This window comes from Streptomyces sp. NPDC096339 (genome assembly GCF_044762985.1).
Classification (GTDB): Bacteria; Actinomycetota; Actinomycetes; order Streptomycetales; family Streptomycetaceae; genus Streptomyces.
Genome location: NZ_JBIWFI010000009.1, coordinates 66797 through 121635 on the forward strand (window position 1 = coordinate 66797; position 54839 = coordinate 121635).

Sequence of the window (54839 nt, forward strand, 5' to 3'; positions counted from 1 at the left end):
CCCTCACCCCCAGCGTGGCGACTTGGATCACCCCGGGGTTAACGTTCTGCCACACCCGGCCGCGGTTGTGCGGCGCGGACCGGGCGCGCCCAACATCCGCCACGTACGGGCAGGCCCGCAGAACAGCCGTCTCCGAGTGGAGACCGCGATCCCGCCTACTCCTTGTAGTGCTGGGCCGGCTTCACACGGAGCTGGTGCTCGTCTCCATGCTGCTTCCTTCTCGGTGCCGGTGCGGACGGTGTAGGCGTACCCGGGCATGCCCGGCAGCGTGGAGAGGACCCAGGCCCACTGCTGTCGCCGGGTGGTCAGGTCCGCGAGATGCCCCCGCTGTTCCTCCAGCCACTCTGCCCGCTCGGCCCGCGGCAGAACCCGGACTGCCAGCCGCAGCAGGCCCAGACCGCTCAGGCGAAGCACCGGTACCCGCCGGCCACGCCGAAGGTTGCGGCGAGCCCGTCCCCACACGCCACGCTGTAAGTTGCGGCCGGAGGCCTGAGGGGACTCGTCCTGCGCGAGCAGCTCCTCCATCTCGCGGACGAATGCCCCCTGCAGCGGGGGCGCGTCCCGGTGGCACCTTCTTGGCGCCGTCCACCATCGCCCGCCGCATCTCCGGCACCGTCGTCTCCGCCCGCGACGAGCACGGCGTCAAGACGGAGACCGGCGTGGCCCGGCTGGCCCAGGGCCCGGCTCGCGCAGTTGGTCAAGGAGATGGAGAAGCGCGGCGAGCAGCACGGCCGCGGCCCGGCCGCCCCGCTGCATCGATTCCTTTGTGTCGACCATCGGCCGCGTCTCAGGCCTGGCCGACCCCATCTTCGACGAGGTACGGGCAGGACTGCGCCGCCGTCGAGGACGGCGATGACGTGAGGTCGCCGGTGGCCTGCCACTGACTGTCCGGCCCGGTGGCGGACATCGCGGCGGGGGCGCCGCTGGGCACCGCGCCGTCCCAGACGTGGAGGGGGGGTCTTGCCGGCCGCCGTATGACCCGCTGGTCCATCCGGCAAGGGCAAGGTTGGGCTTACGGATGGGCCGCAGGAGCCGCGCCGGGCGCGCCGCGAGGGATCGGTCCGCGATCGGTGGTAGGACGACAGCCGTGAACGGCCATGACAGAACGAAAGCCCAGAACCAGACCCTGGCCGAGGTGGCTTCCCTGCTCATCCAAGCCCGTCGCAAGGCCGCGGAACTCGTACGCGCCTCGGGCGCGGACCTGTCCCCCGACGAACGCGACTTTTTCGGCCGCCCCTGCCTGGCCGAACTCGACCCCCCGCCGACCCCGCACATCTGCGCCTGCAGCGACTACGGCGGCTCGGGCGGCGAACAACCCTGCCTCAACACCTGGATCGACTCCACCGGCCCGGACGACGGCACAGGATCGCCCACCAGGATCTGCGAGCACACGGAACTCGACCACGCCCAGATCTGACCCATCAGGAGGACGCAGATGTCCGAGTCGAAGCGGAACGACAGGACCGACGCGCAGTCACGGATGCTGGCTGAGGCCGCTACGGTACTCATCGAAGCGCAGGACAAGGCAGCAGCGATGATCCACGAGTCAGGGTTGGAGCTGAGCTCCGGGGAGCGGAACTCGCTCTTCAGGTGTGCCGGACAGCTGCCGCCTCCTCCGACCCCGCACTGGTGCCGCTGCGGACGCTACAAGGGCTCGGGTGGCGACGATCCCTGCCGTACGAGGTTTCCCGACCCTCTGTACGGAGACCTGTGGGCGAAATGCGGGCATTCCAAGGCGGACCACGGCGTGTTCTGAGTCGTTCGTCTACGGCCTCGGGGATCAATGGAACCGTGGAACCGTGGTTATCGGCGAGAACGATCATGGTCCGATCGGTGCGCCGGCTCCGAATCCGCACCGGCCTCTGGGTCGCTCACATCAGCGGAGGGAAGCCGTACGTGTGGTCGTACGTGTCGTCCGGGTTGCCGGCGCGGGCGTTCTTCACGTCGCGCACGGCCATGAGGATGAGTCCGGTGATGAGGAGGACGACTCCGCTGCCGATGCACCACCATCCGGTGGTTGTCGGGCGGGAGTCCGCCATCGGGCCGCCGGTGTGCAGGAACGGCCCGATGAGCACGAGCACCATGCCGACCGTGATGAAGCCCGCGGATGCCCGTTTCATCCCGTCGACGCCGTCTGTCGGTTGCGGCTCCGGGCGGGCCGCCACGGGCGGCGCCACTGGGTTGCCGTGCTGGGTTGCGCCCCCGGCAACGTGTGGCCGGCCTGCGGTGTCGCCGCCCTCCGGTGGGGCGGGGTGGCGGTCGAGGACTTGGCCGACGGCCAGCAGCGCCGGGGCGAGCATCGCGTCGTCGGCGTGGTTGTCGCGGCCGGCTTCGGCTGCCGCGAGTTCTACCTGAAGGCCCACCAGTTCCTCGCGCAGCCGGGCGGACTCCACGCGGAGCCGGTCTCGTTCCTGCCGCAGGACTGTCGACTCGGCGGCCGAGTCCTCCAGCAGGCCGGCCAGGGCCCTGATCTTGTTCTCCTGTGCGAGCAGGTCCTGGCGCAGGCGCGTTTCCTCCTCTTCCCGGGCGCGCAACTGCTCCTCGTGTTCGGATCGCACCTGGTCGAGCCGGGTGTCGAAGGCGGCGCGGTCGCGTCGACGGGCTTCTTGCTGCTCCTGGTGCAGGGTGTTCAGGCGGGCGGTCTCCTCCTGATGGTGCTGTCGCTGCGCGCGGAGTTCTTCCTTGGTGGTGGCGAGGGCCTGGCTCGTCGTCTCGTGCCGGGCCAGGAGGTCGTCGTAGTCGGCCTGGTGGCGGCGGTGCTCGCCGAGGGCGTCCTGAAGCCGGGCCTGGACCTGGTCGTGGAGGAGGACGGTCTCCTCGTAGGCGTCGGCCATCGCCAGGCGTTCGGCGAATTCCGGGTCTGCCTCCCTCAGGGCCGCGGTGTGCAGCCGCAGCGACAGGGCCCGGACCTCCTCACTCGCCCCGCAGAGCTGGATGATCGCCTCGACGGTGGAGCGGTGGGGAAGCCGTTCTCCCGAAAGGTTCCTCGACACGGTCGAGGCGCTCAGGATCACACCCGAGGCGACCTGCTTGCTCGACAGGTTCGCGGCTTCGATCAGGGACCGCAGGTGCTCGACGAGCGCCAGCTTGTGCGGGTGGTTCTCGAAGACCTCCGGTTTCAGCGGGTCGAGCCCTCGGCGGGCCGGCCGGGACCCTCCGCCTGTGGACCGTTCACTGCCGGTTCCCTCCTCGGCAATACCCGTCATGCCTGTTCTCCCGGTTGACAGTTGCGGAAAGAAGATCGTTTCCCCTGGCGCACCCGCCGCTGCGACGCGACGCTCGAACCACCCCTCGCCGCACGCCGCTCCAGCGGCACACCCGGTGGGGGTGACGTCCTGCGACCTTCCCTGTACTGAGGAGAACCATCGTGCCGATCCGTCGCGCCCCGCGTGGCAGCTTTCCCGTAGATCTCGCCGTGTTCCTGTCGATCCTGGCCACCGGCGTGGTCCTCGTCCTCGTCGGCCACGTCTCCCCCGAGGCCCTCGCCGGCTACGCCTCCGCTCTCGCCGGCCTCTACGCGGCCTGGCACCACCGCCCCCGGGGCGAAGAGCCCCGCCACACTCCGCCCCAGGCCCCGCCCGCACCCGAGCGGTAGGCATCGTCGCCCCGCCCCGGCCCCGGGCGGCTCCTCGGTGACGCCGCATGTGTGGGACTCGTCGCTACGACTGGCGGGTTCCCGTACGAGGCCGAGCGAGCCATCCCCGGCGGGGAACGTTCGGCACGCTAGGGCGTTGCCCGTCCCGCAACGCTCCGACCTGCGTGAATGTTCAAACGGGCACACTCGGCGCCCCGCTTCCCATCTGAAGGCGAGGATCCATGAACATTCCCGTGCCTGTCACGCCTGCGCAGCAGGGCCGTGGCGAAGGTGGATCCTGCGGATGTGCCGGCGTTGTTCAAGGCGATGAGGACGGACGACGAAGTCACCGACCGCAGCGCCGGAACAGACTGACCCAGGTGAGGCTTGAGAGGCGGCCGCCGGCGGTTCCTGAAGGTCTCAGCACTCCAGGAGCCCCAGTTCGCTGTCGGGCAGGCACAGCGGGCACGCCACGGCGTTCGGGACCGTCAGCAGAACCTCCCGCACGCTCTGCGCGGTCGCCGGGCGGCTGCGGCTTCGGCTGCCGCTGCCGCTGCCGCTGCCGCTGCCGCTGCTCATCGGGCAGCCGCCGGTGTGGGCCCGCGGCGGGATACGGCCGACGCCAATGCCGTACTCGATCCACCGTGCGGCGGCTCCGGCGCAGGCCGGCGCCGAGCACTGCCCAACCACCACCGTGGTCTGCGAGGCCTGGCACTAGGGTCTGCAGCATGCCCACCCGGTCGACCGCGAACACCGAACCAGGCCCTGGACCACGAATCCGCGAGATCTTCCGCACCGTGGTGACCGACCGCTTCGCCGACAGGCCGGCACCCGCCCATCCGGAGCTCGTGTTCGCCGACGCCCCCTTCGACTCCGACTGGTAGTTCCTGGGCGACTTCTACGACGAAATCCTGCACCAGGGACACCTGCAACGAGTGTTGGACGACTCTCTGCGTGGTGATGAAGCGGGGTGATGGCGACGCTCCCGCTGTAACGGGCGGTGGTCGTGGTTGGGGCTTGGGTGCCACTTCGTGTGCGACGACACCGTGAACACGAACGCGATGGTCGACGTGCCCCGTACAAGGTTAGTTGCGGAGTGCAGGGCTCACGCGCTAGGAGCCCAGTCACCGATGACGGCTGCAATGGCGAAAAGGACGAGCATCCCCACGGTGCAACTGTCGGCTACCCACGCACGGGTATAGCGTCGGACCGTACGGGAGTCCCCGCGCAGGTCCCGCTCTTCCGCGAGTCTGGCCTTGATCTGGGTCACGGTCTGGTCGGTGGAACCGACGAAGTGATCGATGAACGACCCGGCGAACCCGAAGGCGGCGATGTCGGCGGCCTGCGAGGTGGTGATGATCAGGTTCCCTCCGCTGTCTGCTGCCACACTGGCCACATAGCGGTAGGGAATTTCATGGGTGAACACCGGATTCACCACAGACAGCACCTTCTCGCCGAGCACGATGCGCGACCCAGTGATCCGCCGGATGAACGCGATCATCCCCAGGCATACTGCTACGACCCCGAGCGCGTCTGAGTCCGGGCCCCTGACCGCGATGCTCACTCCGACCCCAACGGCAAAGACTCCGATTCCAGTGGTGAAGAGCGCCGACATGGCCATGAAGGACTTCCGTCGCAGCACCTTCCGGCTTTGTGTCTTCACGGGGCCCTCCTTTGGGGGATCGCGGCCGACGTCCGAGCTCTGGGCGGGCCTTCCAGTCCGTGTTGCCCTTTCTAACAGGCGTGCGACCGCAGGTCATTGCTATCGGCCAGGCCCGATACGCGATCTGAACGTCCTTGGACCAGGATGTCGTGAGTGCGTGCGGGCGGCTTCGCCACATGATCCTTTGGTGTTTGGGCAGGCTGGCGGTACTTCGTCCGTGCTCGAACGCCGGAGCACATCGTGGCTACGGAGGCTGCCGTGCTGATCGTGGACACGGACGTACTGCTGGTGGAACGGCAACTGCGATCCGGGCCGACTGGCATGTCCCGTGTGTTCGGCCGTTCTGGCGCCGCGGGGACACGGTCGGGCCCGGGAGATCCGGGGTGATCTGGGGGCCGGTTGTTTCTGCGACCGCGCCGAACGCGTTGCTCGGGCTGCAAGGTCACGTATGCGCTGCTGGCGGAGGTGTTCTGGCCGCGGCGGGCGGATGCGGCTGCGGTGATCGGGGCCGGTCTGGAGATAGCCGCGCTGGGCATGGGGCACCGCCGGATCGCCGCGATGCTGGGCCTGGCCGAGAGCTCGGTCCGCGGCTGGTTGCGGGCGTTCACCGGACGAGCGGAGGACGAGCGGAGGACGAGCGCCGGCATTTCACCGTCGTTCTGGTCGCACTCGCCGTGATCACACCAGCCACGGCAAGATCGTCTCATCTTGATCACGCTGCGGCCCCACCAGCCTCTGGCGGGATGTATCTCGGTCGCCCGGACCGATTCGGCATGAGAGCCTCACGCCCGTGGCTACTGAAACCGAGGTGGGAGAGCTGTTGCACCAGCGCGGCTGGCGAGCGGCATTCACGGTCGCTGAAAGGGTGGACGCGTGGGCCGCCCTGGTGAGCGCCATCGAGCGCGGCTACGGCGACGACATCTACGAGTACACCAACGACCTCTACTGCCGAAACTGGCTGCACGAGGCGTGGCTCCTGCTGGACGAACACATGGTCCAGCTCTGGACCCCACAGATCAAAGCTCTCGACGACCGGTACAAGGCCGCGACCATCGACGACGACGGCCAAGCACTCGACCAGTTCCACAGACTGCCCGGCCCCGACCTGTGGTGGTGGCGGCGACACCCCTGCATCCTCAGCGGAGACCTCGGGCGTTCCCTTCGCTCGGCCGGTGCCATCGGCACCGACCCAGACACAGCATGACCCTCAACCTCGTGGCATTGCGGGACAACGCTTAGGCGAGCTGTTCCGGCAATGGGTCACGCGGCCGGCATACCTCAGTAGTGCCACCACTGATCGGGCATGGAGGAGTCGCAGGTGTACTGGAAGGCCCTGCTGCCATTGGCAGTGCCCTGGACGACCAGGCACTTGCCGCTGTTGTAATTCGCGAGCATGAAGCCGGCCTCGCTCCGGACCATCACCCACTTCTGGTCCGCGAAGAAGTCGCACTCGGTCTGGAAGGCACCGTTGCCGTTGCTGGTGCCTTGCACGACCAGGCACTTGTGGCTGTTCAGGTTCATGATGTTGTAGGTGTCGTTGCCATAGGACTGGAAGGCCCACTTCTGGTCGTTGTAGCTGAGGCAGGAGTACTGGAAGACGCTGCTGCCGTCATTGCCGCCCTGGGCGACCAGGCACTTGCCGCTGTTCATGCTCATCAGCCAGTCGGGCGTCTCCGCGGAGGCGGGAGACGCCGTACCGACGGCGGCCGTCACCGCCAGTCCGGCGGTCGCCGCCGCGGTACCGATCACGCGGGCCGTCTTCTTCGTGAGCTGTCTCATGGGCTTCCAAATCCTCCGTGCAGTGCGTCCATCCGTCCGGGCGCGAGGGCCCACGACGTGCTGAACCTCAAGCTAATTGCCGTCGGGGCGGCATGGTGTGCGTGGAGCGCACGAAGCGTGTACGTGGAGCGCACGGGGCTCCGATGCCGGCGGCCGGCCCGGCCACGCACGGGCGCCGCCCTCGGGATGCGCCGGAATTGCCCCACTCGACGGCGGCGCCGCGGTAGACGAGTTCACCCTCGGAGTGACCGTGCACGGCACGTACATCGGGCGGTGCCTGTCCAGGCAGCGCGAGACGTGGACCGAGCTGACCGGCGGGCTCGGCAAGGACCCGGACCGTGCCGAGCCCAGTGCTGCCGCCTTCGCCGCCATACATGCGCGCCGGCTCGGCACAGCGAATGCCGCTTCCGGGGTGCCACTCCATCGCCGGCCCGACATTGCGCCCGTGCTCGGCACACCACTCCACCGGGACCAGGCCCCCGCAGGCGTACAGGCGGCACGCACACCTCTCCCCCGGGCCGGCGGACGGCACCCCGTGCCGGACCACCCCGCCCGCCGCCCCTCCGCGGCAGCACCCGTCAGGCCGGCGGGCCGGCCAGGACAGCGTCACCCGCAGGCGGGCCCGCGCGGCCGCCCTGCGGGTGTTCATCGTCGACCCCGAGGGATTCCCCCGTCCGGACGGCTCCTGGTTCGACTACCCGCTGGAGGCGCCGCAGACCGGTGACGTCGTCGTACGCCAGACGGCCGCCGACGCGATCAGCGTTTGGTGCGGGCATGAACACAGGTCGCGCAGATGTGCCTTGTTCCGTGCCCATCCACAACGCCGCCGGCGGCGCATAGATTGGTGGGATGTGGCAGTCGCGTGTCGAGCGGATCGCGGAACTGACGGGCGAGGAACGGTTCGGCGAGGCGCTGGAGGAGGCGCTGGAGCTGGTCCGTGACGTCGAGAATCCGGTCACCCTGGGGCAGGTCGGATTCCTCCTGGAACAACTCGGCCGTTGGGCGGAGGCCGAGGACTGGCTGCGGCGGGCACTGGACGACGATCCCGGCTACGTCACACGCCACATGCAACTGGCGCTGTACTCCCACACATCCGTATCGGCTGACCTGCACCACATGCTCGGGCGGGTGCTCCAACGGCAGGAGAAGACGCACGAGGCGAAGCTGCACTACCACCTGGCCAAGCGTTCCGACCCGACGGTGGAGCTCGACCCCATGCACCTGGCGATCATGAGCACCGGGGATCTGGAGGACCATCCGGAGTACGACGCGGCGCCGACACGGCCGCCGACCGGTTCCACCGAGTTCGTCGAGTACCTTCTGTCGCTGAACTCGCCGGAGGAGGTCCGGCAGGCCTGGGCGCACGCACCGTTCGACGACGCCAGCCAGGTGATCGCTCTCGTCGCCGAGAACATGCAACGACAGGGGAGGTTCCTCCTGGCGGCTCGGCTCCGGGTGATCCTGGACGTCGTGGTGGGCGATCCGGAAGCGGCCGACGCCGGCTGGGAGACGCAAGGGGCTCCGCACGTCAAGCAACTGCTCGACCTCGCGGAGATGCGGCAAGACCAATCGGTGGGGGCTGCGGAGGCGGCGGTCCTCGCGGCCGGGATCCCGGTCCCGGCGGGGGACGCGGACCTGCTGCTCCACCTGGTCTGGCGGTTCATACGCAACGATGCCGGCACCGGCCTGGTGATCGCGGAGACGGTGCGCCCTGCGCTCACCGCCGCCGGGCGGGAGGCCCACGCCGCGCTGCTGGTCGGCCGTGCGCAGTTGGGAACCGGACGCCTCGGAGCCGCTGCCACCGCCCTCGGCCAGGCCGTGGAGCAACTACCGGACGGTGAGCCCTGGTTGGCCGACGGCCTCGTCTCGCTCGCGGTCGTCCTCGAGAGGCTCGGCCGGCACACGGAGGCCGCGGCGGTCGCGCGGCGCCTGGAGTCCGTCCCGGTCGAGGAGTCCGATACCGCTGACCTGGACAGCGCTTTGGACCGGGCCGAGCAGCTCGTCGAGGACGAGCGCACGCAGGAGGCACTGACCCTGCTCCGTGAGCTCGTCCCCGATCCCCACAGCACCTCGGCCATCAGGAGATGGGTCCTGATCGGCAACGCACACGCCGCCCGTGGCGAACTCGAGCAGGTCAACGAGGCATGGCGGACGGCCTTGTTCCTCGCGCGGTACTCCGGCGGCCTGGCCGACCAGTGGCCGATCCTCATGGGGCTGGGCCGGGTCGGTCTGGCCACCGGGGACCGGGCGGCGGCCCGTGAGTTCTACGAGGCCGCCCTGGAGCAGGCCCGGCACGACCCGGAGCGCGAAGGCCGGGCCCTGCTCCAGCTCGGCATCCTCGAGGTCGAGGACGATCCGGAAGCGGCGGTGGCCGCCGTCACCCGCGGTCTCCACCTGTTGGGGGACGAGGACCGGGCCGAGGACCACGGCGACCACCACGGCCCCGACGGCCCCGACGGCCCCGACGGCTCCGACGGCTCCGACGGCCACGCCATCGACCGGGCAGGCGACCATGCCGGCCAGCCCGCCGACCCGGTGGCCGAGGAGCCCGTCCCGCGCACGGCGTCCTTCTGGCGGCGCCTGCGGCTTCGCAGGCAGCGCCGCAGGGACACGGAGTCCGCGGCGGCACTGGCCGAGGTGGAAAGGGTCGGCCGCCTCCTCCCCCTCGACCACGTCGGCCGCGCGGCCACACCCGATCTCGCAACCGCCGCGGAAATCCTCGACTTCCTGGACGACGTGGACCGGCTCCTGCCGCTGATCCTTCCCCCGGGCCGGCGGGCGCTCGCAGCGGTCGTCGCCGCCGATCTCGCCGACTACGTGTGCGACCTCCCGCTCGCCATCGACCTGGCAGGGCGGGCTCTGGACATCGCGACCAATGGGAAGTGGCGCGATCTCGACGCCGAGCGCGTCGCGCGAGTCTGCCTCGGGCGCCTCGTCCGGCTCGACGGGGACTTCGAGGCCGCCCGCGCCCACTTCGAGCGCGGCGCGGCCTGCGCCCTGGCGCTCCACGACGTCGACGGCGAGGCCGATGCCCGAGGCCGGCTCGCCGTCACCCTGCGCCTGCTCGACCTCCCCGATCTGGCCCTCGATCACTACGCGTTCGTTATCGACGTAGCCGAGCGGCGGGCGGACCACACCGCCGCCGCGCTCAACCGGCTCAACATGGCTCAGTCCCTGATCCTGCTGGCCCGGCCGGAGGCGGCCGCCCCAGTGATGGAGCAGGCGATCCGCGGCTTCCTCGGCCAAGGTCTGGTCGACCTCGCCGGCTTCGCGCTGCGGGTCTTCGCGGTACGACTGCGCGATCGGACGCCCGCCGACGACATCCAGGCCGCTCTCGCCTCGCTCGATGCCGCGGTGACCTCGGAGTTTGGCGGCAACGCGTGGACCTTCGAGCATCTCCACCTGGCGATGTCCCTCACCGGGCGGGGCGAGCACCAGTCCGCTCGCGACCTCCTCGCAGCCATGGCCGCGGGCCTGGAGCAGGCGGGCAATCCGGAGATCACCGTCGTCGGACAGGTCGAGGCCGCCCGTATTCTCGCCGACACCTTCCCCGCGCACGCCTGGGAACTGGCGCAACGGGCTCTCACCGCGGCCCTGAACCGCACGTCCCAGCGCCGGCTGGCCACGGACTGCCGCATGGTCCAGCTCGCTCTCGCGCTGGACCAGAGCTGGGACGACCGGGCCGACGCGCTCGTCCCGGTACTGCTCGACGACTGGCGGGACCTGCGCCGCAAGTTGTCGGCGGACGTCATGCGGATCGCACTGGCCGACCACATGACCGTACATCTGCGTGCGACTGTCGCCCGTCTCCTCCAACGGGGCGAAACCGCACGGGCCTTCGAGCTCTGGGACGCGTTGCAGGCACCGGCGTTCAGCGACCTTGTCGACCCGGGTCGGGAGGAAGGCCGCCCCGGCGCGGACGCCGCGGGGGTCGCCGGTGTACTGGCCCTCGGCGAGGTCGCAGGGGCTGTCGTCGCCTTCGTCCACCGTCGACCGTTCGAGGAAGCGCCCGTCGCCGTTGCGACCGGCATGTCCGCCGCCGAACTGCACGCGTTGCTGCGCGTGTTCCGCCGCGAGGTCCACCTCTTCCACGGGCACGGATCCCGGTCGTGGATCGGGCTGTCGCGGCCGCTCCTCGCCGGCGTCGGGCCGCACCTCCCGGACCGGGGGACGCTGGTCGTCGTACTGGACGCCGATGTGCAGGAGCTGCCCGTCCATGCCGTTCCGCTGCCAGACGGCGGGACCCTCGCGAGCCGGTTCGACGTGGTGCACGCACCCAACCTCACCGGGTTCGCGGTCCTGCGCGGGCGGGCGCGGACCCACCCGGAGGACGCCTGGCCAAGGCTGCTGACGGTGGGCGTGGCCTTCCCCGACGAGGCGCGTGCCCTTGCGATCGCCCACGGCGGTCTCTGCCTGTCGGGACGCACACTGCCCAAGCAGAAGATCCACGGGGCAATGGCCGACGCCGATGTCGTGCACTTCGCCTGCCACGGCTTCTTCGACGCCGAACGACCGCTCGACTCCGGTCTGCTGCTGACGTCCGGGCCCGGTGCGCCAGGCCGTCACGGGGTCCTGTCGCTACGGGACTTCGCCAGTCGGCGGATCACCACGGGGCTCGTCGTGCTCAGCGCGTGCGAGACGGGCCTCGGCCGTCCGTCGCCCACCGACTACCTCGGTCTGGCCCGCGGACTGCTGGCGGCGGGCGCGGCGGCCGTCCTGGTCTCCCTGTGGAAGATCGACGACGTGGCCACCCAACGGTTCATGCTCGACTTCTACCTCGAACTGTGGCGCACCGCGGACGACGGACACCTCGATCCGGCGGGCGCCCTCAGCCGCACGCAATGCGCATGGGCACGCACGCGGCCTGCGCAGGAATGGGCGGCGTTCCGCCTGATGGGTTGCCCGGAGCTGTTCGACGGAAGGCACGCATGAACGACGAAGATGTCGAAGAAGTCGAAGAAGTCGAAGAAGTCGAAGAAGTCATCGAACTGGAACCACTCGACCAGGCAGCCCTGCGCTCGGGCGAGGGCACTGCCGTGTGGGAAACCGTCCGGGGCAGGCGCAACCGCATCTCCATCGGTCGCGCACCCCTCACGGACCCCGCCGGGCGCCTCGGACCCGCGACGGCCACCGCCCTCGAACGCGCCTATCCGCCCCCGGCGCACACGCTGTCCCTCCTGCCGCTGTCCCTCACCCTGCTCCCGGACCGCGACTGCCGTTTCGTGTCCGCCGACCTCGTCCTGACTGCAGAGGAGGACCTGCAGGCGGCCCCGCAGGAAGCGCTCTTCGTCCATCTGGAACCGTCCGAACGCAGCCACACGATCGACGTAACCAGGGCGAGGGCGACGCTCGCCGCTTCCCTCACCGATCCGCTGTTCGCCGTGGTCAATGCCGAGCTGACGCCCCGCACCGAGGAATCCAGACTGACCAGGACCGAGGCGTCCCTCGAGAGTTTCGGGACCGGCACCCCCGAGGCGGGCTGGCGCCTGACCGTGACCGACTCCCGCGAGATACCTCTGACCACCGACGGGCTGCTCGCCGTCCTGGCGCGCCCCCGGACCCACTCCGGCACCGTCCGGCTGAACGTGGTCGCCGAGATCCAGATCCGCACCGCCGGCGACCGCTGGCTCACCTGGATCTTCAAGCGCCGCGACCCGCCGTCGGTCACTCGCACGGTCGCACTGGGCTGACCGCGACCCCACGTACGGGCGCGGCTCGGGGCCGGCGGTCCATCACCGGACTCCGGGGAAACGAGAGTCTTGCCCGACCGCGATCCACCGCGCCGCGGTGAAGAAGGTGGCCAGTACCGGCGAGAGGGCGTGCGGCCACGAGCTGACCGTCCTTCTACGGAAGAGCCGATGACTCATCAGCTTCCGTGTGTGACAGGACTCTTCGCAGTTTCGTGACCAGGCTTGAGACGGCGGCCTATCGGCTGAAGTGGGCTTGGTGTTCGTGCAGGAAGGCGTCGAGGGTTCGGGGTGGGCGGCCGAGGATGTCGCTGACGGTGGTGGTGGGGGTTTCGGGTCGGGTAATGGCGAGTTGCTGGATCTCCGTCACGTGGTCGGCGAGCCAGGTGGGCATGTGGGCGTTGTGGATGAGGTTGTCGCGCAGTTCGTCCGGAGTGAGGTTGGCGTAGCGGATCCGATTGCCGGTCAGGGTGGTCAGTCGTGAGGCGAGTTCGGGGTAGGAGACGGTTTCGGGGCCGGTCAGGGTGTAGGTGCCGCCGGTGATGTCGGGCCTGGTGAGGGCGGCGGCGGCGACGTCGCCGATGTCGCGGCAGTCGATGTAGTTGTAGGGCGCGTCGCCCGTCGTGCCGAAGATGACGCCTTGGGCGACGGTGGGGGCCAGGCGCAGGAGGTTCTGCATGAATGCGTAGGGGCGCAGGATGGTGTGGGTGATGCCGCTGGCGCGCAGGCGTTCTTCGATGGCGTGGTGTCCGCGGGAGATGGCGACCGGGGAGTCGGGTTCGGCGGCGGGTGCGGAGATCTTGACGATGTGTCCGATGCCGGTGTGGGCCGCGATGTCGATGACTCGGGTTTCGAGTTCGACCTGTGTGGGGCTGTTGGCCATGGCGAGGAAGAGCCGGCTGGCGCCGTTGAAGGCGGTGCGCAGGGAGTGGGGGTCGGTGGCGTCGGCGTACTGAACCTCGATGGGCAGTTGGTGTGGGCCGGTTATGCCGGGGATCGGACTGTGCGGGGTGCGGGTCAGTGCGCGGACTGGCGTGCCGAGTGTGAGGAGGCTGTGGAGCAGGGCGTTCCCGGTTGCCCCGGTCGCTCCCATGACAACGATCATCGTGTGCTCATTCCTTGGTGACTTCCCGGCGGCGTGTGCTGCCGGGGTGGGCCCGGTCGGGCTTGGACGCGTGGGCGGGTGGGCACGGTGCCGGGGTGGGTTATGTCGGGGATGCCATGGTGCTGCGCCAGCGCAGGGTGACGATGGTGGTGGCGAGGGCTGCGGAAACGGGCAGGTCGATGCGCAGGCGCTCCAACCACGGGGTGGCCGGGATCGGGGTGTGGGCCGGTAGCCATTGGGCGGTGAACCATCCCAGCAGGGCCGCCGCACTCGTGGCGGTGATGACGAGTGCGGCGGTCAGGGCGACGCGCGGCGTGGTGGTGGTCCACCGTCGGGGCTGCCCGCCGTGCCGCAGCCAGGTGCCGACCAGGAACGCCACCACGGCGGAGGTGCCAGCGATGGAGGTGCAGGCGGCCACGGCCAGGTCCTGCTGCCTGGTGACGACTCCGGCGGCGCCGGCCATCAGCGCGGGGGCGGCGTAGGCGGTCAGCACCTCGCGCCACAGGGTGAACGGGCGGGATGCCCGGGAGGCTGCCCGGTTTCGGCTGGTTCTGTCCTTCGTTGCGGGCATGCTGGCCTCTCTCTCTTTGGTGTGAGGGAAGCGAAAGGCTGCGGCGGGGGTGGCAGGCCTACTCCGCAATATAATTAGGCAGCTAACTATTGCCTCGTAAAAAGGGGCCCACCCGGAGGGCGGAGCCCAACCGGCCGAGAGCCGGGTCAGTCAGCGGCCAGGGCCGCACTGCCACGCACGACGCGGGCGAGCAGATCCAGGAACACCGCACGCTCCTCGACGGAAAGCCCGCCCACCATCGCCTCGAGCCGCCCGAAATGCTCGGACGCCATGTCACGCAGGAGCTGCGCCCCGCGCGCGGTCAAGACGGCCACCGTGCCCCGACCGTCCTCCGTGGACGGGCGGCGGGCGACCAGACCCTCGCGCTCAAGGCCGTCCAGCAGGCCGGTGACCGTGGCCCTGGAGACATCGAGGTCGGCCGCAAGACGCGAGGGGGACTTCTCCCCGCCGTGGTCTTCGAGGTCGGCGAGCAGGCGGTAGCGCCCCGTCGACAGGCCGAACCGGGCAAAGTGCGCCTCGGCCGCCCGGCCGACCCTCGCGCCCGCCGAGATCAGCCGAACCGCGACCAACACCGCCTGCGGATCAACCTCCAGGCCGTAGCGCTGGACCTGCCGCCTGGCCTGGTCCAGCGTGGGCGCCTCGCCATCGATGCCGTCCCTCGTCATGTAAATAATATGGCGGCTAATCACTTGGGCTGTCAAGGCGCCCCGATCTCCGGCCTCGGCCTGCGTACCGCATTATTCGATGCGGCCAGTGTCTCGTGATCCTGAGCGAGCGGGCTCGCGCCGCCGTACGCCGCCACGTGGCGTCGACGGCTCTGACCGGACGGAGTGGAGGGGGTGGCGGCCTGCTCCGGGACAGAGCCGGCTACCCCTCCACCCTTCGCACGGTGACGTTCGATCAGGGCACGCAGTTCTGGGTGCCGGCAGAGAAAGTCGGTGCTCACCCCGGGGATCACGTGGCTCAAGACGAACTCGTGTGGGCCCACCATGCATCTGGTCGACGGCACCCAGATCGCTTGCCGCTGACGCCAGGACTCCCCTTTCGAATCCCGCAGGGTGAGTGCCGGCCACTGATTCCAGCGGGCGACTGCTCCCGAGTGGAGCCCGGCATGGTGCAGCGGCCATCGTTGCCGGAATCCGGCAACGACGTGGAACGGTTCTCGTGCCAAGCTGCGGAGCATGGGGTGGACATTCAAGTTGCACGGCGGTATCGCGGCCGCGTTGGGCGCCACACTGTTGGTGCTGGCCGCGCTCACCTGGCTTCCTGGAACCTTGCCAATGAGCGGGTCGAGGTGGCTGATCGTGGTGATCGTCGTGCTGCTCTTCCCGATCTTCATATCTGCACTGGTGCGTATGTTCTTGGCACGCGCGGACCGGCACTCGGTGTGGCTGGCCTTCCGGTGTCTTTCCGGCAAGGCTCAGATGGGGCTCGCCGCATTGGCCGTGTCGGGTGTCGTGATGATGGTCTTCAGCACAGCTGGAGAGGGGAACTTGCAGGCCGCCGAGGTGAAGGACGGTCGGTACTTCGCCTTCGACACGACGCCGCAAGCGCGCGGCACGGTCGAGATCACCCAGAGCCAGTACCAAGCTGTCCTGGAGGGTGATCAGCGCAGCATGTTCGCGATCCCGGGCTTGCTCTTCATCGGCGCCGCGTATGCCGCCCTGACAACCGGCGAGCTTCGCCGAGCAGATCGTGGCTCCATGCCGTCGCGATTCGCGTGAGGAGGTTGTCTGCGGCGGTTGACGCAGCGGTCGACGCGCCTGCATCACCTTCGCCATCCGCGGCTGACGGAAGCTCTGCTTCGCCCAGGGCCTCGGCCGCTTCCGCCTGGGCCACATCCACGCGCGCACGACGTACCTGCTCCGCCGGGGTGGTACGGCGCCGGGCCCCGGTCCGAGGCCGGTGAACCCCCTCATCGAGTCCCGGGCCTTGACCAGGCGGCCGGCCTCCCAGTGCGCGGCAACGTCGGCGTCGGCTAGCACCGCGTGCAGGATCTGCTCGACCTCGTGCAACACCGGCTCACTCACCGGCTGCCCGGCCTCGACCGCCAAAGCGCGCCGTCCGCGCAAGGCGCCCGATCACCACGTGCTGATCATGCGAGAGCTTCCTGAGTGGCTCGGCGTCCATGGGAAAGGTTCTTCCAACGATCTCGGTAGGGCGCACGGTCAGCCGGGCCCGCACCCTGGTAGCCCTTGTCCGCCCAGCAGTTGACGTCTGCCGCGGCGAGGGCGGTGAGGATGCCGTGTTCGCGTGCGGCTCGGATGTCGTGAACGGCCCCCGGCAGGGCGGGTGAGGCCCACAGCGGGCATCCGGCCAGGTCGGTCAGAACCTGGACGTTCATGCCGTGCTTCTTGTGTTTTCCCGAGTAGAAGGGCCGGTCGGCGGCGATCCGGTCGATGGGCAGGAGCGTGCCGTCGAGCAGGACGAATGCGTTCCTCGACGCGGCGCGGACGGCCTGCTCGAGCGCCGGTGCCAGGGAGGTCAGGGAGGCCAGGAGTTCGACGGCTTCGGTGATGTACCGGTAGGCCGTGGTCGTTCCGATGCCGCACCCGGCCGCGAGCTGAGCATAGGGATGCCCGTAGCGCAGGTGGGCGAGGGTGAGCAGGTGCGAGTGCGCACGGACCGGCGCGTACCCCGCCCCGCACGCCAACCGGAGCCCGTTGTCAGCCGGATCAGCCGAATGCTGCCGTGTCGGGCAGGGCACATCGTGATCTCCACCTCAAGGATTTCGTCAGCAGGGTGCCCCTTGCGCGTGTGGGGCCGCCCGAACCGAGATCCCTCACGAGAGGACGAGCATGAGCTTCACGTTCCGTGGCCGGTCCACGGGGAGACGGGTCGCAGCCGCATGTGTGGCGGCACTGCTGTGGAGCGGTCTGCCCGCGGGGGCATGGCTGAGCACAGCACACGCAGCCGACGCCGGGAGATCCATCGAACCCGGTACCGCAGTCTCCTGGGGGGCCAACCTCGAAGGTCAGCTCGGCGACGGCACCACGGTCACCCACAGCCGCACCCCGGTCCGCGTCTGCGGCTCCGGCCCCTGCCCCTCGCCCCTGGACCACGTCGTCGCCGTCTCCGGAGGCGCCGGCCACAGTCTGGCCCTGCGCGCCGACGGCACCGTCATCGCCTGGGGAAACAACACTTCCGGCCAGCTCGGCGACGGCACCAGGGCCGCCAGAGCCACTCCGGTGCGGGTCTGTGCGCCCGGGGAGGTCCCGCCCTGTGAAAACTTCCTCACCAACATCACCGCCGTCGCCGCAGGCGCCTTCCACAGTCTGGCCCTGCGCGCGGACGGCCTCGTCTTCGCCTGGGGGGAGAATTTCGCGGGCCAGCTCGGCGACGGCACCCACAACCCCAGCAATACACCCATCCCGGTAGGCGGTCTCGACAACATCACCGCCATCGCCGCAGGCGCCCTCCACAGTCTGGCCCTGCGCACCGACGGCACCGCCCACGCTTGGGGCGGCAACGAGTTCGGCCAACTCGGCGACGGCACCAACACCGACAGGGACACACCCGTCCCGGTGTTGGGTTTCCCCATTGTCTCCGCCATCGCCGCCGGCTCCGGAGGCGTCCACAGCCTGGCCCGGCAAACCGACGGCACCGTCATCGCCTGGGGGCTCAACGAGTCCGGCCAGCTCGGCAACGGCACCAACACGAGCAGCAACATGCCCGTCCAGGTGAGCGGCCTCACGAACGTCGCCGCCATCGCGGCGGGCACCGTCCACAGTCTGGCCCTGCGATCCGACGGCACCGCCCGCGCCTGGGGGGCCAACGACGTCGGCCAGCTCGGCAACAGCACCAACAGCGACAGCAACACGCCCGTCCAGGTAAGCGGCCTCACGAACGTCACCGCCGTCTCCGCAGGCGCCAGCCACAGTCTGGCCCTGCGATCCGACGGCACCGCCCGCGCCTGGGGGTTCAACAACTTCGGCCAGCTCGGCAACGGCACCATCACCAACGCCAACGCACCCGTACAGGTCTGCTCGTTCGGGCAGACAGCCCCTTGCAACCGATTCCTGGACGGGGTGACCGCCATCTCCGCGGGCGGCCCGTTCAGCCTGGCCGTCATCCGGCCCTCCGCTGATCTGGCCGTTGCGATCAGCGCAAGCCCGGAGCCGGTGCAGAACGACCGCAACCTGACCTACACGGTCACGGTCCGCAACAACGGACCGACGGCTGCCGACGCGGTGGTCCTCAGCGACGATCTGCCCGCCAACGCCAGGTTCGTGAGCGCCGCTCCCAGCCAGGGCACCTGCCAGGTGCCACCGGCTGGATCCACCAACTCCGTGACGTGTTCGCTCGGCACCCTCGCGAGCGGTGCGACGGCCACCACCCAGATCGTCGTCACGGTCAGGACGGCCCGAGGTGGCACGGTCACCAACACGGCGACGGTGACCGCCAGTACCCCCGATCCCAACCAGACGAACAACAACGCGGACATCCAGACGGCGGTGTCCTGACCTGCCTCGTTGGCAGCGGCCTCCCGGGGGCCGCTGCCCCGGGTCAGTGAGCTCCTCACCGAAGCCGTCGAACTCCTGGTCTCCCTGGCACCGGCGCTCGAGCAGGCCGTCCGCGCCGCGTCGAGGAAGGTATTCGTCCTGCTCGACGGCACGCTCCTGCCCATCGACCGGATCGCCGCCGACCGGCCCTTCTACTCGGGAAAACACAAGAAGCACGGCAGGAACGTCCAGGTTCTGACCGACCCTGCCGGACGCCTGCTGTGGGCCTCACCCGCCCTGCCGGGGGCCGTTCACGACATCCGAGCCGCACACGAACACGCCATCCTCACCGCCCTCGCCGCGGCAGACGTCAACTGCTGGGCGGACAAGGGCTACCAGGGTGCGGGCCCGGCTGACCGTGTGCCGGACCGAGGCCGCTGGGAGAACCTTTCCCGCGGCCGGCAGGCCGTGAACCGCGCGCAGGCCAAGGTCCGAGCCCTGGTCGAACCCGCCATCGCCACCCTCAAGACCTGGCGGCTATCACGCAAGCCGCGATGCTCGACAACCCGGATCACCGGCCTCGTCCAAGCCGTCCTCACCCTCCACCTCACCTGCTCAAACCGAGGTCGGAAAAGGCTCAGTGTCTGGTGTGCCGCGCGTAGTGCCTCGCCGAGCTCCCCGCCTGGCCGTGCACGTCGCTGTGACCGCGCGCGATGGTTGGCCCGTACGGCCAGATCCGCGCTCAGCCGCGTAGACGTACCGACGGGTCAGGGGGTGGGCGAGGCCTCCGTGAGTGCCATCCGCTCTCGGACCGTCTCCTGGTGCGAACCATCGGCCGTGCTCGCAGCCACTGCTTCAGCGTCCTCGACGGAGCACGGCTTCCCTGCTCGGGTGAGAAGAACGAGTGGCCACGCCGGACCCGCACCGGCCGGCTCTCCATCGAAGGCAGTCCAGTCCCAGGGGCTGTCGAACCGCCATGCCCTGCCGGTGACATCGGCGACTTCGTCGCCCACCTGGAGAGACGCGTACGGACGCATCAGCAGCTCGAAGGTGAAGGGAATCCCGTCGCCGGGGTGGATGGGGTACCCCGAGCCATCGAGATGGCTCCCGTCCGAGAACTCGCGATAGGACAGACCTCGACGCAGCACGGTCACAGTCCGGGTGGGATGCGGCAGCCAGGCAGTCTCCAGCGGGGGATCGTGGTGGTCGACGGCCGTAACGTGACCATGGTGGGCGGCACGCCGACCCGGCAGACTTCTCCGGCCTTCAGCTGTTCGGGCGGAGGTCCGTTCGGAACAGCTCGGCCTCCACCTCAGGCGGAACGTGGCCGCTGCCGACCACGCCGAGCGCCACGATTCCGTTCCAGTGCGCGAACTCGTTGGCGTCGTCGATTTCCCACCACGGCCATCGCACCGACACGTGACCCCAGATAGCACCCTGCTCGATCCTGGTAACCGTGAAAGGGCCACCTATCGCGCACAGTCACAGCAGTTGTGACCGTGCATCGCATATGGCCTGGGTGGACAACTTCGATGCTCAGCCTCAGGGCGGGGAGCGTCATGGGTGCAGGTGTGGTGGCAGGCAAGATCACAGCAACGCAGCGATGCCCTCCCGGCTCTCGGGCAGCCCGGCCGCGCGGAACCACAACACGTTTCCGGCGATGCCGCCCGTCGCCTCGTCGGTGTCCACGAAGGCCCGCAACAGGTTGCGTTGGGCGGGGGTGAGCGGGTGGGTCGGGTCGTACCCGCCGGGAAAGGCTCTGAGTAGGATCGGCCCGCGTTCGTGGTCGGTGACCGACGTGCCGCTGGCGGCCACGATGGCGACCGCCACTGGTGCCACCTCCTCGAAGGTTTCGGCCAGGGCGAGCGCGGAGCGCAGCACGGTGAACCGGAACCACCCGTCGAGCCCGGGCAGTGGCTCGGGGAACCAGCCGTCCGTCGTTCGCGGGTCCCGCAGGGCGTCGAGGAGGACGGCGAGAGCGCGTGGCCGATCAACTTGGGCGGGCCCGAGCGCGGCGCAGACCCGCACAGCCGGGTCGGAGTCGGCGAGCAGGTCGGAGGTGTCCATCCCCCACACGCCGAGCGCCCGCGCCACGCTCGCTCGCTCCCGTCGCCCCGCCACGGGACCCAGCCGTGCCCGCAGCAGCGTGGCGGCCGGCGGCACCCGGTCGGCGAGCCCTGGGGCGAGGAGAAGTGGCATGGCGGCGCCGAGCGCGGCCTCGCGGACGTGGGGATCGGGAGAGGAGAGGAACGGCTCGACGGCGTCGTACAGGGTGGGGCGTATCTCCCGGCACGCCTGCAGTGCGGCGAGTTCCTCCGGATCGTGCTCGCGTCGCGTCTCCTCGTGCCAGGGCTCCCACTCCCAGTCCGTTCGGTCGCGCACCGGATCCTCCCCATAGGCGGCAGACTCGGCAACCTGCCCCAGCCAGACCAACAGGGCGGCCCGCAAGCTACGCGGCGGCCCGTCGTCCCACGGAAAGTGCCCCTCGTGCTCGGCGAGACCCACGGGGTGGTCGAGGAGCATGGCGACGAACAGCGCCGCGGGCGCGGTGACGGTGTACAGGGATCCCTGGTGCAGCACGCCCATGTCCAACGCGGCCAACGCCTCGGACCGAACCTCGGAATCTTCGTCCACGAGGGAGCACAGGGAGACGGGTATGTCCTCGCCGGAGCCGTAGGCGTGATGGAGAGACTCCCAGTCTGTCCCCAACAGCAGTTCCCGGGCGGCTGTCGGCAATCCGCTCAGGATCCGCGTCATGCGGGCACTCTCGCTATCCGTCATGCACACACCCTGCCGGCACCCACCGACAACTCTCCTTTCTCAGAAGAGGGACGAACGGGGAACACCCAGCTCAGCCCACGCAGGCAGCATGACCGAGGGCCGCAAACGGTCACGCGTTGCTCAGATCAGGACGGCCCAGGGGTCATCGTCCGGTTCGGGCTCTTCGGGGTGGAGCATGCGGCGAACGCGGCGCAGAAGTCCCGGTTCACCGGATCCGGCGGCGGCGGTCATCCACGGCAGGGCGTCCATAGCGTGCCCGAGTTGGGTGGTGGCAAGAGCATCAAAAGTGTGGTGCAGGCTCTCGGAGGCGGGTTCGTCCGTGAGGCAGAGCCCTCGGCGACGCGGTGAAGGGCCCTCTGGTATGCCTAGGCGTTGCCTGGCTGCATCTGTCGGGCGCGAAGAGGTTCGGCGGCCGGATGGATTGGCCCCAGGGGGAATCCGAGGTAGCCGGCGGCGGAACGGCGAGACCAGTGCTGTGGCCGGGAAGGTTCGCCGGGTTGAGGACGCTGGGCCCCTCGGTGTTGTCAGAGGGAGGCCTGATGATATTTCCCGGCCAGTCACATACCAGGGACGAGGGAAGACATGCCATCGCCATTGGAACGCCTCCAGGCACTGCTCGGTGAGCCGGAGGAGGCGTGGGGCTGGCCGCGCCAAGAGGTCTGGGAGGCCTCCGAACAGCACCTCGGTGTCACGCTGCCCGCGGACTACAAGTCTTTCATGGACGTGTACGGGCCTGGAACCCTGGACGGGTACCTCCACCTCGACCGGCCGACTGGTCTCATGACCCCTGCCGAACTCGAGGACTTCTGGTCCCTGGAGGGCTGGCGCGACGCACGCAGAGGGTCGGAGAACCTCTACCCCTTCCCCTTCCACCCCGACCCTGATGGGCTCATCCGCTGGGGCCACGACGAGCACAGCAGCGAGTACTACTTCCTGGCCAGCCACCCGGATCCGGGCAACTGGGAGATCGTGGTCGGCAGCGAGTGCGCAGAGTGGTACCGCACCAGCGGCAGCTTCACCGACTTCCTGATGCGCTGCTTCGACGGCCTCGACCGGGCACCATTCATGGACCACGCCTGGCCCGGAGGCGACGCCCGCTACGAACCCTTCGACATGTAGTGCTGTGCCCGGGAAGGGTTACCAGGTCGGGCGGTCAGGCTGCCGTTTGCAGTGGTCTGCCGCCCCAACGGACACCTCGTTCGCTGCGGATGCGGGCGCGTTCGCGTCGTTGGGCGGCCAGGACATCGGGGTGACGGGCGTTGTTGTTCCGCCGGCGCAGGTAGGCGTGCAGGGCCCGGGTCTGGACGGTGTGGTTGTGGTCGGAGTTGGCAGGGTGAACTGCCGCAGCGGTCTGAAGTGGGCCTCGATGGGGTTGGCCCAGGACGCGTAGGTGGGTGTGATGCACAGCTCGACCCTGTTCCTGGCCGCCCACCTGCGGATTCTCCAGTTCAGGTGGGCGGCGAGGTTGTCGAGGATCACGTAGATCGGGCCGCCGTCCGGGCGGGCAGCACGGATGGATCTCAGGGCGGCCCAGGTGTGATCGGTGCCCTTGCGGCGCCGGTTGACACCCCACATCTGGTCGTCGCCGACCGAGTAGCAGCCGTGGAAGTAGGTGATGCCGTGCGTTCGCCGGTATGTGGCCGGCAGCCGGTCGGGGCGGCTGTGTTCGGCCCAGCAGGAACCGGCGGTGGGGCGAATGCCCAGCGGCCCGAACTCGTCGAAGGCGAACGTGCGGTCCGGACGTGCGTTGAGCGCGTACTCGATCCGCTCCAGCTTGATATCGAAGGCCGGGTCCGGGGATTCCTTTCAGGTCTCCGTCCGCTGGAAGGTGATCCCGCGTCGGGCCAGTAAGCACCGCAGGGCCTCCCTGCCGATCAGGACGGGCCGGGCCATGTTCCTGCGCAGGTGATCGACCAGTTCGCGGACCGACCAGCGGGTGAAGGGCTTGCCCAGCACGGTGGGGCGGGTGGTGGCCGTCTGGATGACGAAGTCCTCATCGTCCCTGTTCAGCAGGCGGGGACGGCCTCCCGCCCACTGAGGGTTGAGGCATGCGAGTCCGATCTCGTTGAAGCAGTAGCCAGTGGCCATCTCCGAGTAGGCCCCCAGCGAGTCCTGGCCATCGAAGCGTCAGCATTCCACGGCGCGAGGCTTTCGCGCCCAGGCGATCACCGAGCGCTGGAACGTGGCGTGGAACCCACCGGACTCCGAAAGCGCGATCTGCTCAGCCAGCAGAGCCTCAGCGCGCTTCCGCGGGATCAGCCCGCCGGTCCAGGCGGCGTTGGCGGCCCGTTCCAGGGAGATGACGTGGGAGAGCTCGGTCAATGAGGAGTAGACGATGAGCTCGACCTCGGTACGTACATCGGTGAAACCCGCCTGGATCAACAGGCGACGCAGCTGTCTGCCCATCTGACGGTGCGGAATGTGGCGGCCGACCGCGCCGGTGACGACGCGGGCTGCCTCCGTGTCCGAGGAAGCCAGCACAAGCGATTCCCAGTCCGGTTCCAAGGCCGCGAGCCTTCCGTCCGGGTGCAGGACCCGGTGGGCTTCCGCCAGAACGGCGGCGGGATCGTCCACGTGCTGCAGGACGCGTTCGATACGGCAGCCCGCGAAAGACGCGTCGGCGAAGGGCAGGCGATGGGCATCGGCCCGGGCCAGGCGTGCCGGAAGGCCCAGGGCTTCCAGCCGCCGCCGGCTCGCATCCAGCATCACGTCGCTGGAATCCACGCCGATCGCCCGCCATCCGGCACGCTCCAGCTCAACCAGTTCGTGTCCCGCGCCACAGCCCAGGTCCAGAAAGTCCTGGCCCGGTGATACCGGCATCCCGGCCCGCATCGCGTTCTTCGGTTCGGACAGACCCTGATGCGCGTCATCGAGGTAGGCGAGGAGTTCGGAACCTCGACCGCTGCGGTCGACATCGCTGAAATCGTTCATGGCGGCACCCGCGCGGCAGCCCAGGCGGTCGGCTCCCGCGAGTGTGCTTCCCGATGGTTGGATCCATCTTAGGTCCGCCAGTCGCTTGAGGTCCGCATTCTGGCACACAAGCACGCGAGCGACTTCGCACCATATACCGCCGACCCCCGAAGGCTCCCGCGTCACGCCGGACTGCGGACGAAACGGCCGGGGCACGCGGGTCTGGGATGCCGCCATCTCATTTGGGTGCGGCTCCTTTCAAGGGAAGGCTGTTGATCAGGCGCCGAGTTGGTAGTGGTGCTGGTCGGGGTAGGTGCGCTGGTGCTCGCGGGTGGACGATGTCGTACGGACGGCGCACGGCGGGGACGGTGTCGTGGACGCAGGCGATCGTCGCCATCCGCTTCCGGTTCGGCTTCTCGCCGGGAGCCAGCCGAGCCTGCCGGCCTTGCCGTTTCCTGGCCTCCGCGGCTCGGCGGGTAGCCTCACGCAACGCTTCGGGCCGCATCACCACCCCCTTCCCGTCGACCTGGATGACCAGCGGCATGTCCGCCGTGCACAAAGTCGCGATCTTGTGGTGGTAGAAAGCGTCGATGTCGACGGCGGCCTCGGCGACCAGGCTCTCGGCCCGGCGCTTGCCGAGGACCCTCCCGCACCGGTCCGTGACCGCCGCGACGGCCTGCGAGTACGAACCACGCACCGCCTCACGGACCGCGAGACGTTTGATCCCATGGCTGTGCCGACAGAGTCGCGTCCACGGGGTGCGCGTTCGCCCTTCCCGGGCCGCGCCAGGCGCACCGCGCCACCCTGACTTTGCCGAACAGGCAGGTCAGCTGCCGTTCATGCCCCGTCTCGCGGTACGGGCGTATCTCGCCGCCCTCGCCGCGGACCTCGCGGTCGGGCGGGGTGTGTTCCTCGCGCCAGGCACGCAGGTCGAGGTAGTCCTGGAAGAAACGGCGCAGGATCTCCCGGCCGTCCGTATCGAGCAGATGTTCCACGGCGGCATGGGCCAAGGCGGCCGTCTCGGGTGCCGACAGCCGTGCTGCCAGCGACTTCACCGCCTCCATCGAGCAGGCAAACGGGTCAGGGACATCATCGGTGTCGTAGCGTTCCATCACAGGGGCTCTTCTTCTGGACGGTCGTTCTGGTTGGCACCTACGACGGTAGGGAGAAGAGCCCCTTCCTCACCGGCAGTTGGCTCACCGCGCCGAACCGGGCACCGTCCGGCGGGACGACGCGGTGAACAGACCCGGCGTCTGTTCGTCCAGCCAACCCCGCTCGACCAGACGCTTCAGATTCGACCGGTTTCCCTCGATCTTCGACGTCTGCGCGGGCAGACCGATCCGAGGGACGATCTGCTTCGCCTGCACTGGTTCGGGCGCGTCGTCGATCACGTCCACGATGTCACGGTAGACCGGCGGGAGATCCGCGCTGGTCGTCCCCTCCCGCCAGACGGTCACGGTCTGCACCCCTACCACCCGGCCCCCGCCCACCAGCTCGACCTCCATCGACAGCGGCGCCACCGCATCGACGGCCACGCCCTCGGCCGCGAGCTCGTCCAGCGTCTCCCGCGTCACGGTCAACCGTTCCAGCCGGTTCCGTTCGTCCTCCAGCCGCACGGTCAACGCGGCGATTTCCTGCTCGAGTCCGGCCACCCGGGACCGCACCGCAGCCTGCCGCTCTTCCAGTTCCCCGATCAAACGAGCCCATCCGGCACCGCCTCCTCTACCGGCACGGTAGAGACGACATCACCCCGCCACACCCGAATCAGCGAAACCCCAGCTCAACTGTCCCCGGAAAGGAGCCGCACCCAACTGCTATCGGGCGGTGTCGGCTATGCGGCCGGGAGCGGCTGGAATGCCTGCAACACGGGGTCGGGGAGGAGGGAGGGGCGCGTCGCCTCCACCTCCTTCGCCGTCGGCCGCTTCGCCGGATCCGACGCGATGACGGTGACCGTGTACCGGACCGGGTTCGCGGTGATGTCCGGCCACGTGGTTCCGGGGCACAGGTCGTTGATGACGGATGTTCCCGTGTACGGCGTCTTCCCCACCGGGTGCACCTGGAGACCTGCCTCCGGCTTCGCTTCTGCCACCGCCTTCTTCCCCACCACCTTCCCGTCCCGTAGGAGGAATGCGGTCGGACGGGTGGGGGTGAGGGGGATGGTGATGGCGTGGTCCGGGTGGGGGGAGGTAAGGGACCATGAGGCGGTGAGGGTGTCGCCGGTGCGGGCGGTGGCGGTGATGGCGAGTTTCAGGCCGCCACCGTCGCTGAACGGCCCTGCGATCGCCGTGCCGCATCCGGCATCACGGTTTTGTACCGGTACCTGGGCGCCCGTGGTCGTGTCCGCGTCCGGGGTGCGGTCGGCGGCCGGGGTGCAGGCGGTGAGGGCGAGGAAGGCCAGGGAGACGGTAATGCGGGGTGTCCGGTTACGCATGCGTGCTCCTGGTGTTCGGTGGTGTCCGGTGGTGGGACGGGCGAAGGGCGCCCCTGGTTCCAGGAGCGCCCCTCGCCGGTCGGTGCCGGGGTGTTACGTGTACGGGTTCAGCTTCGCGTTGAAGTTGTTGATGACGTCGGTCGCCTCCGTCCACCAGATCCACTTGCTGTCGCCGGATCCTGCGGACACGATGCCGCGCGCGTTACGCGTTCCGTCGCTGTTGATGCCGAAGACGAGGCCTCCGGAGTCGCCGCCGGTGACGCACCAGTTGGGGTCGTAGCCGAGGACACCGCGCACGGTGTGCCACGATCCGTCGGACCACTGGAAGTTGTAGGTGATGTCCTGGTCGCTGACTTCGATGCCGCAAGGGACGCCGTGGCCGGTGTAGTAGGACATGATGCGGTCCTGGCACACCTTCGGGCCGCCCTCGTACGAGTACTGCCTGAAGAAGGGCTGGCCGATCGCAACCGGCTCGGTCGAAGGAGCCTGTAAGCACTTGATCGGCGACCGCCTCGACACCACCGGAGCCCGCTGGGGCCTCGCCGGCGCCGAAGCCGTCCTGAAACTCCGCGCCGTCCACGCCAACGGCGACCTCGACGCCTACCTCGCCTACCACCACACCCGCGAGCACCAGCGCACCTACCCCGACCAGCACCACTACCAACTCGGCGCCTGATCAACAGCCTTCCCTTGAAAGGAGCCGCACCCATCACAGTTGGTTGTCTCGGTAGGCTGTTGGTCGTGGTGGGGATCATTGATCGGCTGGTGCCGGATGACTTGCGGGATCTGTTCCAGCGGGTGGCGCCGTCGCGGCCTCAGGGCGGTGGTCGGCGCCGGCATGGTGATCGAGAGGTTCTGGCGGCGATCGTGTTCGTGGCAAGGCTCGAATCCTGTCGACCGGGGCAAGTACGGCGCAAAGATCCACTTGATCACCGAGCGAACCGGTCTGGCCCTGTCCGTCGGAATCTCCGGGGCGAATCTGCATGACGGCCAGGCCCTGATCCCGCTGGTGAAGGGCATTCCCCGATCCGCTCCCGCGGTGGCCGGCGACGCCGGAAGCCCGGAAAGCTGGATGGCGCCAAAGGCTACGACTACGACCACCTGCGGCGCTGGATACCCGGGTGCGGCATTACCCACCGCATCGCACGCGAAGGCATCGAGTCCTCCACCCGGCTGGGTCGCCACCGCTGGACCATCGAGCGCGCCATGTCCTGGCTCGCCGGCTGCCGCCGCCTCCACCGCCGCTACGCACGCACGCACAGGCGAGCACTTCTTCGCCTGCACCAGCATCGCCTGCACCCTCATCTGCTATCGCAGACTCAAGCCGACTCCATGCGCTGTAAAGGCTGCGCCATGATGGCACGTGTGAGCAAAGAAACTGTGCTTGAGGCCGTATCACGCCTGTACCAAGAGTTCGTGAAACTTCCCTTCCCTCGCAGATTGGCCGGTGCGGACCGGGCCGGCTTCGACCTGGTGATGCTGGACTCGGACACAGCAGGCTGGATATTCATCTGGGTCGAGAACGGCGGCCGGCTCGACGCGGGAGGTCAAAGCGGTCTGCTCCGCTGCATCGCCCGCCTGGACCGGGTCATACCCGTAGTCAGCGAAGCGGACGACCCTGAGTACTGGCACCGCCTGCACGAGATGGCTCGACTTGTCGCGGATTCACCACACGTAGCCACCAAATGAGATGACCTCTTACTCCCGCGGCCACACCGCAAGGCCGTCCCGGAGCGGCAGTCCATGAGTACCACCTCGGACTTCGCCGGCCACACGCTCGCGAGCGGCGAGAGGCAGCCCCTGGGCGGTACGCTTCCCAACCTTGTACCGCTCGGTGAGCTCGGGGCCGCCGTAGCTGGTTGCGTCCGCTTCCGGGACGAGGGGCCGGTCGGTGCCGGGGAGCCCGATCCTTCGCACCCTGTGGTCGGCCGGCCGCCGTAATCGCGGGATGGTGGCGCTGATCCCCGTGCTCAGCCTGACTCCAAGGTCGCAAGGACGGTTCCAAGTGCGGCCATGGCGCTGAATGACGAGCAGGTACCCGCCCGTTGCGTAGTCCCGGATGGTAGAGGCTTTCGTCAGGACCTATTGAGAGCGAAAGCCCTGTCCCGAGCCTGATGAGCCGTTGTTTTCCTGACGTGATCGGTGGGTTTCCCCTGGTCAGGCATGAACTCCGCAGCAGTGAGGGAAAGCCGGGCCGTCACGTTGTCGGGGATGCCAAGGGTCGTCGATGGCTTGCGACTGATGGGCGTACTGGCGGCGGAGGCCGGGTGGTCTGGGCTGTGGGCAGGGGCGTTGGCCGGGCGGCTGGGCCTGGAAGCGGTGCCGGCTAAGGTCGAGGGGTGCAGTTGAGGGGGAAGCGGCTGGTGGAGCGGGGCTGGCTGGCTGAGGAGCGGCCCGGGGGGGTTCACGCCGAGGCGGGCTGCCGGGTGACGTTTCAACTCCGGGGGCGGGCGAGACGGCGGCTTCCCTGCTTTCGGGCCGAGGCTCGTAGTCCCGGGCAAGGCGCCGCAAGGGCATCAGCCAGCTCAGCGTCCTCTCCACCATCCACCTGCGTGGAAGCACCCCGAACCCGCTCATGTCGTCGGTGCGATTGACGATCTGAAGAGTGAGCCGCCCTGGACGTCCCCTTGACCCGCACTTCCTTTCCTACGACCGTCTCCTATGGTGCGACGCGAGGGGAGAAGGCCGGATTCCGGGGTCAGGTGGACGTCGGGGTCCGTCAGACGAGGTGGATCGTGAAGCGCCTCACGACCTTGGGGGTTGTGGCGATCGTGACGGAGTGGACCCAGCCGCGAGCCTTCTTGTACTCCCCGGTGCCGCCAGTGATCGCGCTGTCGAAGGGACCTTGGTCGAGGTAGTTGAAGTACACCCCCTGCGTGGTGATCTGGCCGCCCGGGAGGGTGTAGGTCACGAGGCACTGCTCCGCTTCATCAGTGCCGCCCCGGGTGGTGACGCAGCTGCCGTGGGTCTCGCCGACCTTGTTGCCCGCCTCGTCGGAGAGTTTCGAGCGGACGACGACTTGATCGCCCTGCGAGACGCTGCGGGGGGTGACGGGGAAGCGGGTCAGCTGCTCGACCTCGGCCAGGACTGTGATGGTCCGGCCCTTACCCCCGGCCTGGGCGGAACCGGTGTCCGTCGCGGCGGCCGCGACGGGGGTGCAGGCGAGGAGGGTGACCAGCGTGGCCGTGCCGAGGCAGGCCGCTCTGATGGGGCGCATCATGCGACTCCTGAGGTTGATGTTCGGGAATAACCGGATGGCGAACTTCCATCCGATCCCGTTCGATTCCCTTCATAACCTCGACTCCGCCGCGCTGCGGAGCACCCCGGCACGAACCTCCGGCACATCCAGCCGGTCGGACCAAAGTCAGGCGGCGGAGCTCGGCACGAAGCCGAACGGCAGCTCCAGGCGATGCCGGGCCATGAGCTCCTCGTCGGCGACGATCCCGCCCTTCGGCCCGTCGGCGGCGATGACGCCCTCGCTGAGGACGACCAAGCGCGGGCAGAGCTCCAGGGTGTGCGGCTGGCAGTGGGTGACCCCGGTCGGGCGCTCCCCGGCGTCTCCCGAGAGCCTGATTGATGAATGTGCAGCCATTTATCTGCCGCCCGACCTGCCTCGACTGCGAACCCTGGTGACCTACCTGCGCGGCGAACCCGGCCGTGCGGAGCAGGGCCTCGCCGTCGCCGAGGAGCGCGAAGCCCTCGCCCCCCGGAGGCTGCCGCCCTAAGGAGCCGCCCGCGTAGCTGATCGAGCGCAGAATCGGCACCGGCCGGCCCCCTGTCCACCTGCACGCCGGACACTGCTGGGACACCGGCAAGCGCTGCTCCCTCGCCACCCCCGAGCAGATCCGGCAGCTCCTGGCCCAGGACATCCCCGCGTGCATCCGCTGCCGCCCCGACACCGCTACCCGCCGGGCGCCGAGGGCGGGCGTCGCCGGGTCCGCATCGACCGGGAGATCCTCGGCTGGCTCCGCTCGGACCAGGTGATGCGCAAGCCCGTCCCGGCGCCGTGATCTGCCCGCCGCAAGGCGGCCGCCCGCCCGAGCATGGCGGCGAGTTCGCCTTCGGCGACCCAGCCACGTGGGGCGAGGCCACCGCGGTCACCGTCACCAACACCAACCTGTGCGGGACGGCGACCGCGCAGGCGTGGGACCGGCTGCACCCCCGGCTGACGCGGCAAGCCGCGTGGGGTGAGCAAGCTCGTCCTGGCCGCAATCGCCCGGCTCTGCCTCGCCCGGCCGCCCGCTCGGCTCGAAGAACCGACAGCCCGCCATCCGCTACGACGCCGGACGAGTCCTCGCCATCGGCGACGCCTACACACGCCCCGCACACCACAAGGTCGGCACCAAACCCCGACGCAGCTCAGAACCGAGTACAGCAGCGTGAATCTCCGGGCCGACGGCGTGGTGATCGTGCGACGATTCGTTTGCCAACAGAGGAACGAGCGGGGACGAAGGACGAAGGACGATGCAGTACATCAACCTGGACGCACAGGTCGGCAACCTGTCAGGCGTCATATCTCCTGCTCGGTACCTGGAGCGTCTGCCCTCGCTGGCTGACGCTCTACCAGTCGGCGCCCGGGGCTTCGCGACTGCCTCGGAGCACTACGACTTCTCCAGCAAGCGGTGCGTGAAGGACCTGGAGGTCCAATGCATCCGCAATGTCGGAGCTGATGACCAGCAGATGGAGATCCAGTTCCGGCACAACTGCTGGAAGCACGACGAAGACCTGGTCATCCGCTATGCAGGCGTCTCCGGCTTTGACGCCGGAGGCGTTGAGGACAACGACTGGGCAGGCCTCGGGACCGTAATCCTTGACGAGATCCTGCCCCACCAGAACGGTTGCAGCCACGAGATTGCGTTCTGGAACGGCTCACTCACCATCGTCTGCCGTGATCTCGTCGCGAGCTGGACCGAGGCTGACTGCCCCGACAACTCATAGGCAAGCAAGTCCTCCGCACACGCAGCCAGCCCGCTCGCCGAGGTCGAACGGCAAGCTGAGACGAAGTGGACCGACGAGTTGCTGAATCCGCTGCGGAAGGCCGGCGGTCCGTTGGCGGACGCCGCGATCGAGGAGCTTTGGAACCCAGTGCTCTGACCGGGAAGGTTCACCGGGTTGGTCGGTGGGGTTGAGGCAACCCGTCCATGGGTCGATCGGCATGCTGGGTGACAATGGCGCCGTGGAGTCAACCAATCGGATCATCGTCGCCTTGGATTTCGACAGCCGTCGAGCGGCTGAGGAGGTCGTCGACCGTCTGGGTGATGAATGCCGTTTCTACAAGGTCGGCCTGGAGCTGCTCACGGCGGCGGGACCCGATCTCGTCAAGCACCTCGTAGCCCGGGGCAATGAGGTGTTCCTGGACCTGAAGCTCTTCGAGATCCCGACCTCCGTTGCCGGCGCGGTCCGTGCGGCAGGCACACTGGGCGCTTCGATGGTGACGGTGCACGGCATGGGCGGCACCGACATCATGGCCGCCGCCGTCGCGGCGGCTCGCGACTTTCCTCGCCTGCGCGTCCTGGCCCTGACCGTCGTGACCAGCATGACCGGCTCCGACCTCGCTGACCTCGGGGTCGATGCCTCGACGGAGGAGCAGGTGCTGCGCCTGGCCCGGCTGGCGAACCGCGCTGGATGCCATGGCGTGATCGCATCGCCGCAGGAAGCCGCGCAGTTGCGGGGAGTACTGGGATCCAGATCCCTGATCGTCACGCCGGGAGTCACCCTGCCCGGTGAATCCCAGGCCGAGCACGCCCGCCCCGGGACGCCGCGTGCTGCCATCGCTGCCGGTGCGTCACACATCATCGTGGGCCGGGCCGTCACCCGAGCCGAAGACCCCGTAGCAGCGTTCCGGCTCGTCCGCGCCGACTTGGGGCTGTGACCGCAAGCACCCACCTTTCGCCCAGCAGGACCTGGCCGTGGGGCGGATGCCCAGTGGTCCGAACTCGTCGAAGGCGAAGGTGCGGTCGGGCCGTTGGGTGAGTGCGTACTAGATGCGGTCCAGCTTGGCGTCGTAGTCCGGGTCGGTGGATTCCTTCCAGGTCTTGGTGCGTTGGAGGGTCACTGAGTGGCGGGCGAGCGGACAGCGCAGGGCCTCGCGTCCGATCCGGATCGGATGTGAGACGTTCCGGCGCAAATGATCGGCGAGTATCCGGACCGACCAGCGGGTGAAGGGCTTGCCCCGTTTCGTCGGGCGGGTGGTGGCCGTCTGGACGACGAAGTCTTCGTCGTCAGGAGTCGGCAGGCGGGGACGGCCTTCCGCCCACCGAGGGTCCAGGCAGGCCAGCCCTATCTTGTTGGACCGGTGGATCACATCGCGCACGGTGTCCTCGTCCGCCTGGACCAAGCGCGCGATGACGGGGACGCTGTTCCCGCCGGCCGAGGCCGGCAGCATCATCGCCCGCCGATGGCGCACCGTGCTGGTACTGCCCCGACGCACGATCCGCTGAAGCTTCTGCCCTTCCTGATCGGTCAGTCCGCGGGGCCCTGACCCGTTGTGCCACCGAGCCTCCCATGCCGGTTGGACGTGACAGCAACATCCAACCGGCACCAGCCCCGCCACCGCGGGACCAGCAACCCGGTGAACCTTCCCGGTCACAGCACTAGCCGCTGGCGCGGACCAGGCCCGTCTCATAGGCGAGGATCACCAGTTGGGCGCGGTCGCGGACGCCGAGCTTGGCGATCGCGCGGGTGACGTGGGTCTTGGCGGTGAGCGGGCTGATGGAGAGCTGTGAAGCGATCTGGTCGTTGGACAGCCCGGTCGCGATCAGGCGGGTCACCTCGACTTCCCTCGCGGTGAGTACGGCGAGCCGCTCGGCAGTGTCGGTGGGGGCTGCCGGACGGTGCGCGAACTCCTCGATCACCCGTCGGGTCGCGCTCGGCGAGAGCAACGCGTCGCCGGCCGCTACCGCCCGGACGGCCTGGCGCAGGTCGTCCGGTTCGATCTCCTTGGTGAGGAAGCCGCTGGCGCCTGCGCGGAGGGCCGCGAAGACGTACTCGTCGGTCTCGAAGGTGGTAAGGACGATGACCCGGCAGCCCGCCAGTTCAGGATCCTCCACGATCAGGCGGGTGGCGGTGAGGCCGTCCGTCCCTGGCATGCGGATGTCCATGAGGACAACGTCGGGGCGGACGGCACGGACGGAGCGGACCGCCTCATCCCCCGTGCCCGCCTCCCCGACAACCTCTATGTCCGCGGCGCGAGCGAGGAGGCTGCCGAACCCGGCCCGCACCAAAGCCTGGTCGTCGGCGAGGAGAACCTTGATCGTCATGGGTGGAAGCCTGGCACAGGGATGACGGCTCGCACGAGCCATCCGTCGCCCTGGCCGTGCGGTCCGGCGGAGAAGTCGCCGCCGAGCGCCCGGACCCGCTCGTCCATCCCGCGCACCCCGTGTCCGACCGCCCCCGATATCTGCGCTGCGGTCCGGCCGTCGTCGGTGACATGCACCTCCACCCGCCCGCCGACCAGCCGGACGGTGACATCGGCACGAGACGCCCCGGCGTGGCGGACCGTATTGGTCAGCGCCTCCTGGACGATCCGGTGGACGGCGAAGGACACCGGTGCCGGGATGGCAGCAAGGTCGCCGGCCGTCTCCAGCCGGATGTCCAGCTCCGCCGACCGCACCCGGTCGACGAGCGCCGCGACCTCGCAGACTCCTGCCGCGGGGTCTTCAGAGGCCTCCCCCGGCGCGCGCAGCACGTGGACGAGCGCGCGGAGGTCCCGTACTGCCTTGGTACGGACCTGCTGGGCGGTGGTGAGCGAGGCCCGCGCCTCCTCCGGCGAGTCGTGCAGGGCTTCGGCCGCGACCCGGAGATGGATCCCGACGACGGTGAGGGTGTGCCCGACGACGTCGTGCAGTTCGCGGGCGATGTCCAGGCGGGCCTCCGCGAATCGCCGGTCGGCCTCCAGGTCCCGTTCCCTCGCGGCTCGCAGCAGGCGCTCGTCGAGTTCGGCACGCCAGCGGAGATGGTTGCGGTATGCGGTCGCGGAGGCGAGGAGCACCGCGAGCCACAGGGCCTCGGCGCCCAGGGAGATGAGGACCTCGCGCGGGGTGGCGCCACCCGCCGTTGTCTCCCAGGCCGCGGCGAAGGCGAGTTCGGCGAGGCCGACGCCACCCGCCCACGGAAGGCCGGGGCGGCCGGGCCGGTCGTCGGCGGCCAGGGTGGCGTAGGCAGCTGAGACCGGCCACACCCAGCCGCCGTCGGTGAGTCCGGAGGTACGCAACACGACGACGGCCTGCACGCTCAACAGCAGCACGACGAGCGGCCACCGGCGACGCGCCAGAAGCAGCAGACCCAGCCAAAGGGCGAGCGGCAGGGCTCCCGCGGCGTCGAGTCGGCCGCCGAACCGGGCGGCGCCCGCCAGGACGGCGACGGCGGTGCCGGCCGCGAGAAGCCCGTCAACCAGCCGTACCGCGCGGGGGTCGGCAGGGGCGGGAACGGGAGGTCGGTCCATGCGCCGATCATGCATGACGGTCCCGCCCCTGCTCGTTGCGGGTGCCCGCCGCGGCCAGGGCAAGTGCGACCCACCCCAAGTCAGCCGCGAGTACCAGACGTTCGACAAGACCGACAAGCGTGGGGGTGTCGCCGAATCCCAGCGAAGGGCCGCCGTCCATCACGTCGACCAAGAAGACCGCAAGCGCCGCGGTAAGGGTGGCCGAGGCCATGGTGAGGGCGTTCAGCGCTGTGCGCAGGGCCTGCCGCTGCCGGGCCGCGAGCGTCCTGCGGAGCAGTACCGCAGCGGTCGGCAGGGCGGCGAAGGCGAGGAAGGCGGCGTTGCCGTGTACGAGTTCGGAGAGGGAGGGGCGGCTCCAGTGACCGGGCGGGTCCGCCGGGAAGAGGGCCGCGACCAGGATGCCGGCCGTCCACACCACGATCGCAGCCCGACCCGCCCGCCGGGTCCTGGCGCCCAGCCGTACCACGAGGACGGCGGAGGCGGCGCCTACGGCCAGCAGGGCCACCGGGAGCAGCCGGCCGGCTGTGCCGTGTACGTAGCGGCTGAGGGTCTCGCTCACCAGGTCGTACTCCGGGTTGAGCGCCTCCACCGCAGCCATCGCCAGGGCCCCGATGCCGATCAGGGTGAGCGGAGCCCGTACTCCCGCTGCCGGAGCCGTGTTCGTCGCTGTCATGCCGTCCTCCTCGGTGTCGTTCCGGTGATCCAGAACCTACGGAGGGGATGGGGGCGGCCGCGTCGTCCCGACGCTGACATCTGCTTGTACACCGGACGGTGTCGTCGTCGGAGCAGCTGCACCATTCGGTGTAAGCACTGGTTGCTCTGGCTTTGGTTCGCCGGGATTAGGCAGGGGGACGTGGGCCTGCGCTGGTGACCGTGCCGGTACACCAGCCCGGTTGATCGGTTTCGCACCAGAGGACGTCGAGCTGTCGGCGGGTGAGTTCTTCTGCCTTCCGGAGGAGGGCCGCCTGCGCGGTGTCCGGCTCGGACGAGGACGCGGGATCGGCGAGCGCTCCGTCGGCGACGCCGGCTGGTCCGGTGAAGTAGACGGCGTACCGCCACCCGTCCAGGGTTCGGTACAGGACGAGAGTCGTTGGTGTCCCGAGGGTGCGCCAGTAGGGTTGCCGCTTGCTTGCCATGCCGGCACGGTACTGCTCCTGGTCGGGCCTACTGCCCATGCGGCGCTGGTCAGTGGCCGTTGGGCAGGTAGGTCGCGGGGTATCGCTCGGGCCTACTGCCCTGCTCGGCCCAGCACGACGCACCCGTGGGTCGAATGCCGAGCGGTCCGAACTCGTCGAACGCGAACACCCGGTCCGGGAAGCGCTCCAGCACGTGCTCGATGCGGTCGAGCTTGGCGTCACGGTCGGGGTCCGGGGACTCCTTACAGGTCTTGGTGCGCTGGAAGGTGATGCCGCGTCGGGCGAGCAGACCCCGTAATGCCTCGCGGCCGTGGTGGCCGTCGGGACGACGAGGTCCTCGCCGTCAGGACTGAGAGGACGTTAAGTCCGTTTCTGGTAGCGGTCACGTCCGGGTCGAGGCGAGATCGGCCAGGCGGGCCTCGGCCTCGCCAAGGGCAGTGGTGAGCCGTCCGATCTGCCCGCGCAGGTTCTCGGTGCGGTCCGCGGCCTCGTCGTGTTCGGCCTGCAGCAGACGCAGGACTCAGGGTGAAGTAGTAGAACACCGCCGACCAGGCCGGAAATTCGTGCGGCAGGAGCCTCCACTGACAGCCCGTCCGGTTCTGGTAGAAGATCGCGTTCACGACCTCCCGCACATCACGGGAGCCCGGGTCCCCGGTCGCCGACCATGCCGCCCGCTCTCGTCGCGTACTGCACACGAGTCAACGACTCAGGGCAACAGGGGCGCGTGTGCCAAATGTGTCTGAAAGAGGCCACGAAAACAGTTGATTTTCATGGTTAGTATCCAAGAACGGGCGATGCTGTATGCCCGAACTGTCAGCCTTGAGGGAAGGGACGGACATCATGCGTGTACGCCGGGCTCTTGTTGCGCTTGCGGCGGCACTACCACTGATCGGAGTCTTCGCAGGCTCGGCGACCGCAGCCGGCACAGCGAAGAACTATGAGGTCATCGTCTGCACCGAAGGTATTTTCGGGAGCGCGAACGTCGTCGGCTACAACGAGAAGAACCAGCTCGTCCAGACCCCGGACTTCAAGCTCGACTGGGGCGGTCGGTGCGGATACGCGCCCAACTACTGGTTCAAAGAGGACCAGGTCGTCACGATAAATGCCAGCGACTACTTCAACCTGTGGACGTTCCACATGGACGTGCGGTACTGCAAGAATTACAGCGCTACTCAGCGGCTCTGCAAGCTCCCGTACTGATCAAGGCGTTTTGTTCGCCACCAGTCCCGCCGGTGGTGATCGGCACACCTCGGACAACACCCTTCGGCCGTGCCATACCCCCGGCACGTCCCTCCTGGGGACGGCCTTGAGCCCGCCACATCCGGTCGGCGAGGACAGGCACACACTGGCGTTCGCAGCCGGATGACGCGATGGGCAAGGCCCCAGGGTCAGGTCGTGGACGCGTCCGGGTCGTACGGATGGCGCGGGTCCGATTCCCGTCATCCGTTCCACAACAAAGCCCCAGGTCAACAACCTGGGGCTTTGTCATTGTCCAAGCCGTCACGGCCCGTCGGTTCCCGTTGGGTTGAGCAAGCTTGCCAGAGTCGCGTAGGAGCGGTCCCAGGTCCATTCCTTCTGGACCCAGTCGCGGCCCTTCTCTCCCATCTCACGGGCGAGTCCGGGGTTGCGGAGGAGTCTGGTCAGGCGGTCCGCCGCCGCCGCAACCGATCGGCCGTCGACGACGTAGCCGGTCTCGCCCTCGCGTACCGCGTCGGGGGCCCCGCCCGAGTCTCCCGCCAGGACGGGGAGTCCGGACGCGGCGGCCTCCAGGTAGACGATGCCCAGACCTTCCACCTCCAGGCCGCGGTGGCGGGTGCGGCAGGGCATGGCGAAGGCGTCGGCGGCGGCGTAGAAGGAGGGGAGGGTGTCGTGGGGGTGACCGCCTGCGAAGACGACCGCGTCCATGACGCCTTCGGCCAGGGCGAGTCGGCGCAGTTCGGCGGCGTAAGGACCGTCGCCGACCAGCAGGAGCATGGCGTCCGGGAGTGCCCTGCGGATCCAGGGCAGCGCCCTGATCAGGGTGTCCTGGCCCTTGCGCGGGACCAGTCGGGCCGCGCACAGGATCACGGGGCGACGGCCCAACCCGTAGCGGGTCCGCACCGGGCCGCCGTCCAGGAAGGGGCGGAAGGCCATGGTGTCCACACCGGGGACCAGGCGCGCGGTGCGGGTTCCGGGGGTGAGGGCCGCCTCGATCGGCCGCCGGGTGCTCTCGCCCAGCCACGTGAGGGCGTCGACCTCCGTGCCGATGCGGCGCAGCAGCGCCCTGGCCCCGGGGGTACGGGCCCACCACACCTCGTGGCCGTGCGTGGTGGCGACGACGGTACGGAGGTCAGTCGCCCGGCGCAGTCGGCCCGCCATCAGGCCGAGCGGTGCCGCCGCACCGAACCACACCCGGTCGCAGCCGTACCGGCGGTCCACGGAGGCGGCGTGCGCGGCGGCCCGGGGGGTGGGCAGGAGGGTGCGTGCCCGGTGGCGTATCACGGGGTACGGAAAGGACTCGTCTGGTACCGGCTCCGCTGCGGCCGGGTCCGCCGACGAGGTGAAGACGACCACCTCGTCGGGTGGGAAACGGTCGGCCAGTTCGCGGACGAACGTCTCTATGCCGCCCTGCCGGGGCGGAAAATCGTTGGTGATGATCAGCGTGCGGGCTCCGGATTCGCGCTTCATGCGGCGGCGACTTCCTTGGAAGGAGTGGCGGGGGTACTGCGCCGCTGCCGCATCCGGTACGCCAGCGCCCCGAGCGTCACCGGATAGACCAGGTAGCCGAAGCGGGTCGAGGGCATCAGGGCCATCGCCAGGCCCAGCCCGAGCGCGAGCCGGACGGCCGCCGCCCGTGTCGTCACCGGCGGCCGTGCCGCCAGCGACACCACGATCAGCAGCGCGCTCACCGCGAGGAGCGCGAGCGCGATCACCTTGCCGCCGGGGGCGTACGTCGCGAGCAGATGGCCGGGGAGCGGGCTCGCGGCTGGTGAGGCAGTACCGGTGAGGCCCAACGGGAAGGCGATCACGCTCCGGTAGAAGCCGGCGGGGTCGGAGAGAGCGAAGGGCAGCACTGCCGCCGCCGCGGTGGACAGGGACACGGCCGCGTACCGCAGCGCGGGCCGGCCGCCCTGGACCACCGCGATCAGTGCCAGTGCCACGGGCAGTGCGGGCCAAGCCGTCCACTTGAGCGCGGCGCCGGCGCCGAGCGCCAGCCCCGCGCGGCCCGGCCGACCCTGACCGGCGAGGACGATGCCGAGGCACATCAGGCCGGCGACCGGAAGGTCGGTCCCACCCACCGCGAGGGGCAGCGCGATCAGAGGGCAGGCGAGCAACCGGGCCCTGTACATGCCGGCCGCGACGAGGGCCGCCACGAACACGCCGCCCAGCCACCAGCGCGGATCCCCGGGCAGCACGCCGAAGAGCGCCGTTCCGGGCAGGTAGGGGTTGAAGTCGGCGACGGCCGCGGGGGCGGCGGCGTACGGGCTGCCAGTCGCGAGCAGAAGCAGCCCCGACCGCTCGACGACCGCGACCTCCGACTGCCCGAGTCCGGCCGCCACCGACGAGACCAGCGGCACCACGACGGCACCCGCCACCGCAACCGACCGGGCGGCGGCGCGCGAGCGCTCACCGCAAGCCAGGGCCGCCGCGACACCGTAGCCCGTCCCCGCCATCACGCCCCACATGCGATGCGGCCCCAGATCCGAGACCAGGGCGAGCCCCAGCGCGACGAGTGCACAGCCGGCCCACGCGTACCGCTCATGGCGTACGCACCGGGCGTGCCGCACGTACCGTTCGAGGTTCTTCGTCATGTCCACCGACACTAGGAATGCTCGGGCCGGAGAACGTCAACCGAGGCTCCGGACCCACGACTCCACCCGTGGCATGACAGCCGGCCGCAGAGTCAACCCGTGCGGTGACGCGTGCACCCGCCTCGGCACGGATCATGGACGCATGAGTTCGCCCCTCCTGCATCGCCTCCGTGCCTGGATCGCCACGCCCGTCTACCCCTGGGTCACCGGCGGGGCCCTGACCGTCGGTGCCGTGGCGGAGCTGATCGCCTTCCCCGGATCCGTGACCACCACGATCGGGGTCCTCGTCTCCTCCGCCTCGCTGATGTGGCGTCGGTCGTTCCCGCCCGTCGCGGTCCTCACGGTCGCCGCGGGTCTGCTCGGGTTCGCCGGCGACGTCAGCCTGTACGTCTCGATCATGGCGAGCGGGCTGATCGGCTGCTACACCCTGGGCCGCAACCGGGTGCTGCACCCTGCGGTGACCGTGGTGGGGGCCGCGCTCGGGGCTCTGTGCGTGAACCTGGTGCACATCAACACCTGGTCGCGGATGGACCTGCCGGTGCCCGCGCTCTGGGAGAGGGGCTCCCTAAGCCTGTTCGCCGAGTCGTTCCTGCTGACCGTGGTCATCTTCGGGGCCGTCATGATGGGGGACGCGGTACGTTCCCGGGAGGAGACCCGCGACGAACGGAACCTGGCCCAGGCCCAGTTGATCGCCATGGAGCGGCAGCAGGCGGCCGAGGCCGAACGGGCGGCCATCGCCCGTGAACTGCACGACATCGTCTCGCACTCGGTGTCGATGATCGCCGTGCAGGCCGAGAGCGCCACGTACACCACTCCGGGACTCACCCCCGAGGCCCGCGACGGCTTCCAGCAGATCGCCGGCACCGCCCGCTCCTCGATGGCCGAACTGCGCCGCCTCCTCGGCGTCCTGCGCACTCCCCCGGGCCAGGGGGGCGCGGCCCTCACCACCCCGCAGCCGACCCTCGACCATCTCGCCGAACTGGTCGATCAGCACCGGACGGTGGGCGGCGAGACCGAGCTGCAGATCACCGGTCAGCGGGTGCCGCTACCCGCCGCGTGGGAACTGTCCGCCTACCGCATCGCCCAAGAGGCATTGACCAACGCGCGCAAACACGCGCCCGGCGCCCGTACCGTCGTGGAGATCGACTACGGCGCCGACCGACTACTCACGCTGCGCATCCGCGACGACGGTCCGGGCCCGGGCTCCGGACCGAATTCCGGCGCGGGCCACGGCCTGACCGGGATGCGGGAGCGGGCGGCCCTTGTCGGCGGCCGACTCAGCGCGGGCGCGGGCCCGGACGGTGGTTTCCTGGTGGAGGCGGAGCTTCCCTGGGGAACCGGGTGATCGGCGTGGAGAAGGAGACGGGTGTGATCAGGGCACTGGTCGCCGACGACCAGGCGGTCGTCCGCACAGGCTTCGTCAATCTCCTCAACACTCAGGAGGACATCAAGGTCGTGGGTGAGGCCGAGGACGGTGTGCAGGCGGTGCGCATCGCCGCCGAGACCCGGCCCGACCTCGTGCTCCTCGACATCCGGATGCCGCACAAGAACGGCATCGAGGCGGCCCGCGAAATTCTGGCCGAGCCCGGGACGACGACCAAGGTGCTGATCCTGACGACCTTCGGCCTCGACGAGTACGTGTACGACGCGCTCGCGGCCGGGGCGAGCGGCTTCCTGCTCAAGGACGCCACCTTCCCCGAGCTGCTGCACGCGGTGCGCGTCGTGGCGGCCGGGAATGCACTGCTCTCACCCGAGATCACCAAGAGGGTGATCGGCGAGTTCGTTCACGCCCGGACCTCGCGGCTGCCGGTCCACTCCGTGGGGGAACTCACCGCACGTGAGGCGGAGGTGCTCGCCCTGATCGCCCGCGGACTGTCCAACGCGGAGATCGCGACCCGACTCACGATCACGGACCACACCGTGAAGACCCACATCAACCGGCTGTTCACGAAGCTGCGACTACGGGATCGGGCGCAGGCGGTGATAGCGGCCTATGAGCTGGGGCTGGCGCGGGTGGAAGGCGGGGCCGGCTGACCAAGCCCCGTGCCACAACGTGTGCCGGGTGCCGGCTGCACGGCCTGTTGAGCAGAGCGCCGCACTCCCGCGAGATCGCCACCTGCGCTTCATCTACCACCACGTATCTCTTCTGGGCATGGTCACCGCCGAGACCCCATGGAACGCAGACCAGCCCAGCCCAGCCCCGATCCTGAATTCGTGAAAGCCGTGGAAGCGAACACGGCCTCAGTCGGGCTGGCCCTGTTCGGGCACATCACCTTGACCCGGGACGGCGACGGTACGTCCCATCGCCGGGACAGGTGAGGTGGCGTCTGGCGTCTGGCGGCCTGTCGGGCCTGTAATCGATCCCGCTCTACGGCCAGCCTATGTGATCAAGAACCTACGTCGCCGTGACGGGCCGCCACACTACGTGGCGGCAAGCGGCACCGTACCGACGTACGACGGGCCTGTCGCGCATACTGCGCGACAGGCCCGTCAATTCAGTGGCCGGGGCGGGATTTGAACCCGCGACCTCTGGGTTATGAGCCCAGCGAGCTGCCGACCTGCTCCACCCGGCGGCCTTCACCGTAAAACGCCAGAGCGCACAGGCGCGAGCGATTATCCGGGCGCTGCCTGGGGTTCGGTGCTGCCGGCGACGACGAAGGCGAGGAGGACGGCGGCGGCCTCGCTCTGATGGACGCGTGCGTGTACTGGGTCATGGCACCTCCCCCTCGGTGTAGCGGCCTACGTACACCGCGGCGCCGACCGCGTCGCGTACCAGGGCGAGGGTCGGCTGGAGTTGGCTCATGCCGTTGGCGCCGGCCGTGCCTGCCCCAACGGCCGGCGCGAGGGTGGTCCCGCTCGCGTACGCGTACGCGTACGAGCCGATCGGGGTGGCGAGGTTTCCTTCAACCCGCATCGCCAGGCGCTCGGCGATGACGAGTTGTGGCCGCTTGGTCTCCCGGGCGATCCGGACGGAGCCGACCCCGCGTGAGTACCGGGCGATGGCCTCCAGTACACGCAGCGCCTGGTGGACGCGGGCCAGAGCCTCTGGAGAGGGGCGGGTGGCGGGTACCTGCTGGGCGGCGTGGGTGAGTGCGGGCGCGCGCCGGGGCATAGGCGCCCAGGTTGAGCGGGTGGGCAGTGAGTGGGCGTGCGCCAAGTCGGCCAGTACTTCGCCTGTGTGGCCATAGTGAAGGACGATTTCACCGAGGTCGGGTTCGTCCTCCACCACCAGGCGCGATACCTCCGCCGGCAGGACGTCGGGCAGACCGCGCCGGCGGAGAAGCTCGCGGTCTCCGTGACCGTCATGAAGGGCCCCAAGAGCCCCGCGGGCAACTCGGCCCAATCGATCGCCGAGCGCATCTCGGACACCCTCGCCCCCGGACACGCGCTCAAGATGCGCTGACGCAGCCGCCCTCCTTGGGTTTGTCATGACCCTGTTCGCGAGGTGAACTCCACCCCCCGTAGGCTCGCACCGATCAACGAACCAAGGGGGAAGAAGTGACCACGATCGCCAGTGACAACAAGAGAGTTGTGGCGGAATTCTTCGAGGCCGTCAGCGAGCGCCGCCTCGATGACCTGCCCACCTACCTGGCCGCCCACGTCATCGACCACAACAAGATCATCCACGGAGAGGCCGACGAGCCGGGAGCGGCGTTCGACGGGATCCGCCGGCAGCTGGCCGCCTTCGATCCTCTCCTCGTGCACGTGGACGAACTCATCGCCGAGGGCGATCGTGTCGTAGCCCGCGTGACCCAGCGGGGCAAGCACGGGGGCACTCACCCCCGCATGCCCGAGCCGACCGGCCGCGACTTCGAGGTCGAGGCCATCTGGATCTTCACCCTCGCCGAGGGCAGGATCGCGGAGATCCGCGCCGTCAGCGACCGTCTCGGCTTGTTCCTCCAGCTCGGCTGGGACTGGCCGCAGACCGACTGACCACCCGGAGCCGCTTCGGTGTTACCTTCCCCCCATGTCCAAGGCCGAAATAGACGCGCTGACCGCCGAGTTCTTCGGCGCCTTCGACAACCGTGGGGGCAAGGCCGCCGATGTGGCCCGCATCCGCCGGCTGGTCATCCCGGGCTGTGTGATCGTGAGCACCGGTCCGGGGTTCGCGGCCTACACCGTCGACGAGTTCGTCGAGCCCCGTGAACGGCTGCTGGCCGACGGCCGGCTGACCGAGTTCACCGAATGGGAGACCTCCGAGCGGACCGACATCGCGGGTGACATCGCCTCGCGGTTCGGTGAGTACCGCAAGTCCGGGATCCTGGACGGCGAGCCGTTCGAGGGCGGCGGGACCAAGGCCATCCAGTTCGTCCGCACCCCGGACGGCTGGCGGATCGCGGCGTTCTCCTGGTACGACCCCGCGTAGTACGGGCCGCCGTACGCCGGCACCGGGTGGCGTGATCGTTCGCCCGCTTCAGGCCTGTCTGGGCTGGGCGGTCGCGAGGCAACAGGTAGATGCCAGGGTCTCGGCCACGCCTACACCGTTACGGCCTTGGTGGCTCCGTGGTACTCAACTTGGTGGGGAGGCTGCGCGCGCCCGTAGGGTGGCGGCGCTGATCCGGAACGGGTCGGGACGACTCAGGTCGACGTCCGCCTCGTAGAGCGGCCGCTTGGGGCCAAGAACCCCCTAACAGAATGGGCCGGCCTCCGAGTCGCGCACTGTTGGTTGGGCAAGGCGGACGCGAAGGAAGATCACTATTCTGTATGAGTGCTCTCATACGACGAGTTGACTTCACCGGAGCGTGAGCTGTGGGACGCGTTCCCCGATGGACGCCGCGTTGACCTGCGCGCGGGTGTGCCCGATGACGATCGGGTCACCGAAGGTGGCCAGTGGGGCCCCGGACGGACGGTTCGTGCCGCCGTGATCGCGGCGCTGCTCTCGGGTGTGAACGCCGCGCAACCAGGCGCCGCCGCATGTGTGAGGCTCGTCGGCGCGCGCATCAGCGGTTGTCTGGATCTCTCGGATACGGAACTTGGTCAGGCTCTTCGGATCGAGGAGTGCTGGTTCGAGGAAGCACCGAAGCTCCATGGGGCCTCGGCCCGGACGATCCGTATCGTGGAAAGCCGCCTGCCGGGCCTCGAAGCCGCTCTGGTGCGTGTCGAGGGGCACCTCGATCTGTCTCGGTCGCGCGTGGAGGGGTGTCTGGATCTCCTGAATGCCTCGGTGGCGGGCGAGTTGGTGCTGAATGGGACGCGGGTGGGTGTGTGCGAGGGCTGGGCCGTGATCGCGGACGGCCTCGACATGGGCGGCGGCGTCTTCTGCATGCACGGGTTCACCGCCCGTGGCGGGATACGCCTGCTGGGAGCGCAGTTGCCGGGTGGACTGTTCATGCAGGGTGCACACCTGGAGCGCCCGGTCCCATTGGGACGCCCCGGTCCGCGCGGCGTGGCCCTTGCCCTGGACAACGTCGTGGCGTCGACGCTCAACTTCTCCGGGGGCTTCACCTCGGAAGGGACTGTGAGGCTGCGGGGCAGCCGGGTTTCGGACAATCTGACCTTCGAAGGAGCCGTCCTGAAGGCGGCTCCCGACGGTGACGGTCCGGCCCTGGTCGGCCTCCTGATGCGGGTGACCGACTTCGACTTCACCCTCGCCCGACGACCGTCCGGCACCGTGGACCTGCGGGGCGCGCAGGTGTCCTACCTCCACGACAACGAGCACAGCTGGCCGGACGTGGTGGAGCTGGACGGCTTCGTCTACGGCTCCATCAAGGCGGTCGAGGCGGGCGAACGGCGGGAGGCGGTGGGGCGTCGAGACTCTGTGGCAGAACGTGTGGCGTGGATCCGGCGCAGCCCCGGCTACAGCCCACAGCCGTATGAGCAGTTGGCGAGCTGGTACCGGACGGCCGGCCACGACGACGACGCCCGCCGCGTGCTCCTGGCCAAACAGCGCCACCGGCGCCGTACGCTGTCTTCGACCGCGCGTTTCTGGGGGCGCTTGCTCGACGTGACCGTCGGCTATGGCTACCGCCCCTGGCTGGCCGGCGTCTGGCTCCTCGCGCTGACCCTGCTGGGCACCCTGACCTTTCGCGCGCACTCCCCCACCCCGGTCAAACCAGGCGAAGGCGCCCCCTTCCAGCCCCTCGTCTACACACTCGACCTCTTGATCCCCATCGGTGGTCTGGGTCAGCGCACGGCCTGGTACTGGTCGAACGGCAGCCTTCAGTGGCTGGCCTACCTACTGATCGCCCTCGGCTGGGTGCTGACGACCGCCGTCATCGCGGGTGTCACGCGCACCCTGCAGAAGAACTAGCGAGCGACAGCTGAGTTCAGGCGTCGCTGGCAGATCAGTGCGGATGTCAAGGTGAGGAAGGCCTCGTGGATGTCGTCACGCACTTCCCAGCGGATCCGCAGGCGTCGGAACCAGTGCAGGCGGGTGAACGCGCGCTCCACGACCCAGCGTTGGATGTCCAGGCCGGATCCGTGCTCAGTGCCCCGGCGGGCGATCAGCGGCTTCACGCCGAGATCCCAGACCAGGCGGAAGCTGGGAAGGCGTCGGCCCGCCTGCTGGGATCATCCGAGCGGGTCGTGCGGCTGACTCCTGTCCGTGGGCGCCGATGAACGGGCGACCGGGGACAGGCAGCCATGCAGGACATGGATGAGGCGCTCACACTCCTTCGGCGGGCCGTCGACTTGCCGGCCAAGTGCTCCTCGGTCCGAATCTCGAGCTCGGGGCCCATGGTGACGTCGGTGATGTCGAGTTCCTCTCGGACTCCCCTATGCTCGCGAGGCAGTTGGTATGAACAGTTCATTGAGGGGGCACGGAGCCGCATGGCCGACGAGATCAAGTACGAGTACAAGACCGTAAAGACAGTTCGCGGCAGCGACGGCTTGGTGATCTCGAAGATGCAGAGGGAAGGCTGGGAGCTCGTGGAGCAGTCCCAGGGCATGCTGCGCTCCACCCTCGGCTTCCGCCGGCCGAAGAAGCCCCTGCCGCGGCTCTTGATCGGCACCGCGGTCGGCGGCTTCGTGGTCCTGGCCATCGTCATCGGCGTAGCCGCCGCGCTTGAGGACGGAGGCGAGAGGAAGGACGAGTCGAACAAGCCGACGGCCTCTGCGAGCGCAGAGCCCTCCGCCACGTCGACTCCGACCGCGGCCGGGTCGGCTGCCGCCGAGGTGATCACGCCTCAGAACAACCCGGAGTTCGCGGCTCTACTCAAAACACCGGACTCCTGCGACAGTGCGAACCCGGACTTCGCGACCAAGTACAAGGGCAAGACGGTCGCCTTCGACGGCTCGATCGTGCACGTGGCACCCCACGGTAGCGACGGCACCCGCTTCGACTTCCTCCTGGGCCCTGGCGACCAGGGACCGAAGACGGGGATCGGGCCGGCCTTCAAGTACGAGGATGTCAACATCCACGACCTGAAGCTGACCGGCGGGAACACCCCCGCTACCGTCCGCGCGGGAGATACGTTCCGCTTCGCCGCCGAGGTGGGCGAATTCAACGCGAAGCAGTGCGTCTTCTTCCTCGACCCGGTCTCGACGGAATACCGGCAGTCAAGTTGAGCAGCCGCGTCATCACGCGCCGGCGTGCCCGGCGTATCTGTCACAGCTCCGGAGTAATGCGACCGGAACCCGTTGGGCAGATCCGCTGCCCTCCCACCCGGAGTCCTTCCGGCTGCGCCTTCAGAACCAAGAGGACCCGCTCCGCCACCACCTGCGGCGACGGGGCTTCACCACCTCATGGGCGCGAAGCGGCCTTTCGCCGGCCGACCTCGACCGTGACGACGAGGCCCAGGCAGACCACTGTGGCTGCCAGCGAGCCGAAGAAGACTCCCTCGAAGAGCAGGCTGTTCGCGCCCTCCACCGCGCCGTCCTCGTACGTGCAGGATTTCTCGAATGGGAAGCTAGCCCTGTGCAGGTCTCCACAGCGGTTCTGCAGGTCCTCGTGAAGGATGCTCGCCTTGAACCAGGACAGCACCCACAAGAAGAGGAAGATCCCGGCGCAAGCACACAAGGCTCCCCACAGCCGGTTCACTTGGGCGTCCACTACGCTGAGTCTCGTCACGCGTCAAAGCCTAGGGCCGGGTTCTCCGCCTTGGTCCTCACGAACCACTCGCGCTTGGCCATCTGAGCTCCTCCGCGAGGGCATCCGTCCGACGGCACCCCCAGCCGCCCTGCAGCGTAGGGGCAACCTTGCCCTGCCCCCTCCTGGCGCCTGCCCTTCGGGCAGGCCACCCGCTCCTCGTCCGCCGGCACCTGGACGCCGACGAGACACTACCCACCACGCCGGCCGGTCAAGGCGTAGCTCTCGGGTTCGGGATCAGGTCGTGAGCGTTGCCCTGGCCAGGGAACCCCGAAGGATCCTCGCACGGGGCAGGGAGAGGTCGAACAGGCAGCCCAGGATCCCCAGCAGGACGCGGCGCATTTGCTCCTCGTCCTCCGCGCCGGTGTAACCGTCTCGGCCGGCAACCGGCAGTCCGGCCTCCGCCATGGCCGCTGTCACTCGGGCCGCCACCGTCGGATCCCGGTCGATGCCGTCGTATCCCCATGACCCGTCCAGATGCAAATTGAACGAGCAGGCGAGAAGGGGATCGTGGAGGTACTCGAACGAGGCCTCCCGCCTGACCCGCTCCCGTGCGCCGGCCGAACTCGGCGACGAGGAGACTGACACGCCTCCACGTTGCGTTACGTCTTCAACAGCCTGATGGGACAGCATCATCACCGCCTTCAACACCGCGAACTGTTCGCTGAGCAGGTGGCCTTCTCAACCACGGTGGTGCAGGTCGCGCAGGCGGCGTGAGATGCCACGTGATCCAACCGGCGATGGGAGAGAAGGACGAGTACAACGCGCCGCTACCGCAGCACCGGGCGGTTGGCGGCCTCGTACTCGTCCGCGATGGTGAAGACGCCGGCACATCTCGGGCACTCGGCCTTGCCGAAGAGATGGGCGATGCCGTCGGCGAGTACGTCTTCCCCATCGCGGACGGCGATCTCGTGCATCCATCGGCCGGCGCCTGAGAGCTCCTCTACACGCGCCGGCCGTAGGTCGCGCCGGTCCACGTCGCCCAGGTTCCAGTCCCGGCTCGCCGAGTAGCGCCCGTAGTCGCCGATGGCGATGGTCACTTCCACGGCGCAGTGGGGGCAGTCCAGGGGGTAGAAGTCGTCCGTGAAGTCTCCCAGGACGTTGGCCCAGTGGTACTGCTCCTCGACCGCGAGCAGTGCACGGAAGGTCACGAGGTAGTCGGCCGGCCGCGACTGCAGGTGCCGGTCCAGGAGTGCGCCGAACTCGGCGATCACCTCGGCGTTGTCAGCCAGGAGTTCGTCACCTCCGTGGTGCCCTGCCGTGCGCTCCATGATCTCTCCGGCCAGGTGTCGAGCCTCCGCACTCCGCGACGCGAGGCGCATCAGCCTGGGCAGTGCGGCGATACCGGCGAGTGACACGAGATCGTGCTCCAGGATCAGTCGGTGTCCCAGCTCAGTCCATGCTTCGGCGTCGTTCTCACGTTCCACTCGATCCAGGAGTTCGGGGACGCGATCGGTTTCGGAATGCCAGTCGTACATCTGTGCCCAGTTCACCACCCCGGCATTGAACCCTCCCACGAGCTTCGAGGCGAATCCGAACGGCACCCCTGGTACCGAAACCGTCGTGAACTTGACGCATGGCTTCGTGAGGCTTCTCCGGTCAACTCCGGTGCGCACCCAGGCGATACAGCCGCCCGTTCGATTTCCGACAGCCGGTCTGCAGCCCCAGTTCAGGCGTATGCGTCCTCGATGGCGACTCGGCGCACCGTGCGCAGCGTCGACCGGAGACTGTCCGGATCGGTCGAACCCAGGGCGAGGCGAATTGCCTGTGGTGTGTGCGTCGAGGTGGTGAACGGCTCCGCCGTGGAGACCGAGATGTGCCGGCGCGCGAGGGCGGCGGTCAGGCGGTCGGCGCGTGCGTCGTCGGGCAGTGGCAGCCAGGTGAAGTAGGACGAGGGGTGGCCGATGAGCGGGAGGCCCGCCAGCTCCTGCCTGGCGATTGCCTGGCGCGTCTTGGCGTCGTCTCGTTTCTGCGTTTCCAGCTGGTTCACGGTGCCGTCGTCGAGCCAGCGGCAGGCGATCGCGGTGATGAGGGCGGGAGTGTTCCAGGTGGTCGCCCGGATGGCGCGTTCGAGCGAGGGCACCACAGGTGGCGGGGCGAGGACGAACCCGACGCGCAGGCCGGTGGCGATGCTTTTGGACAGTCCCGAGACGTAGACAGTGATGTCCGGCGCGGTTGCGGCCAGAGGCGGTGGAGGGGCTTCGACCAGGTAGGCGTATGAGGCGTCCTCGATGATGAGCGGACCGTGCTGTCGAGCGATCCCGATCAGGCGGGTGCGGTCGGTTGCCGGCATGACCCAGCCCAAAGGGTTGTGCAGGGTGGGCATGGTGTAGATCGCACGCACCGGGCGGGTCGCGCAGAGTTTCTCCAGGGCGTCGAGATCCGGTCCGTCGGCGGTGGTGGGGATGGGCTCCAGATCGAGATGGAAGGCGTGCGCGAGAACCTTGAAACCCGGGTAGGTGAGTGCGTCGACGGCGACGACGTCGCCGGCGCTCAGCGTGGCCATGATGGTGATGGCCAGGCCGTGCTGGGCACCGTTGGCGATGAGGATCTGATCCGCGTCGGCGGCAATTCCCCGGCGCCCGAGGTGTCGTGCGATGGAGGCTCGGTCCTGTGGACGCCCTCGGTGTGGTTGGTAGCGCAGCAGCGAGTCGAGATCACCGGAGGTGGCCACCTCGCGCAAGGCCTGCCGCAGGAGATCGGCCTGGCCGGGCAGTGACGGGTAGTTGAAGTTGAGGTCGACCGCCTCTGGGGCGACGGGTTGCTGATCGATGCCGTGGCCGGCAGGGACCGCGATGTCACGCACGAACGTGCCGCGGCCCTGTTCCCGGCTCACCAGGCCCATCGCTTCGAGCTCGGCGTACACCCGGGTGGCGGTCACCACGGCGATGCCCTCGCGGGCAGCGAGTTCGCGGTGGGTCGACAGCCGCGCCCCCGGCGCGAGGCGCCCGGTCCGGATGTCGGATGCGAGCGCGTCAACCAGCTTCTTGTATCGCGGGGCCGCCATGCACCGGATTGTATCCATGACAATTCTTTGACTGTCCTGCGCACGGGTCCATACCGTCAAGCCACTCATCCGGAAAGGACAGCCGTCGTGCACATCGCCATCCTCACCTTCGAGGGCTACAACGAGCTCGACTCCCTGATCGCGCTCGGTGTGCTCAACCGCATCAAGACCGATGACTGGCGCGTCACCATCACGACCCCCAGCCCCAAGGTGACGTCGATGAACGGGGTGGTCATCGAGCAGATGTCCACTCTTGAGGAGGCCTGCGCCGCTGACGCCGTCATCGTCGGCAGCGGCATCGCCACCCGCGAGGTCACCGAAGACCCGGCGATCATGAACATCCTGCGGGGCCTGGACCCCTCACGCCAGCTCATCGCGGCGCAGTGCTCCGGCGCGCTCGTGCTGGCCAGGCTCGGCCTGCTGAGCGACATCCCCGCCTGCACGGACCTCACCACCAAGCCGTGGGTCGTCGCCGCCGGCGTCGAGGTCCTGAACCAGCCCTTCTACGCCAAGGGGAACATCGCCACCGCCGGCGGCTGCCTGGCCTCGCACTACCTCGCCGCCTGGATCATCGCCCGCCTGGAGGGCAACGACGCCGCCGAAGACGCGTTGCGCTATGTCGCCCCGGTCGGGGAGAAGGAGGAGTACATCGAGCGCGCCTGGCGCAACATCGCCCCGTATCTGCCCGCTCCCGCACCGGCGCTCGTTTGACCAACCAGTCGCAGGCAACGGCCCGCCAGGAAGCGGCGACCTTCGCGACGGCATCCGGACGGCGCAGGATCTCCGGGGCAACCGTAGACGCAACGTGTGGGAACGTCGTCTCGCTCTTCACGCCGGTGGTGTGGCTGGTCCCGGTCACGGCGACGCCCCGGCGACCGGCGATGACGTGGCCGCTGCCCTCCGAGACGGCCGCCCGCCCGCCCGCCCGCCGGCCGGCCTGACTGACGAGGGCCGGCCGAGCCCCACGCCGTAATGAGGTGGACAGGCCCCTTGGCCTGGGCGAGCATCGCCTCGATGAACAGCGAACTCCTCCCCACCGTCAAGCAGGTCCGCTTCGTCCAACTCGGCGCGAAGGCACTGCGGGCGCTCGCCGACGGCGACCTCGCCGGTGGCAGCGCCGAGGCCGGCATAGCCCTCCACGCACACTTCGTGTCCGACCGGGCCCGCATGATCTTCGACTACCGCGCGAAGCAGATCACCGAAGACCCCTCCGCAGCCCCCTGGACCACGCGGGCCGCAGTGTCCGAGCCGGACGGCACCGTCGTCGGCGACTGCGGCTTCCACGGCCCGCCCAGCGAAGCGGGCGTGCTCGAGGTCGGCTACACCGTCGTGCCCGAGTACCGCCGCCAGGGCTACGCCCGCGCGATGTTGAAGGCGCTGCTGGACCGCGCCGCCGCCGAACCCGGCGTCACGACCGTCCGCGCCACCATCGCCGCCGACAACACCGCCTCCCTGGCCACCGTCGTCTGCTTCGACTTCCAGCGCGTGGGCGAACGGGGCAACGAACGCGACGGCATCGCGTACGTCTTCGAGCGCCCGGCGAAGCCGGTCCGGCAGGCCGAGTAGCCATACGGGCCCGGGATGCCAGGGGCCTCGCCCATGTGGCCTTCACGTCCGCTGAACCGGGCGACTGCGGAGCACAGCCGCGGGAGAGGTCCCGTCCAGGGACTCGGAGGCACCTCCGGACGGTCGCGGCAGGCCGTTTTGACGTCGCCTGCGTGCCTGCGGCCCGACGGGGCCGTCAGCAGGAGGGGGTCGCTGCACTCGCCGGCGTGGTGGACGCGACATGGGGGCCATGGTGTTCGAAGAGACGGTCGGCAAGGAGGGCGTGGGCCAGGCTGCCGCCGGCGCGGACGGAGGCCGTGACGAAGGCGGTCTCGGCGAGTTCCTCGGCGGTGACGCCGTGTCGGCGGGCGGCCGCAGTGTGCACGTCGAGGCAGTACGCGCACTGGGTGACGAGGGCCACCGCCACGGAAATCAGCTCGCGGTAACGCCGCGGGACGGCACCGTCCTCACGGTCGACTGCGTTCTGGAAGGCGCGCCACGCCGCGAACTCGGGCCCGGCGGCGGCACCGACGGAGCGGGCGCGGTGGAGGTCGTCAGGATGCGCGTACATGGGTACTCCTTCTGAAGGCTGTGGGGTGATGGACGGGGCGGATCCGCCCCGGGTAGGCATGCGGTTCGGGGGACGGCTCCACTTCACCTCGGATCGCGCCCCTGCGTCCAAGACCGGTTCCGCAGGGGTGGTGCCGTTGTCGGTATCGTGGCTGGTCATGGACTTGAAGGCGTTGCGCTGTTTCGTGGCGGTCGCGGAGGAGGGCCACTTCGGCCGGGCTGCCGTGCGACTGCACCTCGCCCAGCCGCCCCTCAGCCGCAGGATCCGCGACCTGGAGGCGGACCTGGGGTGCCGCCTGTTCCACCGGATCCCGACCGGTGCGCGCCTGACCGCGGCCGGTGAGGTGCTGCTCCCGGAAGCCCGCGACCTGCTCGCTCGGGCCGAGCGCGCCCGCGAGCGGGTGCGCGCCGCAGAGTCCGTACGCGAGGTCGTCCTGGGCACCGTCGCCGGCGCGGGTCTGGACGCCGGCCCTGCGGCTCTCGCCGTACTGCGCAGGACCCACCCCGGGCTGCGCGTCCGACTGCACGAGGCGCCCGTAACGGATCCGACAGGTGGGCTGCGCGCCCGTAAGACCGACGTGGCTCTGACCCGACTGCCCTTCGACACCTCGGGACTGACCGTACGACAGCTCGCGGTGGAGCCCTTGGTGGCGGCGCTGCCGTCTGACGACCCGCTCGCCGCTCGGCCGCGGCTGCACGTGAGGGAACTCGCCGGGCGCCCGCGCTTCCGACTACCGGCCGGGACGGACGTCCAGTGGCGCGCGTACTGGCTCGCTGCCGACGAGGACACCCCCGGACCGGTGGTGACCTCTGCCGAGGAATGCCTGCACGCGGTGGTGTGGGACGGCGTGACCGGGCTGCTTCCGGCCGGGGCCGCGCGCCGGCACGCGCGCCCGGGCATCGCGTTCGTCCCGGTCCACGGCCACCCGCCGAGCCGCGTCGTGCTGGCCCGCCGCGCGGACTCCCCCGATCAGCTCGTGGACGCGGTGGCGACTGCCCTGGCCGATGCCCACGGTGCACGGGCGGACACCCCGGTCGATGCGTATACGGCGCCGGCGGACCCTGTGCGCCATCCCCACGCCGCCCGTCCGGGCATGCACCCTGCGGCCGTCGCGGGTGAATGAAGCCTCCCGCCCGGCCTGATCCGTGGGACGGGCCAGCCGGCCGCCTGGCAGTCCCGTCCCACGAGGCCACACCGATGTTGGGGAAGAGCAGTCCTTCGAGGTGAGCAGGGGAAGGTCCCCGTCGGCCCGGAGAAGGACGAGCACGATGCCGTCCTGGCCTCCTGGGATGCACGGGCCACACGGCGCTGAGGTGCCGTCTGGGGCCTTCCGCCCCGTTGCCAGAGCGCGGGGCGGGCCCGTCGGAAAGCCGTGGC

The 54839-nt window shown here is 69.3% G+C and carries 53 protein-coding genes, 1 tRNA gene and 12 pseudogenes; 30 read left to right on the plus strand and 36 right to left on the minus strand.

Going from position 1 to position 54839, the window contains the following annotated elements; genetic code table 11:
• The first annotated feature begins 1087 nt into the window (after positions 1-1087).
• On the plus strand, positions 1088-1417 hold the full coding sequence (locus tag ACIQ5Y_RS14890; protein ID WP_403879742.1) for a DUF6422 family protein: 330 nt from the start codon (positions 1088-1090) through the stop codon (positions 1415-1417).
• 18 nt (positions 1418-1435) lie between these two features.
• Complete coding sequence (locus ACIQ5Y_RS14895; protein WP_403879744.1) at positions 1436-1756, plus strand: DUF6422 family protein; 321 nt, start codon at positions 1436-1438, stop codon at positions 1754-1756.
• 115 nt (positions 1757-1871) lie between these two features.
• Here the strand turns inward: ACIQ5Y_RS14895 and ACIQ5Y_RS14900 are convergent, their stop codons facing one another.
• Positions 1872-3206 (minus strand): helix-turn-helix domain-containing protein, encoded by a 1335-nt coding sequence (locus tag ACIQ5Y_RS14900; RefSeq protein ID WP_403879746.1) that lies wholly within the window; start codon positions 3204-3206, stop codon positions 1872-1874.
• 161 nt (positions 3207-3367) lie between these two features.
• Between ACIQ5Y_RS14900 and ACIQ5Y_RS14905 the strand changes: the two genes are divergently transcribed.
• On the plus strand, positions 3368-3595 hold the full coding sequence (locus ACIQ5Y_RS14905) for a hypothetical protein (protein WP_403879748.1): 228 nt from the start codon (positions 3368-3370) through the stop codon (positions 3593-3595).
• Between the two features lie 399 nt (positions 3596-3994).
• Here ACIQ5Y_RS14905 and ACIQ5Y_RS14910 read toward each other — a convergent pair whose 3' ends face one another.
• Positions 3995-4267 carry a DUF6233 domain-containing protein gene (locus tag ACIQ5Y_RS14910; RefSeq protein WP_403879750.1) on the minus strand — a complete coding sequence of 91 codons (273 nt, stop codon included), beginning with the start codon at positions 4265-4267 and terminating at the stop codon, positions 3995-3997.
• A 35-nt stretch (positions 4268-4302) separates the two neighbouring features.
• On the opposite strand from ACIQ5Y_RS14910, the gene ACIQ5Y_RS14915 reads away from it, so the two are divergent.
• Complete coding sequence (locus ACIQ5Y_RS14915) at positions 4303-4458, plus strand: hypothetical protein (RefSeq protein WP_403879752.1); 156 nt, start codon at positions 4303-4305, stop codon at positions 4456-4458.
• 221 nt (positions 4459-4679) lie between these two features.
• Here ACIQ5Y_RS14915 and ACIQ5Y_RS14920 read toward each other — a convergent pair whose 3' ends face one another.
• On the minus strand, positions 4680-5237 hold the full coding sequence (locus tag ACIQ5Y_RS14920; RefSeq protein WP_403879754.1) for a hypothetical protein: 558 nt from the start codon (positions 5235-5237) through the stop codon (positions 4680-4682).
• Positions 5238-5735: 498 nt separating this feature from the next.
• Between ACIQ5Y_RS14920 and ACIQ5Y_RS14925 the strand changes: the two genes are divergently transcribed.
• Together ACIQ5Y_RS14925 and ACIQ5Y_RS14930 are read left to right on the plus strand one after the other, a co-directional pair.
• A complete protein-coding gene (locus ACIQ5Y_RS14925) occupies positions 5736-5915 on the plus strand; it encodes a hypothetical protein (protein ID WP_403879756.1) in 180 nt (59 codons plus the stop codon).
• Between the two features lie 112 nt (positions 5916-6027).
• Entirely contained in the window at positions 6028-6441 is a 414-nt protein-coding gene (locus ACIQ5Y_RS14930) for a hypothetical protein (protein WP_403879758.1), read from the plus strand.
• Between the two features lie 74 nt (positions 6442-6515).
• On the opposite strand, the gene ACIQ5Y_RS14935 is transcribed toward ACIQ5Y_RS14930, so the two are convergent.
• Positions 6516-7016 (minus strand): RICIN domain-containing protein, encoded by a 501-nt coding sequence (locus ACIQ5Y_RS14935; RefSeq protein WP_403879760.1) that lies wholly within the window; start codon positions 7014-7016, stop codon positions 6516-6518.
• An 849-nt stretch (positions 7017-7865) separates the two neighbouring features.
• Between ACIQ5Y_RS14935 and ACIQ5Y_RS14940 the strand changes: the two genes are divergently transcribed.
• Together ACIQ5Y_RS14940 and ACIQ5Y_RS14945 are read left to right on the plus strand one after the other, a co-directional pair.
• On the plus strand, positions 7866-11948 hold the full coding sequence (locus ACIQ5Y_RS14940; RefSeq protein ID WP_403879762.1) for a CHAT domain-containing protein: 4083 nt from the start codon (positions 7866-7868) through the stop codon (positions 11946-11948).
• Positions 11945-12706, plus strand: a complete 762-nt coding sequence (locus tag ACIQ5Y_RS14945; protein ID WP_403879764.1) for a hypothetical protein — start codon at positions 11945-11947, stop codon at positions 12704-12706. Before ACIQ5Y_RS14940 ends, ACIQ5Y_RS14945 begins: the two co-directional genes overlap by 4 nt.
• A 235-nt stretch (positions 12707-12941) precedes the next feature.
• On the opposite strand, the gene ACIQ5Y_RS14950 is transcribed toward ACIQ5Y_RS14945, so the two are convergent.
• From ACIQ5Y_RS14950 to ACIQ5Y_RS14960, 3 genes are all read right to left on the minus strand, one after another.
• Positions 12942-13808, minus strand: coding sequence for an NmrA family NAD(P)-binding protein (locus ACIQ5Y_RS14950; RefSeq protein ID WP_403879766.1), 867 nt, complete (start codon positions 13806-13808; stop codon positions 12942-12944).
• A gap of 100 nt (positions 13809-13908) precedes the next feature.
• A complete protein-coding gene (locus ACIQ5Y_RS14955; protein ID WP_403879768.1) occupies positions 13909-14379 on the minus strand; it encodes a hypothetical protein in 471 nt (156 codons plus the stop codon).
• A gap of 146 nt (positions 14380-14525) precedes the next feature.
• Positions 14526-15044 carry a MarR family winged helix-turn-helix transcriptional regulator gene (locus ACIQ5Y_RS14960; protein WP_403879770.1) on the minus strand — a complete coding sequence of 173 codons (519 nt, stop codon included), beginning with the start codon at positions 15042-15044 and terminating at the stop codon, positions 14526-14528.
• Positions 15045-15560: 516 nt separating this feature from the next.
• On the opposite strand from ACIQ5Y_RS14960, the gene ACIQ5Y_RS14965 reads away from it, so the two are divergent.
• Positions 15561-16103 carry a hypothetical protein gene (locus ACIQ5Y_RS14965; protein WP_403879772.1) on the plus strand — a complete coding sequence of 181 codons (543 nt, stop codon included), beginning with the start codon at positions 15561-15563 and terminating at the stop codon, positions 16101-16103.
• A gap of 374 nt (positions 16104-16477) precedes the next feature.
• On the opposite strand, the pseudogene ACIQ5Y_RS14970 reads toward ACIQ5Y_RS14965, so the two are convergent.
• A pseudogene (locus ACIQ5Y_RS14970) lies at positions 16478-16987 on the minus strand (transposase family protein); the annotation flags it as partial.
• A 190-nt stretch (positions 16988-17177) separates the two neighbouring features.
• Between ACIQ5Y_RS14970 and ACIQ5Y_RS14975 the strand changes: the two are divergent.
• Positions 17178-18842: a hypothetical protein gene (locus tag ACIQ5Y_RS14975; protein WP_403879774.1), complete on the plus strand. Its 1665-nt coding sequence runs from the start codon at positions 17178-17180 to the stop codon at positions 18840-18842.
• Positions 18843-18896: 54 nt separating this feature from the next.
• Positions 18897-19442: pseudogene (locus tag ACIQ5Y_RS14980) on the plus strand (transposase family protein); the annotation flags it as partial.
• A gap of 645 nt (positions 19443-20087) precedes the next feature.
• On the opposite strand, the gene ACIQ5Y_RS14985 reads toward ACIQ5Y_RS14980, so the two are convergent.
• Complete coding sequence (locus ACIQ5Y_RS14985) at positions 20088-20240, minus strand: hypothetical protein (RefSeq protein WP_403879776.1); 153 nt, start codon at positions 20238-20240, stop codon at positions 20088-20090.
• Positions 20241-20408: 168 nt separating this feature from the next.
• Positions 20409-21602 carry a HEAT repeat domain-containing protein gene (locus ACIQ5Y_RS14990; protein WP_403879778.1) on the minus strand — a complete coding sequence of 398 codons (1194 nt, stop codon included), beginning with the start codon at positions 21600-21602 and terminating at the stop codon, positions 20409-20411.
• 582 nt (positions 21603-22184) lie between these two features.
• Here ACIQ5Y_RS14990 and ACIQ5Y_RS14995 point away from each other — a divergent pair.
• Entirely contained in the window at positions 22185-22721 is a 537-nt protein-coding gene (locus ACIQ5Y_RS14995; protein ID WP_403879780.1) for an SMI1/KNR4 family protein, read from the plus strand.
• A 34-nt stretch (positions 22722-22755) separates the two neighbouring features.
• Here the strand turns inward: ACIQ5Y_RS14995 and ACIQ5Y_RS15000 are convergent.
• The 7 genes and pseudogenes from ACIQ5Y_RS15000 to ACIQ5Y_RS15030 all read right to left on the minus strand — a co-directional run bounded on the left by ACIQ5Y_RS15000 (position 22756) and on the right by ACIQ5Y_RS15030 (position 27339).
• Positions 22756-23690, minus strand: a pseudogene (locus ACIQ5Y_RS15000) (IS630 family transposase).
• Positions 23691-23729: 39 nt separating this feature from the next.
• A complete protein-coding gene (locus ACIQ5Y_RS15005) occupies positions 23730-24533 on the minus strand; it encodes a methyltransferase domain-containing protein (protein ID WP_403879781.1) in 804 nt (267 codons plus the stop codon).
• Positions 24534-24750: 217 nt separating this feature from the next.
• Positions 24751-25209, minus strand: a complete 459-nt coding sequence (locus ACIQ5Y_RS15010) for a hypothetical protein (protein ID WP_403879783.1) — start codon at positions 25207-25209, stop codon at positions 24751-24753.
• Positions 25210-25213: 4 nt separating this feature from the next.
• On the minus strand, positions 25214-25624 hold the full coding sequence (locus ACIQ5Y_RS15015) for a hypothetical protein (RefSeq protein ID WP_403879785.1): 411 nt from the start codon (positions 25622-25624) through the stop codon (positions 25214-25216).
• Positions 25625-25708: 84 nt separating this feature from the next.
• The gene (locus ACIQ5Y_RS15020; protein ID WP_403879787.1) at positions 25709-26209 is read right to left on the minus strand and encodes a hypothetical protein; all 501 of its coding nucleotides are present in this window, start codon (positions 26207-26209) and stop codon (positions 25709-25711) included.
• Between the two features lie 134 nt (positions 26210-26343).
• A complete protein-coding gene (locus ACIQ5Y_RS15025; RefSeq protein ID WP_403879789.1) occupies positions 26344-26943 on the minus strand; it encodes a hypothetical protein in 600 nt (199 codons plus the stop codon).
• Between the two features lie 93 nt (positions 26944-27036).
• A complete protein-coding gene (locus ACIQ5Y_RS15030) occupies positions 27037-27339 on the minus strand; it encodes a hypothetical protein (RefSeq protein ID WP_403879791.1) in 303 nt (100 codons plus the stop codon).
• Positions 27340-27385: 46 nt separating this feature from the next.
• On the opposite strand from ACIQ5Y_RS15030, the pseudogene ACIQ5Y_RS15035 reads away from it, so the two are divergent.
• From ACIQ5Y_RS15035 to ACIQ5Y_RS15045, 3 genes and pseudogenes are all read left to right on the plus strand, one after another.
• Positions 27386-27619 (plus strand): annotated as a pseudogene (locus ACIQ5Y_RS15035) (ISKra4 family transposase); the annotation flags it as partial.
• Positions 27620-27678: 59 nt separating this feature from the next.
• Positions 27679-28300, plus strand: a pseudogene (locus tag ACIQ5Y_RS15040) (transposase).
• Positions 28301-28308: 8 nt separating this feature from the next.
• Positions 28309-28632 carry a hypothetical protein gene (locus ACIQ5Y_RS15045; protein WP_403879793.1) on the plus strand — a complete coding sequence of 108 codons (324 nt, stop codon included), beginning with the start codon at positions 28309-28311 and terminating at the stop codon, positions 28630-28632.
• 771 nt (positions 28633-29403) lie between these two features.
• On the opposite strand, the pseudogene ACIQ5Y_RS15050 reads toward ACIQ5Y_RS15045, so the two are convergent.
• The 3 genes and pseudogenes from ACIQ5Y_RS15050 to ACIQ5Y_RS15060 form a co-directional block, all read right to left on the minus strand.
• Positions 29404-29556: pseudogene (locus ACIQ5Y_RS15050) on the minus strand (IS5/IS1182 family transposase); the annotation flags it as partial.
• A gap of 106 nt (positions 29557-29662) precedes the next feature.
• Positions 29663-30163 carry a hypothetical protein gene (locus ACIQ5Y_RS15055; RefSeq protein WP_403879794.1) on the minus strand — a complete coding sequence of 167 codons (501 nt, stop codon included), beginning with the start codon at positions 30161-30163 and terminating at the stop codon, positions 29663-29665.
• A 144-nt stretch (positions 30164-30307) separates the two neighbouring features.
• Positions 30308-30478: pseudogene (locus ACIQ5Y_RS15060) on the minus strand (cobalt ABC transporter ATP-binding protein); the annotation flags it as partial.
• Between the two features lie 248 nt (positions 30479-30726).
• Between ACIQ5Y_RS15060 and ACIQ5Y_RS15065 the strand changes: the two are divergent.
• The 4 genes and pseudogenes from ACIQ5Y_RS15065 (at position 30727) to pyrF (ending at position 32815) form a co-directional block, all read left to right on the plus strand.
• Positions 30727-30927, plus strand: a complete 201-nt coding sequence (locus ACIQ5Y_RS15065; RefSeq protein ID WP_403879998.1) for a DUF6233 domain-containing protein — start codon at positions 30727-30729, stop codon at positions 30925-30927.
• Positions 30894-31326: pseudogene (locus ACIQ5Y_RS15070) on the plus strand (hypothetical protein); the annotation flags it as partial. The gene ACIQ5Y_RS15065 and the pseudogene ACIQ5Y_RS15070, both read left to right, overlap by 34 nt.
• A gap of 81 nt (positions 31327-31407) precedes the next feature.
• Positions 31408-31881 carry a hypothetical protein gene (locus tag ACIQ5Y_RS15075; protein ID WP_403879796.1) on the plus strand — a complete coding sequence of 158 codons (474 nt, stop codon included), beginning with the start codon at positions 31408-31410 and terminating at the stop codon, positions 31879-31881.
• A gap of 238 nt (positions 31882-32119) precedes the next feature.
• On the plus strand, positions 32120-32815 hold the full coding sequence (gene pyrF, locus ACIQ5Y_RS15080; RefSeq protein ID WP_403879798.1) for an orotidine-5'-phosphate decarboxylase: 696 nt from the start codon (positions 32120-32122) through the stop codon (positions 32813-32815).
• Positions 32816-32830: 15 nt separating this feature from the next.
• On the opposite strand, the pseudogene ACIQ5Y_RS15085 reads toward pyrF, so the two are convergent.
• The 6 genes and pseudogenes from ACIQ5Y_RS15085 to ACIQ5Y_RS15110 all read right to left on the minus strand — a co-directional run.
• Positions 32831-33331, minus strand: a pseudogene (locus tag ACIQ5Y_RS15085) (helix-turn-helix domain-containing protein); the annotation flags it as partial.
• A 205-nt stretch (positions 33332-33536) separates the two neighbouring features.
• Positions 33537-34202 carry a response regulator gene (locus ACIQ5Y_RS15090; RefSeq protein ID WP_403879799.1) on the minus strand — a complete coding sequence of 222 codons (666 nt, stop codon included), beginning with the start codon at positions 34200-34202 and terminating at the stop codon, positions 33537-33539.
• On the minus strand, positions 34199-35386 hold the full coding sequence (locus ACIQ5Y_RS15095) for a sensor histidine kinase (protein ID WP_403879801.1): 1188 nt from the start codon (positions 35384-35386) through the stop codon (positions 34199-34201). The genes ACIQ5Y_RS15090 and ACIQ5Y_RS15095 overlap by 4 nt, the downstream gene beginning before the upstream one ends.
• 7 nt (positions 35387-35393) lie before the next feature.
• Positions 35394-36059, minus strand: coding sequence for a DUF998 domain-containing protein (locus tag ACIQ5Y_RS15100; protein ID WP_403879803.1), 666 nt, complete (start codon positions 36057-36059; stop codon positions 35394-35396).
• Between the two features lie 530 nt (positions 36060-36589).
• Positions 36590-36832, minus strand: a pseudogene (locus tag ACIQ5Y_RS15105) (IS630 family transposase); the annotation flags it as partial.
• A 211-nt stretch (positions 36833-37043) separates the two neighbouring features.
• Positions 37044-37199: pseudogene (locus ACIQ5Y_RS15110) on the minus strand (transposase); the annotation flags it as partial.
• A gap of 124 nt (positions 37200-37323) precedes the next feature.
• Between ACIQ5Y_RS15110 and ACIQ5Y_RS15115 the strand changes: the two are divergent.
• Positions 37324-37722: a hypothetical protein gene (locus ACIQ5Y_RS15115; RefSeq protein ID WP_403879805.1), complete on the plus strand. Its 399-nt coding sequence runs from the start codon at positions 37324-37326 to the stop codon at positions 37720-37722.
• Positions 37723-38022: 300 nt separating this feature from the next.
• On the opposite strand, the gene ACIQ5Y_RS15120 is transcribed toward ACIQ5Y_RS15115, so the two are convergent.
• Both ACIQ5Y_RS15120 and ACIQ5Y_RS15125 read right to left on the minus strand, forming a co-directional pair.
• Positions 38023-39189, minus strand: a complete 1167-nt coding sequence (locus ACIQ5Y_RS15120) for a glycosyltransferase family 4 protein (protein ID WP_403879807.1) — start codon at positions 39187-39189, stop codon at positions 38023-38025.
• Positions 39186-40313 carry a hypothetical protein gene (locus tag ACIQ5Y_RS15125; protein ID WP_403879809.1) on the minus strand — a complete coding sequence of 376 codons (1128 nt, stop codon included), beginning with the start codon at positions 40311-40313 and terminating at the stop codon, positions 39186-39188. The genes ACIQ5Y_RS15120 and ACIQ5Y_RS15125 overlap by 4 nt, the downstream gene beginning before the upstream one ends.
• A gap of 142 nt (positions 40314-40455) precedes the next feature.
• Between ACIQ5Y_RS15125 and ACIQ5Y_RS15130 the strand changes: the two genes are divergently transcribed.
• Positions 40456-41658 (plus strand): sensor histidine kinase, encoded by a 1203-nt coding sequence (locus tag ACIQ5Y_RS15130; RefSeq protein ID WP_403879811.1) that lies wholly within the window; start codon positions 40456-40458, stop codon positions 41656-41658.
• Positions 41659-41681: 23 nt separating this feature from the next.
• A complete protein-coding gene (locus tag ACIQ5Y_RS15135) occupies positions 41682-42347 on the plus strand; it encodes a response regulator (protein ID WP_403879813.1) in 666 nt (221 codons plus the stop codon).
• A 465-nt stretch (positions 42348-42812) separates the two neighbouring features.
• On the opposite strand, the gene ACIQ5Y_RS15140 is transcribed toward ACIQ5Y_RS15135, so the two are convergent.
• Together ACIQ5Y_RS15140 and ACIQ5Y_RS15145 are read right to left on the minus strand one after the other, a co-directional pair.
• A tRNA-Met gene (locus ACIQ5Y_RS15140) sits at positions 42813-42886 on the minus strand.
• Between the two features lie 137 nt (positions 42887-43023).
• Positions 43024-43425, minus strand: coding sequence for a hypothetical protein (locus ACIQ5Y_RS15145; protein ID WP_403879814.1), 402 nt, complete (start codon positions 43423-43425; stop codon positions 43024-43026).
• 66 nt (positions 43426-43491) lie between these two features.
• On the opposite strand from ACIQ5Y_RS15145, the gene ACIQ5Y_RS15150 reads away from it, so the two are divergent.
• The 4 genes from ACIQ5Y_RS15150 to ACIQ5Y_RS15165 all read left to right on the plus strand — a co-directional run bounded on the left by ACIQ5Y_RS15150 (position 43492) and on the right by ACIQ5Y_RS15165 (position 46563).
• Positions 43492-43716 (plus strand): hypothetical protein, encoded by a 225-nt coding sequence (locus ACIQ5Y_RS15150; protein ID WP_403879816.1) that lies wholly within the window; start codon positions 43492-43494, stop codon positions 43714-43716.
• A gap of 95 nt (positions 43717-43811) precedes the next feature.
• A complete protein-coding gene (locus ACIQ5Y_RS15155; RefSeq protein ID WP_403879818.1) occupies positions 43812-44246 on the plus strand; it encodes an ester cyclase in 435 nt (144 codons plus the stop codon).
• Between the two features lie 34 nt (positions 44247-44280).
• Positions 44281-44679: a DUF4440 domain-containing protein gene (locus ACIQ5Y_RS15160; RefSeq protein WP_403879820.1), complete on the plus strand. Its 399-nt coding sequence runs from the start codon at positions 44281-44283 to the stop codon at positions 44677-44679.
• Positions 44680-45021: 342 nt separating this feature from the next.
• Positions 45022-46563 carry an oxidoreductase gene (locus ACIQ5Y_RS15165; RefSeq protein WP_403879822.1) on the plus strand — a complete coding sequence of 514 codons (1542 nt, stop codon included), beginning with the start codon at positions 45022-45024 and terminating at the stop codon, positions 46561-46563.
• Here the strand turns inward: ACIQ5Y_RS15165 and ACIQ5Y_RS15170 are convergent.
• Positions 46560-46772 (minus strand): annotated as a pseudogene (locus ACIQ5Y_RS15170) (IS5/IS1182 family transposase); the annotation flags it as partial. The gene ACIQ5Y_RS15165 and the pseudogene ACIQ5Y_RS15170 overlap by 4 nt on opposite strands.
• Before the next feature lie 309 nt (positions 46773-47081).
• Here ACIQ5Y_RS15170 and ACIQ5Y_RS15175 point away from each other — a divergent pair.
• On the plus strand, positions 47082-47819 hold the full coding sequence (locus ACIQ5Y_RS15175; protein WP_403879824.1) for a DUF4839 domain-containing protein: 738 nt from the start codon (positions 47082-47084) through the stop codon (positions 47817-47819).
• Positions 47820-47994: 175 nt separating this feature from the next.
• Here ACIQ5Y_RS15175 and ACIQ5Y_RS15180 read toward each other — a convergent pair whose 3' ends face one another.
• The 4 genes from ACIQ5Y_RS15180 to ACIQ5Y_RS15195 all read right to left on the minus strand — a co-directional run bounded on the left by ACIQ5Y_RS15180 (position 47995) and on the right by ACIQ5Y_RS15195 (position 51346).
• Positions 47995-48321, minus strand: coding sequence for a hypothetical protein (locus ACIQ5Y_RS15180; RefSeq protein ID WP_403879826.1), 327 nt, complete (start codon positions 48319-48321; stop codon positions 47995-47997).
• A 255-nt stretch (positions 48322-48576) separates the two neighbouring features.
• Positions 48577-48927 carry a hypothetical protein gene (locus ACIQ5Y_RS15185; protein ID WP_403879828.1) on the minus strand — a complete coding sequence of 117 codons (351 nt, stop codon included), beginning with the start codon at positions 48925-48927 and terminating at the stop codon, positions 48577-48579.
• A gap of 182 nt (positions 48928-49109) precedes the next feature.
• Positions 49110-49883 carry a hypothetical protein gene (locus ACIQ5Y_RS15190; protein ID WP_403879830.1) on the minus strand — a complete coding sequence of 258 codons (774 nt, stop codon included), beginning with the start codon at positions 49881-49883 and terminating at the stop codon, positions 49110-49112.
• 125 nt (positions 49884-50008) lie between these two features.
• Complete coding sequence (locus ACIQ5Y_RS15195) at positions 50009-51346, minus strand: PLP-dependent aminotransferase family protein (RefSeq protein WP_403879832.1); 1338 nt, start codon at positions 51344-51346, stop codon at positions 50009-50011.
• Between the two features lie 87 nt (positions 51347-51433).
• On the opposite strand from ACIQ5Y_RS15195, the gene ACIQ5Y_RS15200 reads away from it, so the two are divergent.
• Together ACIQ5Y_RS15200 and ACIQ5Y_RS15205 are read left to right on the plus strand one after the other, a co-directional pair.
• Positions 51434-52057, plus strand: coding sequence for a DJ-1/PfpI family protein (locus ACIQ5Y_RS15200; RefSeq protein WP_403879834.1), 624 nt, complete (start codon positions 51434-51436; stop codon positions 52055-52057).
• Positions 52058-52360: 303 nt separating this feature from the next.
• Entirely contained in the window at positions 52361-52912 is a 552-nt protein-coding gene (locus ACIQ5Y_RS15205) for a GNAT family N-acetyltransferase (protein ID WP_403879836.1), read from the plus strand.
• Positions 52913-53087: 175 nt separating this feature from the next.
• Here ACIQ5Y_RS15205 and ACIQ5Y_RS15210 read toward each other — a convergent pair whose 3' ends face one another.
• Positions 53088-53462, minus strand: coding sequence for a carboxymuconolactone decarboxylase family protein (locus ACIQ5Y_RS15210; RefSeq protein ID WP_403879838.1), 375 nt, complete (start codon positions 53460-53462; stop codon positions 53088-53090).
• Between the two features lie 157 nt (positions 53463-53619).
• On the opposite strand from ACIQ5Y_RS15210, the gene ACIQ5Y_RS15215 reads away from it, so the two are divergent.
• Positions 53620-54585: a LysR family transcriptional regulator gene (locus ACIQ5Y_RS15215; protein WP_403879840.1), complete on the plus strand. Its 966-nt coding sequence runs from the start codon at positions 53620-53622 to the stop codon at positions 54583-54585.
• Positions 54586-54839 lie beyond the last annotated feature (254 nt).

Coding starts and splice junctions, on each gene's coding strand:
- ACIQ5Y_RS14895 (WP_403879744.1), top strand. CDS start 1,436: ATGTCCGAGTCGAAGCGGAACGACAGGACCGACGCGCAGTCACGGATG.
- ACIQ5Y_RS14900 (WP_403879746.1), bottom strand. CDS start 3,206: ATGACGGGTATTGCCGAGGAGGGAACCGGCAGTGAACGGTCCACAGGC.
- ACIQ5Y_RS14915 (WP_403879752.1), top strand. CDS start 4,303: ATGCCCACCCGGTCGACCGCGAACACCGAACCAGGCCCTGGACCACGA.
- ACIQ5Y_RS14935 (WP_403879760.1), bottom strand. CDS start 7,016: ATGAGACAGCTCACGAAGAAGACGGCCCGCGTGATCGGTACCGCGGCG.
- ACIQ5Y_RS14940 (WP_403879762.1), top strand. CDS start 7,866: ATGTGGCAGTCGCGTGTCGAGCGGATCGCGGAACTGACGGGCGAGGAA.
- ACIQ5Y_RS14945 (WP_403879764.1), top strand. CDS start 11,945: ATGAACGACGAAGATGTCGAAGAAGTCGAAGAAGTCGAAGAAGTCGAA.
- ACIQ5Y_RS14950 (WP_403879766.1), bottom strand. CDS start 13,808: ATGATCGTTGTCATGGGAGCGACCGGGGCAACCGGGAACGCCCTGCTC.
- ACIQ5Y_RS14955 (WP_403879768.1), bottom strand. CDS start 14,379: ATGCCCGCAACGAAGGACAGAACCAGCCGAAACCGGGCAGCCTCCCGG.
- ACIQ5Y_RS14960 (WP_403879770.1), bottom strand. CDS start 15,044: ATGACGAGGGACGGCATCGATGGCGAGGCGCCCACGCTGGACCAGGCC.
- ACIQ5Y_RS14965 (WP_403879772.1), top strand. CDS start 15,561: ATGGGGTGGACATTCAAGTTGCACGGCGGTATCGCGGCCGCGTTGGGC.
- ACIQ5Y_RS14975 (WP_403879774.1), top strand. CDS start 17,178: ATGAGCTTCACGTTCCGTGGCCGGTCCACGGGGAGACGGGTCGCAGCC.
- ACIQ5Y_RS14990 (WP_403879778.1), bottom strand. CDS start 21,602: ATGACGGATAGCGAGAGTGCCCGCATGACGCGGATCCTGAGCGGATTG.
- ACIQ5Y_RS14995 (WP_403879780.1), top strand. CDS start 22,185: ATGCCATCGCCATTGGAACGCCTCCAGGCACTGCTCGGTGAGCCGGAG.
- ACIQ5Y_RS15005 (WP_403879781.1), bottom strand. CDS start 24,533: ATGAACGATTTCAGCGATGTCGACCGCAGCGGTCGAGGTTCCGAACTC.
- ACIQ5Y_RS15015 (WP_403879785.1), bottom strand. CDS start 25,624: ATGGAACGCTACGACACCGATGATGTCCCTGACCCGTTTGCCTGCTCG.
- ACIQ5Y_RS15025 (WP_403879789.1), bottom strand. CDS start 26,943: ATGCGTAACCGGACACCCCGCATTACCGTCTCCCTGGCCTTCCTCGCC.
- ACIQ5Y_RS15030 (WP_403879791.1), bottom strand. CDS start 27,339: ATGTCCTACTACACCGGCCACGGCGTCCCTTGCGGCATCGAAGTCAGC.
- ACIQ5Y_RS15055 (WP_403879794.1), bottom strand. CDS start 30,163: ATGATGCGCCCCATCAGAGCGGCCTGCCTCGGCACGGCCACGCTGGTC.
- ACIQ5Y_RS15075 (WP_403879796.1), top strand. CDS start 31,408: ATGCAGTACATCAACCTGGACGCACAGGTCGGCAACCTGTCAGGCGTC.
- ACIQ5Y_RS15090 (WP_403879799.1), bottom strand. CDS start 34,202: ATGACGATCAAGGTTCTCCTCGCCGACGACCAGGCTTTGGTGCGGGCC.
- ACIQ5Y_RS15095 (WP_403879801.1), bottom strand. CDS start 35,386: ATGGACCGACCTCCCGTTCCCGCCCCTGCCGACCCCCGCGCGGTACGG.
- ACIQ5Y_RS15100 (WP_403879803.1), bottom strand. CDS start 36,059: ATGACAGCGACGAACACGGCTCCGGCAGCGGGAGTACGGGCTCCGCTC.
- ACIQ5Y_RS15115 (WP_403879805.1), top strand. CDS start 37,324: ATGCCCGAACTGTCAGCCTTGAGGGAAGGGACGGACATCATGCGTGTA.
- ACIQ5Y_RS15120 (WP_403879807.1), bottom strand. CDS start 39,189: ATGAAGCGCGAATCCGGAGCCCGCACGCTGATCATCACCAACGATTTT.
- ACIQ5Y_RS15125 (WP_403879809.1), bottom strand. CDS start 40,313: ATGACGAAGAACCTCGAACGGTACGTGCGGCACGCCCGGTGCGTACGC.
- ACIQ5Y_RS15130 (WP_403879811.1), top strand. CDS start 40,456: ATGAGTTCGCCCCTCCTGCATCGCCTCCGTGCCTGGATCGCCACGCCC.
- ACIQ5Y_RS15145 (WP_403879814.1), bottom strand. CDS start 43,425: ATGCCCCGGCGCGCGCCCGCACTCACCCACGCCGCCCAGCAGGTACCC.
- ACIQ5Y_RS15160 (WP_403879820.1), top strand. CDS start 44,281: ATGTCCAAGGCCGAAATAGACGCGCTGACCGCCGAGTTCTTCGGCGCC.
- ACIQ5Y_RS15175 (WP_403879824.1), top strand. CDS start 47,082: ATGGCCGACGAGATCAAGTACGAGTACAAGACCGTAAAGACAGTTCGC.
- ACIQ5Y_RS15195 (WP_403879832.1), bottom strand. CDS start 51,346: ATGGCGGCCCCGCGATACAAGAAGCTGGTTGACGCGCTCGCATCCGAC.
- ACIQ5Y_RS15205 (WP_403879836.1), top strand. CDS start 52,361: ATGAACAGCGAACTCCTCCCCACCGTCAAGCAGGTCCGCTTCGTCCAA.
- ACIQ5Y_RS15210 (WP_403879838.1), bottom strand. CDS start 53,462: ATGTACGCGCATCCTGACGACCTCCACCGCGCCCGCTCCGTCGGTGCC.
- ACIQ5Y_RS15215 (WP_403879840.1), top strand. CDS start 53,620: ATGGACTTGAAGGCGTTGCGCTGTTTCGTGGCGGTCGCGGAGGAGGGC.